Genomic DNA, 57,473 nt, shown 5'->3' on the forward strand with positions numbered 1-57,473 from the left:
GACGGTGGATCTTGCCGCCGTCTTCTTCGATCAGCTTGGTGTAACGCTCAACCATGCCGCCGACTTGCTCGCTCTGGTCAGGGTGGACCAGGAAGATGATTTCGTAATGACGCATGAATGCTCCTTACGGGTTGTAGTCTGCCGACAAAGCGGTCAGACAAGGAGTGAATGACACTGTATGTCTTGTCCTGAACCAGGCACGTATGCCCGGGACAAGGCGCGCAATTGTAGAGAAGCGCGGTGGGACAAGCAAGGAGATTGGTGAAATATTGAGCAGCGCCGATAGAAGACCGGCTCAGGAACGATCGTGGGAGCGAGCAAGCTCGCTCCCACAGGGGATAGCAAGAACGGTTATTTGCCTGCCGAGCGCTGGCGAACCGCTTCGAACAGGCAAACCCCGGTCGCCACCGAGACGTTCAGACTGCTCACGCTACCAGCCATCGGCAACTTCACCAGGAAATCGCAGTGCTCGCGGGTCAGGCGGCGCATGCCCTTGCCTTCCGCGCCCATGACCAGCACGGTCGGCCCGGTCATGTCCTGCTGATACAGTTCCTGCTGCGCCTCGCCGGCGGTGCCGACGACCCACAGGCCGCGCTGCTGCAGCTTTTCCAGGGTCCGCGCGAGGTTGGTCACCGCCACCAGCGGGATCACTTCGGCGGCGCCGCAGGCGACCTTGCGCACCGCGGCGGTCAAGGTCGCCGACTTGTCCTTCGGCACGATCACCGCCTGCACACCGGCGGCATCGGCGGTCCGCAGGCAGGCGCCGAGGTTGTGCGGGTCGGTGACGCCATCCAGCACCAACAGCAGCGGCGCGCCCTCGGTGCGATCCAGCAGCTCGTCGAGCATCGCCTCGCCCCACACCTGGCTCGGGCTGACCTCGGCGACCACGCCCTGGTGCACGCCTTCGACCCAAGCATCCAGCTCGCGACGCTCGGCCTGGCCGACCGCCACGCGATTTTCCGTGGCCAGGGCCAGCAGCGCCTGGATGCGCGGCTCGCTACGCCCTTCGGACAACCAGATCTGCTTGACCCGCTTGGGGTGATGACGCAACAGGGCTTCCACGGCATGCACGCCGTAGATCTTTTCCAACTGACTCATGACTTGCCTTTGCTCTTGCGGGAAGAGGAACCGGATTTAGGCGGTCCCTTGCGGTGCTTGGTCGGCTTGTCCGACTTGCCGGACGACTTGCCCGAAGGCTTGCCGCTGGCATGGGCGTGCTTGGCATCGGACATCAGCGCCTTCTTCATTTCCCGGCTCTTGCGCACTTCGGCGTTGTTCGCCGCGGCATGGGAGGAGAAATACGCCTCGGAGGTCTCGCCCTTCTTGTTGCGACGGGCCGCACGCTCTTCCGGGACAGGCTCCGCTGCCTTGGCCTTGGCGCCCACGCCGATCTTCGCCGCCGGCGCCGGGGCCGCTGGCTCGGTCGAGCGCTGCTTGCGTCCGATCGGTGCCTTGAGGGCATTCTCGGACATCTCGAAATCGATCTTGCGCTGCTCAAGGTCGACGCGCATCACCCGCACTTCGACGGTATCGCCGAGGCGGAAGCTGCGACCGGTACGCTCGCCGGTGAGGCGATGGTGAACCGGGTCGAAATGGTAGTAGTCACCCGGCAGCGCGCTGACGTGGACCATGCCTTCGACGTAGATGTCGGTCAGCTCGACGAACAGGCCGAAACCGGTCACCGCGGTGATCACGCCCGGGAAGGATTCGCCGACGCGGTCCTTCATGTATTCGCACTTGAGCCAGTTGACCACGTCGCGGGTCGCCTCGTCGGCGCGCCGCTCGCTCATCGAGCACTGTTCGCCCAGTTGCTCCAGGGTGTTCTCGTCGTACGGGTAGATCCGCGCCTTGGGAATGCTCATCGCCCCGGCGCGCTTGACGTGCGGGGTGTCCTGGCGGGAACGGATCACGCTGCGAATGGCGCGGTGCACCAGCAGGTCCGGATAACGGCGGATCGGCGAGGTGAAGTGGGTGTACGCCTCGTAGTTCAGGCCGAAGTGGCCGTTGTTGTCGGCGCTGTACACCGCCTGGCTCAGGGAGCGCAGCATGACGGTCTGGATCAGGTGGAAGTCCGGACGGTCGGAGATATTGGCCAGCAGGGCCTGGTAGTCCTTCGGCGACGGACCGTCCTTGCCCTTGTGCAGGGACAGGCCGAGCTCGCCGAGGAAGGCGCGCAGCTTTTCCAGACGCTCCGGCGGCGGACCGTCGTGGACCCGGTACAGAGCCGGAATCTCATGCTTCTTGAGGAACTCGGCGGTGGCCACGTTGGCCGCCAGCATGCATTCCTCGATCAGCTTGTGCGCATCGTTGCGCACGGTCGGACGGATTTCCGCGATCTTGCGCTCGGCGCCGAAGATGATGCGGGTTTCCTGGGTCTCGAAGTCGATCGCGCCACGGGTATGACGGGCGGCCAGGAGCACCTTGTACAGCGCATAGAGCTGCTTCAGGTGCGGCACCACTTCGCTGTATTCCTCGCGCAGGGCACGGCCTTCGCGGGTGCGCGAGTGCTCGAGCATGCTGCTGACCTTGTTGTAGGTCAGCCGCGCGTGGGAATGGATCACCGCTTCGTAGAACTGGTAGTCGACCATCTGCCCGGACTTGTTCATGGTCATTTCACAGACCATGGCCAGGCGATCGACGTGCGGGTTCAGCGAGCACAGGCCGTTGGACAATTCCTCCGGCAGCATCGGGATCACACGCTCGGGGAAGTACACCGAGTTGCCGCGGACCAGGGCTTCGGCATCCAGCGCCGAACCGAGACGCACGTAGCTGGACACGTCGGCGATGGCCACGTACAGGCGCCAGCCACCAGAGAACAGGCGCAGCTTGCCGAGGCTTTCGCAGTAGACGGCGTCGTCGAAGTCGCGGGCATCCTCACCGTCGATGGTGACGAACGGCAGGTGGCGCAGGTCGATGCGCTTTTCCTTGTCCTTCTCTTCCACATCCGGCTTGAGCTTGCGGGCTTCCTTGATCACCGCTTCCGGCCAGACGTGGGGAATGTCGTAGCTGCGCAGGGCCACGTCGATTTCCATGCCCGGCGCCATGTAGTTGCCGATGACCTCGACGACATCGCCCTGGGGCTGGAAGCGCGGGGTCGGCCAGTGGGTGATCTTCACCTCGACGAACTGACCGATCTTGGCGCCGGCATTGCGTCCCGGGGTAACCAGCACTTCCTGCTGGATCTTCGGGTTGTCGGCGGTGACGAAGCCGATGCCGCCTTCTTCGAAATAGCGGCCGACGATGCTTTCGTGGGCGCGGGAAATGATCTCCACCAGCACGCCTTCACGGCGGCCGCGGCGGTCGACACCGGAAACCCGGGCCAGGGCGCGGTCGCCGTCGAACACCAGGCGCATCTGCGACGGGCTGAGGAACAGGTCTTCGGTGCCATCGTCGGGGATGAGGAAACCGAAACCGTCGCGGTGACCGGAAACGCGACCGAGGATCAGGTCGAGCTTGTCCACCGGGGCATAGGTGCCGCGCCGGGTGTAGATAAGCTGGCCGTCACGCTCCATCGCCCGCAGGCGACGACGCAGGGCTTCGATCTGGTCCTCGGTCTGCAGGCCGAATTCCTCAACCAGTTGCTCGCGCGCAGCCGGCGAGCCTCGTTCGGCGAGGTGCTGGAGGATCAGCTCACGGCTTGGGATGGGGTTTTCGTATTTTTCCGCTTCACGAGCGGCCTCGGGATCGAGGGACTGCCAATCGGCCATTAGGAGGGGTTCACCTTGTCTATATAAGGGTTAGTTTGGCATAGCCGTATTGAAACCGGAAATTTCAGCCTTGGACAGCCCCGCCAGGGACAGCCTGTTTGGCGTTTCTCGGCTGAGGTCGATCAACGGCTTGAATTTTTTAAGATTTTTTTCGGATGGGGGTTTACAGCCCCAGGGGGCATCCGTATAGTGCGCACCACAGCGACGGAGACCGTCGTTATAGTTGAGAAGCCGCACGATGTCACGCTGTAATGCATCGAAGCGAAATCAACGAAATGCCCAGATGGTGAAATTGGTAGACACGCCAGCTTCAGGTGCTGGTGACCTTACGGTCGTGGAAGTTCGAGTCTTCTTCTGGGCACCAATTTCAAATTTCAGATCACTGATCTGTTTATGCGACACGCTACACTGATCATGTTTCAAATGCTTCAAACTTTGCCCAGATGGTGAAATTGGTAGACACGCCAGCTTCAGGTGCTGGTGACCTTACGGTCGTGGAAGTTCGAGTCTTCTTCTGGGCACCATATTTCAAAGAAACCCGCGAAAGCGGGTTTTTTTATGCCTGTTATTCGGCAACCGCCCGCGCACTCCTCTCCCTCAGCGCTTCCTGTCACGAGATGACTCGATAGCCTGCTCATGAATTTCCCGTCATGCGGCCACTTGAGAAACAATTTCGTTTACCATTGTTTCCAAATATGTAGCCGTAAGCGAGGAACCACCCGCATGACGATCCGCCGTACCCCGATTCTGCGCGGCCTGGCCGTTTCCCTCCTTGGCCTGGTGCTCGCCACACCGGCCGCCCTGGCCGCCGACCCGGTGACCCTGACGCTCTACAACGGCCAGCACAAGGAAATCGGCGAGGCCATCGCCAAGGCCTACGAGGCCAAGACCGGCATCCATATCAATATCCGCAAGGGCAGCAGCAATCAGCTGGCCAGCCAGATCATCGAAGAGGGCGAGCGCTCCCCCGCCGACGTGATCTACACCGAGGAATCGCCTCCGCTGAACAACCTCGGCGAGCTGGGCCTGCTGAGCAAGATCGAACAGACCACCCTGGACGTGCTGCCCAAGGAATTCGTCGCCGCCAACGGCACCTGGATGGGCGTGACCGCACGCACCCGGGTGGTGGCCTTCAACCCGAAAGTGATCGACGAGAAAGACCTGCCGCCATCGGTCATGGACTTCGCCAACCCCGAGTGGGACGGCAAGGTCGGTTTCGTGCCCACCAGCGGCGCCTTCCAGGAACAGGCGGTGGCCATCCTCAAGCTCCACGGTCGCGAAGCCGCCGAGGAGTGGCTGACCGGCCTCAAGGCCTTCGGCAAGACCTACACCAACAACATGGTGGCACTGAAAGCCGTGGAGAACGGTGAAGTCGCCGCGGTGCTGGTGAACAACTACTACTGGTACGCCCTGAAAAAGGAACGCGGCCAACTGGATTCGAAGCTGTACTACCTGGCTGACGGCGATGTCGGCGGCCTGATGACCATCTCCGGCGCCGCCGCGGTCAAGGCCAGCAAGCATCCGCAAGAGGCCCAGGCCCTGCTCGCCTGGATGGCCAGCGAGGAAGGCCAGCGCGTCATCACCCAGACCACCGCCGAGTACCCGCTGCACAAAGGCATGGTTTCCGATCAGGGTCTGAAGCCGTTCGAAGAGCTGCGTCCGCCGCGGATCACCCCGGCCGACCTGGGCAACGCCGAGGAAGCGCTGGAACTCGAACGCGAAGTCGGCCTGCTCTGATGAGCGCCGCGCTTCCCGTGGCGCCGGCCACCGGCTTCGTGCCGCGGCGCAGGCGACCCTCGCTCTGGGTGGTCCTTCCGGTCCTGCTGCTGGTCGGCCTGAGCCTGCTGCCGCTGCTGTATGTCGCGCTGAAGACCTGGCAGGCCGGCTGGCACGAAGCACTGCGCCTGATCTGGCGCCCCTTCGTCTGGGGCCTGATGCGCAACACCCTGCTGCTGATGGTCGGGGTCACGCTGAGCTGCGCGCTGGTCGGTCTGTCACTGGCCTGGCTGCTGGAACGCAGCGACCTGCCGGGACGCCGCCTGTGGGGCGTGATCCTGTGCCTGCCGTTCGCCGTGCCGTCGTTCGTCAGCGGCTTCACCTGGGTGTCCCTGAGTCCGAAGTTCGAAGGGCTGTGGGGCGCCATCCTGGTGATGAGCCTGTCCAAGTACCCGCTGGTATTCCTCCCGGTGGCGGCGACCTTGCGCAACCTCGACACCTCGCTGGAGGAGTCGGCGCGAACCATGGGCTGCAATCGCTGGGCAGTGTTCCGCCGGGTCACCCTGCCGCTGCTGTGGCCGTCGGTGCTCGGCGGCTGCCTGCTGATCGCCCTGCACATGCTGGTGGAGTTCGGCGCGCTGTCGATCCTCAACCTGCAGACCTTCACCACGGCGATCTACCAGCAGTTCGAGCTGGAATTCAGCAACGCCAACGCGGCGATGCTTTCGGCGGTGCTGCTGTTGATGTGCCTGCTGATGCTCTGGCTGGAGCTGCGGGTACGCGGCAAGGCCCGCCATGTGCGAATCGGCCAGGGCGTGGCGCGGCGTGGCGCGCCGGTGCGCCTGGGGACGTGGATGCCGCTGGGCCAGCTGTATTGCCTGGGCCTGGCGATCCTCGGCAGCGGCATTCCCCTGGGCATGCTGGCGTACTGGCTGAGCGTGGGCTCGTCGGCGGCCTTCCCGGTCGCGGACATCAGCCGGGCGCTGTTCTCGTCGCTGTCGCTGGCCTTGGGTGGCGCGGGCGTCAGCCTGCTGCTGGCCTTGCCGGTGAGTTTCCTGGTGGTGCGCTACAAGGGCCGCCTGGCGATCTGGGCCGAACGCCTGCCGTACCTGCTGCATGCCCTGCCGGGATTGGTGATCGCCCTGACGCTGGTGTACTTCGCCCTGCACTACGTGCCGGCGGCGTACCAGACCACGGGACTGTTGCTGCTGGCCTATGCCCTGCTGTTCCTGCCCCTGGCCCAGGCGCCGGTACGCACCGCGCTGACCAAGGCCGCGCCGCAGCTGGAGGAAGCCGCACGGACCCTCGGCGCGACGCCCTTCATGGCGTTCTGCCGGGTGACCCTGCCGATCATCTTCCCGGCCCTGGCCGCCGCCTTCGCCCTGGTGTTCCTTGATGCCATGAAGGAGCTGACCGCGACCCTGCTGCTCAGCCCCACCGGCATGACCACCCTGGCCACCGAGGTCTGGGCGCACACCGCCAACGTCGAGTTCGCCGCGGCGGCGCCCTATGCGGCGCTGCTGATCCTGGTGTCCGGGTTGCCGGTGTACCTGCTGACCACCCGGATGTACCTGAACCGCGCCTGATCAGGCGCGGAACTGGCCCAGGCTGGCCTTGAGCTGGGCCGCCAGACCATCGAGGACCTTGCTGCTGGCGGTGGTCTGCATCACCACCTGGGCCGCCCGTTCGGCCTGGGCATGGATGTTCTCCACCCGCCCCCGCACCGCCTGCGCCCCCTGGGCCTGCTGCTCGGCAGCACGGGTGGCGAGTCCGATGGCCGCGTGCACCTGCTCCACCGACACCTGCACGGTCTGCTGCAGACGGGCATTGTCGCGCAGCACCAGCAAGCCTTCGCTGGCCTGACGACCGGCCTGGCTGATCGCCGCCACCGCCTCCTTCGCCCCCTGCTGCAGGGCACCGATATGCGCCTGGATATCGCCCGTGGAGCTCTGCGTCTTGCTCGCCAGGGCACGCACCTCGTCGGCGACCACGGCAAAGCCACGCCCGGTTTCCCCGGCCCGCGCCGCCTCGATCGCCGCGTTCAGGGCGAGCAGGTTGGTCTGCTCGGCGATGCCGTGGATCACCGTCAGCACCACTTCGATCTGCTCGCTCTGCTCGGCCAGGCGCTCGATGACTTTCGAACCGGTCTCCACCTGCCCGGCCAGGGCCTCAATCAGCTTGGCCACCTGGGCCGAACTGCGGCTGTTCTCATCGGTGGCCTGGCGGATGTCCACCACCTGCTGCAGGGCTTCCTGCATGGCACGGCTTTCCGCCTGGGCCTCGTCAGCCATGCTCGACAGAGCGCGCAGGCTTTCGGCCACTTCGTCGCGCTGCATCGCCGCGGCGGAGTCGGCACCGGCACTGTGCTGCGCCATGCTGCTGATTTCGATGCCAGTGCGCTGGGCCACCTCCCCGGCTTCACGCACGATGGGTTGCAGCTTGTCGACGAAGCGGTTGACCGCTGCCGCCATGTCGCCGATCTCGTCGCGACTGTCGATGGTCACGCGCTTGGTCAGGTCACCTTCGCCGGCGGCAAGGTCATCGAGCGCGGCGATCAGCAGGCGCAGCTTGTTCACCACACGGCGGCCGAGCACCACCGCGACCACCAGCAGCACGCCGCAACCCACCAGGGCCAGGCCCAGACCGATGCGCCAGCGCAGCGTGGAGGCAGCGTCCTGGACGCTTTGCGAGGTATTGGCTTTCATCTGCAAGGCACTGCCCTGGGCCGTTTGCAGACGGTTCTGCAGGGCCTTGGTGCTATCGGCGGCGGCGCTGGTCAGGCTGTCGGCGACCATCTGGTCGCCGCTGGCGATCAACGCGGAGAAACGCTTGTCCAGCGCCTGCAGTTCGGCATCCACCGACGCGGTGGAAACCCCCATCAGCACCTTGCCGATCTCCACACCGTTGGGGTTGATCGAGGCTTCGAGGAAGTACACCGACGGATCGTTGCGCGCGGCATCCAGGACCTTGTCCAGCGCCCGTTCGCCCTGGCCTTTTTCAAGCAGAGCCTGGTTGACCGGATTTTGACGGTTGAGATAGCGGGTCAGGTGTTCGCCTTCGGCGTTGTCATAGACCACGAACAGAACGTTGGGGTTGCGCTGGGCACGACGGGCGAACTCCGACAGGGTCGGTACGTCGACGTCCCAGATCGCCCGCGGTGCCACCGAGGCGAGCAGCTCGGCCATGTCGTTGGCCGAGTCGCGCAGGTTTTTCTCCAGGGTGGCGCGCAATTGCGCCTGTTCTTCTTCCAGACGCGACGACAAACCGGCGGTCAGGCGTTGGCGGGTACTTTCGGAAAGGCTGCTCAGCCCCGAGCTGACCTCCTTCGCAGCCTGGTCCAGCTCCGTCGCCAGTTTCTGGCTGTCGGTGCCCAGACGATTGCCCAGATCGGCTTCCAGTGCGGTGACCGTGCTGCGGGTCAGTACCACAGCGACCACCACTTGCACCAAAAGAGCGATACCAAGCGCCACAAAGACAGGCCGCAAGAGGCGGCTTCGTAACAATGAGATAACCGCAGACACAATAAATCCCTCTGCTTTTCGGAGCCATTACAGTGATGGCATCCCTGAAGGCAATTTCACAGCAAAGCTTGTGCCGCAGTGAGAGGGCAAAAACGCCAAAGGCCCCTGAAAAGGGGCCTTTGGCGTTGGGGCCGCTTTGCGACCCCAGTTGTTGCTATGTCAGCGAATCAGGCGAACGGGTGACGCAGCACGATGGTCTCGTTGCGGTCAGGGCCGGTGGAGATGATGTCGATCGGCGCGCCGACCAGCTCTTCCACACGCTTGATGTAGGCACGGGCGTTGGCCGGCAGTTCTTCCAGGGTCTTGGCGCCCACGGTCGACTCGGTCCAGCCCGGCATTTCCTCGTAGATCGGCTCCAGACCGATGTAGCTGTCGGCATCGGTCGGTGCGTCGATGACCGCGCCGTTCTCGTTCTTGTAGCCCACGCAGATGCGGATGGTCTCCAGACCGTCCAGCACGTCCAGCTTGGTCAGGCACAGGCCCGAGATGCTGTTGACGTCGATGGCGCGACGCAGGATGACGGCGTCGAACCAACCGCAGCGACGCGCGCGACCGGTAGTGGCACCGAACTCGTGACCGCGCTTGGCCAGGTAGGCACCGACGTCATCGAACAGTTCGGTCGGGAACGGACCGGAGCCGACGCGAGTGGTGTAGGCCTTGGTGATGCCGAGGATGTAGTCGATGTACATCGGGCCAACACCGGAACCGGTGGCGATACCGCCGGCGGTGGTGTTGGAGCTGGTCACGTACGGGTAGGTACCGTGGTCGATGTCCAGCAGCGAGCCCTGGGCGCCTTCGAACATGATGTCCTTGCCGGCGCGACGCAGCGCGTGCAGTTCGGCGGTGACGTCGAGCATCATCGGCTTCAGCTGCTCGGCGTATTCCATGCACTGGTCCAGGGTCTGCTGGAAGTCGATGGCCGGCTCTTTGTAGTAATTGACCAGCTGGAAGTTGTGGTAGTCCAGCAGCTCACCCAGCTTGGCGGCGAAACGCTCGCGGTGGAACAGATCGCCGACGCGCAGGCCGCGACGAGCGACCTTGTCTTCGTAGGCCGGGCCGATGCCGCGACCGGTGGTGCCGATCTTCTGCTCGCCACGGGCCTTCTCGCGCGCCTGGTCGAGGGCGACGTGGTAGGACAGGATCAGCGGGCAGGCCGGGCTGATGCGCAGGCGATCGCGAACCGGTACGCCCTTCTCTTCCAGCTTGACGATTTCACGCAGCAGGGCGTCGGGTGCGACCACCACGCCGTTGCCGATCAGGCATTGCACGCCTTCGCGCAGCACGCCCGAAGGAATCAGATGCAGCACGGTTTTCTCACCGTCGATGACCAGTGTGTGACCGGCGTTGTGGCCACCCTGGTAGCGCACTACGGCGGCAGCATGTTCGGTCAGCAGATCGACGATCTTGCCTTTGCCCTCATCACCCCACTGGGTGCCCAGGACTACGACATTCTTACCCATAACACTTGTCCTCATTCGCGCAAACTTGGCGCCGGCCACTGGGCCGGCGGCTAATCTCAGATGGCCAGTGGCAGAACCTGCCAGAGCCCGTTTTGCAGAATCAATTGCCGGTCGCAGTCCGCCTCGATGGCGGCAGTCAGTGGCTGGCCAGGCAGTGCCTGCACAACCCGTTGACCGTCACTGCGCAACTGGCAGACCAACTGCCACAGAGCCGCATCGCCGCTGTCGGGCATCCAGATCCCGCCAGTGGGCAATACGATCTCTGCCCGCCCCAGTGTCACAAGGGTCTTCAAATCCGTGGAGAAACCGGTGGCCGGACGTGCCCGGCCGAAGTCGGCGCCGATATCGTCGTAACGACCACCCTGGGCGATCGACTGGCCGACGCCCGGAACGAACGCGGCGAACACCACACCGGTGTGGTAGTGGTAGCCACGCAGCTCGCCCAGGTCGAAATACAGCGGCAGATCCGGGTAACGCGAGGTCAGCCGGTCGGCAATGCTCATCAGGTCGTCCAGCGCCGCCAGCACCGCCGCCGGAGCACGGCCCAGACGCACGCGGGCCGCTTCCAGCACTTCACGACCGCCACACAGCTCGGTCAGGGCGCGCAGCATGCCAGCCAGATCCGCCGGCAGATTGGCGGTCAGCGCCACGACTTCGTCGATGGCCTTGCGCTGCAGGGCGTCGAACAGCTGCTGCTCGACCGCGCCGGACAGGCCGGCGGCACGCGCCAGGCCACGGTAGATGCCGACATGACCGAGGTCCATGTGCACATCCGACACATCGGCCAGTTGCAGCATGGCCAGCATCAGGCTGATCACTTCGACGTCACTGACCGGGCTGGCATCGCCATACAGCTCGGCACCGAGCTGGATCGGGCTGCGCGAGGTCGACAGTGCCCGCGGCTGGGCGTGCAGCACGCTGCCGGCATAGCACAGACGGGTCGGACCTTCGCGGCGCAGGGTGTGCGCATCGATGCGCGCGACCTGCGGCGTGATGTCGGCGCGGAACCCCATCTGCCGGCCCGACTGCGGGTCGACCACCTTGAAGGTCCGCAGATCCAGGTCCTGACCGGCACCGGTGAGCAGCGATTCCAGGTACTCGATATGAGGCGTCACGACGAACTCGTAACCCCAACTCTGGAACAGATCCAACACCTGGCGACGCGCAATCTCGATGCGCGTCGCTTCCGGTGGCAGTACTTCTTCGATGCCATCTGGCAGCAGCCAGCGGTCTACCGTTGCCATTACGCCATTTCCCCTGTGGTCCGGGCGGCTTGCCCGCGGGCCAGCCGTGAGTGAAGCAGGTCCCGGCAAATCACGCGCGCAGCGCCGATTCCAGCGTTGCCGCAGTGCCGATACCCTCGTAGATCCTGTGCTGCGTCTTGCGTTGAATCATTCGATCTCGCAGACGCAAAAAAGCCGGGAATTTCCCGGCTGCCGCATCATACACCCGTTGTCTTGCAGAAATCACCCCGCCAGACGCATTAGCCGCCCAGCGGGGTGATCGGGTGTCACGGTTTCGCTTTGTTCATGAAGCGGAAGAACTCGCTGCTCGGGTCGAGGACCAGAACGTCGTTCTTGCTGCTGAAGCTTTCACGGTAGGCATTCAGGCTACGGTAGAACGCGTAGAAGTCCTGATCCTGGCCGTAGGCCTTGGCATAGATCGACGCTGCCTGGGCATCACCGTCACCGCGGGTCTCTTCCGACTCGCGATAGGCTTCGGCCAGCAGTACACGGCGCTGACGATCGGCATCGGCACGGATGCCTTCTGCCAGCTCGTTACCCTTGGCGCGGTGCTCACGGGCTTCACGCTCACGCTCGGTGCTCATCCGCTCGAACACGCTGCGGTTCACTTCCTTCGGCAGGTCGATGGCCTTGACGCGAACGTCGACCACCTCGATGCCCAGCTCCTTCTCCGCCATGCGGTTCAGCGAGCCGGTGATGTCCGCCATCAGCGCATCGCGCTCGCCGGACACCACTTCGTGCAGGGTGCGCTTGCCGAACTGGTCACGCAGGCCGCTTTCCAGACGACGGGACAGACGCTCGTCGGCGATCTGCTTCATGCCGGAGGTCGCGGTGTAGAAACGCTCGGCGTCCTTCACCCGCCATTTGGCGTAGGCATCGACCATCACCGCTTTCTTCTCCAGGGTCAGGAACCGCTGGGTCGGGGCGTCGAGGGTCATCAGACGGGCGTCGAACTTACGCACCTGGTTCACGTAGGGAACCTTGACGTGCAGACCGGGCTGGACATCCGCCTGGACCACACGACCGAATTGCAGGAGCACCGCACGTTCGGTCTGGGCAACGATGTAGAAGCTGTTCCAGGCGACGATGGCCAGGACGACGCCAACGATCAGGGCGATCAGCGATTTATTGCTCATCAGCGGCTCTCCCTGGTGCGCAGTTGCGGCTGTTGCTGTTGCAGATCCGAGGCACGGTTCACCGCGTCATTGACCGAAGTCGCGGGGACACTGACCGGTGCGTTGGCATTGCGGCTGCCATCGACCATCTTGTCGAGCGGCAGGTAGAGCAGGTTGTTCTGCCCGTCCTTGCCAGTGACCAGGACCTTGCTGGTGTTGCTGTAGACCTCTTGCATGGTCTCCAGGTACAGACGTTCGCGAGTGACTTCCGGCGCCTTGCGATACTCGGCGACCAGCTTGGTGAAGCGGTCGGCCTCACCCTTGGCGCGCGAGACGACTTCATCGCGATAACCGTTGGCATCCTCGATGATGCGCTGCGCCTGGCCACGCGCTTCAGGAACCACGCCATTGGCGTAGGACTCGGCCTGGTTGCGGGCGCGCTGCTCGTCTTCACGGGCGCGGATCACGTCGTCGAAGGCTTCCTGCACTTCACGCGGGGCTGCCGCGCTCTGCACGTTGACCTGGGTGACGGTGATACCGGTGCGATAGGTATCGAGGAAACGTTGCAGACGCTCCTTGATCTCGATGGCCATCTGCTCGCGACCCTCGGTCAGCACCTTGTCCATCGAAGTGGAACCCACGACGTGGCGCAGGGCGCTGTCGGTCGCGTGCTGCAGGCTGACTTCAGGCTGGTCGACGTTCAGCACGAAGTCCTGCAGGTTGCTGATCTTGTACTGCACGGTCAGCGGCACTTCGACGATGTTCTCGTCCTCGGTCAGCATCTGGCCCTGCTTGGTGTACGCACGCTCACGCGTGACGTTTTCCATGTACTTGCGATCGATCGGGGGGAAATAGATGTTCAGGCCCGGTCCGACGGTTTCATAGTACTTGCCGAAGCGCAGCACCACGGCCTGCTCCTGCTCGTCCACGACGTAGACCGCGCTGTACAGCCAGATAGCCGCCAACACGGCAAGACCAACGCCCAGCAGGCCAAAGCCGCCACCCTTGGGAAGGCTGTCGCCGCCACCACGTTTCTTGCCACTGCCGAACATGCCGTTCAGGCTATCCTGCAGCTTGCGGAAGGCCTCGTCGAGATCCGGAGGGCCTTTCTTGTCGCCGCCACCACCGCCACGGCGCCCACCCCAGGGATCCTGATTGTTCGAGTTGCCACCCGGCTCATTCCAAGCCATAGCGCTCTCCATCTGATAAAGCAAAGACGCGCCAACGGCGCGCCGTCCAATGCTACAGAATGCCTGTCACGGCCGCCTGACCGCGTCGTCAGGCTTTTATTGCAAAGTGTGTTGTTCGATGAACGCAACAGGCTCGAGCCCTTCGCGCGCCACCAGGCGGTTGAAGTCGGCCCGCGGCAGGCGCACGGCCAACAGGCTGCTGCCTTCCTCGTCATGCGCTTCGTTCTGCACGGCCCCCGCCGCGAAGAACTGCGCGCGCAAGCGCGCGTAACGCTGTTCCAGGCGCAGGGTACCGACAAAAAGATCGTCCCCCAGCAACTCGGCAATCGCCTGCCCCACCAGTTCAAGACCGCGACCTTCGCGGGCCGAAACCCAGACCCGCTCCGGCTTGCCATCGGCATTTCGCTGAATATGTGGCTCAATGCCTTCAAGCAGATCGAGTTTGTTATACACCTCGAGGATCGGCAAGCCTTCCGCACCGATCTCGCCGAGCACCGCCATGACCTGTTCGATCTGCGCCATGCGTTCGGGCTCGTGGGCGTCGATCACATGCAGCAGCAGGTCGGAATTGCTCGACTCTTCGAGCGTAGCCCGAAAAGCCTCGACCAGCTTGTGTGGCAGGTGACGAATGAAACCCACGGTGTCGGCCAGCACGATCGGCCCGATATCGGCCAGTTGCAGCCGGCGCAGCGTCGGGTCGAGAGTGGCGAAGAGCTGGTCGGCGGCGTAGACCTCGGAAGCGGTCAGCGCATTGAACAGGGTCGATTTGCCGGCGTTGGTGTAGCCCACCAGTGAAACCGAAGGCACATCGGCGCGCTTGCGTCCGCGCCGCGCCTGTTCGCGCTGGCTGCGCACCTTCTCCAGACGTGCCTTGATCTGTCGCAGGCGCACACGCAGCAGACGGCGGTCGGTTTCCAGCTGGGTTTCACCCGGACCGCGCAGACCGATACCGCCTTTCTGTCGTTCAAGGTGGGTCCAGCCGCGGACCAGGCGCGTGCTCATGTGTTCGAGCTGCGCCAGTTCGACCTGCAGCTTGCCCTCGTGGGTCCGCGCGCGTTGGGCGAAGATGTCGAGGATCAGGCCGGTACGGTCAAGCACGCGACACTCGAAAACGCGTTCGAGGTTGCGCTCCTGACTCGGGGTGAGGGTGTGGTTGAAGATCACCAGGTCGGCCTCTTCGGCCTTGACCAGGTCGCGCAGTTCCTCGACCTTGCCGCTGCCAATCAGAAACTTGGCAGTGGGCTGGTGTCGCGCCACATTGGCGAACGCGACGATATCGGCACCGGCCGACAGCGCCAGCTCCTGGAACTCCTGCGGGTCTTCGCGCGCCTCAGGGCTCTGACCTTCCAGATGAACGAGAACGGCTCGCTCACCACCACCGTGGCGCTCAAAGAACAAAGCAGGCTCCTATCAGGCGTTACCTGGCTCAGCGTCGCCGTGATCGGCATCAGCTGCGCTAGGCAGACGAATTGGACGGACCGGAACAACGGTCGAGATCGCGTGCTTGTAGACCATCTGGCTGACAGTGTTCTTCAGCAGGATGACGAATTGGTCGAAGGACTCGATGGTGCCTTGCAGCTTGATGCCGTTGACCAGATAGATCGAAACCCCGACTTTTTCTTTTCTCAAAGTATTCAAGTAAGGGTCTTGTAGCGAATGCCCTTTTGACATATGCCGCACTCCTGTAAGGATCAATAGTAAAAAAACAAGAAAACTGATGGCTCAAGCCGCCCCACCCCCAAGGATAGACGGCAATTGCGGGATTCAGCCCAATATGGAGACGGTCCCGAGGTATTTCAAGGTGCGAGACAGATTGTCGCAAGCCAGGCTGTCCAACCAGTGCACATCGGCCCAACTGCGCAACCAGGTGAACTGCCGCTTCGCCAACTGGCGAGTGGCAATGATGCCGCGCTCCTGCATTTCAACTGAAGTCAGCTTGCCATCAAGATGATCCCAGACCTGACGATACCCCACTGCCCGTATAGACGGCAGCCCCGCGTGCAAGTCACTTCGCGCACGCAGCAATCGGACCTCGTCAATGAAGCCCTGTTCCAGCATTTGTGTGAATCTTGCCGCAATTCGCTCGTGCAGAACCTGCCGGTCCCGCGGCGCGATGGCCAGGCTGGCGACAGTATAGGGCAATTGCCCCTGCCCAGAAGTGTCAGTGCTATTACTTTGCTCAGCTTGGCGCAAACGATGTGACGTCATCGTTGAACCGCTCACCCGATACACTTCAAGTGCACGGATCAGACGCTGCGGATCATTCGGATGAATGCGTGCCGCCGAGACCGGGTCCACGGCCGCCAGTTCGTCATGCAGTGCCTGCAGCCCCTGTTGCTGCGCCAGGGCTTCCAGTTCGGCGCGAACCTGGGGGTCGGCCGGCGGCATGTCCGCCAGGCCTTCCAGCAGCGCCTTGTAATAGAGCATGGTGCCCCCGACCAGCAGCGGGATCTTGCCACGGGCGGTGATATCGGCCATGGCCTCGAGGGCGTCGCGACGAAAATCCGCCGCCGAATAGCTTTCGGCGGGATCGAGAATGTCGATCAGGCGATGCGGATGCGCCGCGAGGATCTCCTTCGACGGCTTGGCCGTGCCGATATCCATGCCGCGATAGATCAGTGCCGAGTCGACGCTGATCAGTTCGCACGGCAGCACCTTGGTCAATTCGATGGCCAGGTCGGTCTTGCCCGCGGCGGTCGGGCCCATCAGAAATATCGCCGGAGGTCTGGAACCCGCCATCATCAACGACCGCGCAAAAACAGTTTGTCCAGGTCGTCCAGGCCCAACTGGGTCCAGGTCGGACGACCGTGATTGCATTGCCCGCTGCGCTCGGTGTTTTCCATGTCACGCAGCAGGCCGTTCATTTCCGGGATGGCCAGGCGTCGATTGGCGCGCACCGCGCCGTGGCAGGCCATGGTGCCAAGCAGCTCGTTCAGGTGCGCCTGGATGCGGTCGCTGGTGCCGTACTCCATCAGGTCGGCAAGCACGTCCTGCACCAGGCGATTGGCCTCGGCCTGCTTGAGCAGCGCCGGAATCTGCCGGATCGCCAGGCTTTCCGGGCCCAGGCGCTGCAGCTCGAAGCCCAGGCGCTGGAACCACTGCGCATGTTCCTCGGCGCAATCCGCTTCGCGCTGGCTCAAGGCCAGGGATTCAGGTACCAGCAACGGCTGGCCGCTCAGGCCTTCGCTGGCCATGGCGATCTTCAGGCGCTCGTACATGATCCGCTCGTGGGCAGCGTGCATGTCCACCAGGACCAGGCCGTGGGCGTTTTCCGCGAGGATGTAGATACCCTTCAATTGCGCCAATGCGTAGCCCAGCGGCGGTACATCGCTCTCGCTCTCGGGCAGGGCCGCGGGCTGCGCACCCGGCAGCGGGGAGAAGAATTCGCGATAGACCTCACGGCTCTCGCCAACGGCAACCGCCGGCGTCGGCCGTGGCGTGTAGTTGTACTGGTAACCCGCGCCGGAACCACCACCCGCCACACTGGTCTGAGGCGCGGCCACAGGCTGTTCGAGCACGCTGGCGGACAGGCGCATTTCACCCTGGGGCCCGAATTCGCCAGCCTGCAGACCGGTCGGCCGGGTGATTTCCGCGGTCGCCGCGGGGGCCGCCAACTGATCGTCCGGCCGCACATCGGCCAATGCCCGGTGCAGAGTGCCGTAGAGGAAGTCGTGAACCATGCGCCCATCACGAAAGCGCACTTCGTGCTTGGTCGGATGGACGTTGACGTCGACTCCGGTCGGATCGAGCTCAAGGAACAGCACGAAGGTCGGATGCCGACCGTTGAACAAGACATCGCGATAGGCCTGGCGCACGGCATGGGCAACCAGTTTGTCGCGCACCGCGCGGCCGTTGACGAAGAAGTACTGCAAGTCCGCCTGACTGCGCGAGAAGGTGGGCAGGCCGACCCAGCCCCACAAATGCAAGCCGTTGCGTTCGATCTCGATCGGCAGCGCCTGCTCGAGGAAGCCCGGGCCGCACACGGCTCCGACCCGCCGCGCGCGGGAGATCTCGTCCGGCGCTTCATGCAGGCTGAGAATGCTCTTGCCGTTGTGGCGCAGGTGAAAGCCCACGTCGAAGCGCGCCAGCGCAAGACGCCGGATCACTTCCTGGAGGTGGTCGAATTCGGTCTTTTCGGTCTTGAGGAACTTGCGCCGGGCCGGCGTATTGAAGAACAGGTCGCGGACTTCCACCGAAGTGCCCACCGGATGCGCGGCCGGCTGCACCCGTGGCGACATGTCGCGGCCTTCGGTTTCCACCTGCCAGGCCTGCTGCGCATCACGGGTACGCGAGGTCAGGGTCAGGCGCGCCACCGAGCTGATCGAGGCCAGGGCCTCGCCACGGAAACCCAGGCTCATCACCCGTTCCAGGTCCTCGAGGTCGCGGATCTTGCTGGTGGCGTGGCGGGCCAGCGCCAGCGGCAGATCGTCGGAGGCGATGCCGCTGCCGTCGTCACGCACCTTGAGCAGCTTGACGCCGCCCTGCTCCACTTCCACATCGATGCGGCGGGCGCCGGAATCCAGGCTGTTTTCCAGCAGTTCCTTGATCACCGAAGCCGGGCGCTCGACCACCTCGCCCGCGGCGATCTGGTTGGCCAGGCGCGGGCTGAGCAGTTCGATCCGGGAACCAGCACTCATGGCTGGGCCGCCAGGGTCGTGGCGGGAATATCCAGGTTCTGGCCGACTTTCAGCTCATCGCTCTTCAGGCTGTTGCTGCTGCGCAGCGCAGCGACGCTGACCTGGTAACGCACGGCGATCATCGCCAGGGTCTCGCCCGGACGCACCGTATGCTCCCGCGGGCCCTGGGCGATCTTGCCGGTGTCACGCAACCAGGCGATGTAGGTGCCCGGCGGCGGGTTCTGCTGGAAGAACTGCTTCACGCCACTGTGGATCGAACGCGCCAGCGATTGCTGGTGACTCGGCGTGGCCAGCTTGGCTGCTTCGTTGGCATTCGAAATGAAGCCGGTTTCCACCAGGATCGACGGGATGTCCGGCGACTTCAGCACCATGAACCCGGCCTGCTCGACCCGGCGCTTGTGCAGCGAGGTGACCCGGCCGATATTGCCCAGCACTTTCTGCCCGACATTGAGGCTGGAACTGAGGGACGCGGTCATCGACAGGTCGAGGAGAACGCCGGCGAGCATGCGGTCCTTGTCGTCGAGGCTGACGTTGCCGGCACCGCCGATCAGGTCGGAGCGGTTTTCGCTGTCCGCCAGCCAGCGCGCGGTCTCGGAGGTCGCGCCGCGATCGGACAGGGCGAACACCGAGGCACCGAACGCCGCCTTCGACGGTGCGGCGTCGGCGTGGATCGAGATGAACAGGTCGGCGCCTTTCTTGCGGGCGATCTCGGTGCGTTTGCGCAGCGGGATGAAGTAGTCGCCGGTACGGGTCAGCTCGGCGCGGAAGCCCTTTTCGGTGTTGATCTGGCGCTGCAGTTCCTTGGCGATCTGCAGGACGATGTCTTTTTCATGCTGGCCGCGCGAGCCCGAGGCTCCCGGGTCCTCGCCGCCGTGACCGGCGTCGATGGCGATGACGATATCGCGCTTGCCGTTCGGTACCGGTGGCAGCTTGATCGCTGGCTGCGCCGGGGTAACCGGCACGGCCGGGGTGGTTGGCGCGGTGGCGACCGGGGTCGGCGGCGCGGTCGCGGCCACGGCGTCGGCTTCCTGGTCGTACAGGTCGACCACCAGGCGGTTGCCGTACTGGGCGTTGGGCGCGAGGGTGAAGCTTTTCGGGGTGACGGCCTTGTTCAGGTCGACCACCACGCGCAGATCGGTGGGGGTCCGCTGCGCCGAGCGCACGCTGGTGATCGGCGTGTTGGAGGTGGACGCGCTCAGCGGTGCGGCCAGGGTGGCGCCATTGATATCGATGACCAGGCGATCCGGTGCGGTCAGGGTGAACACGCTGTGCTCCACCGGACCCGAGAGGTCGAAGACCAGCCGCGTGTTGTCCGGTGCCCGCCACAGACGCATGCTCTTGACCTGCGTGACAGCGAAGGCCTCAACGGTCACTGCCGTAAGCAGCAGTCCTACGACGGCAACCAGTGCGCGAAAGCGCATACCTTTCCCCATTTCTATTTGAATTCCAAGGCCAGAGCGGCACACCAGGCTTCACCGCGAGCACCTTGCGGCAGCAGGCTCAATGACCGGCCGCCCGCCTGGGGGCTTATGGTAATGGTCAGGTCCGGCTTTGGCAAAATGCCCTCACCCTTGTCCGGCCACTCGAACAGACACAAGGCATCACCCTCGAAGTAGTCGCGAATACCCATGAACTCCAGCTCTTCCGGATCGACCAGGCGATAGAGGTCGAAGTGAAATGCTCGGACTTCACCAATTTCATACGGTTCCACAACTGTAAATGTAGGACTTTTCACCGCCCCGGTATGTCCGAGGCCACGGATGATGCCCCGCGACAGGGTGGTCTTGCCCGCGCCGAGGTCACCTTCGAGAAAAATCACACCGTGGCCTTGGGTCACCCGGGCGATACGCGCACCGAAGTCGACCATGGCCTGCTCATCGGCCAGAAACAGGGTTATGCCTGACACGCTGAATGCTCCTCCAACAACTGACGAATAGATGGGACCAGGTCGTGCGCCGCCAGGCCACGGCCCTGGTCACCCAGGCGCTCACCGGCGCAGGCATGCAGCCAGACACCGAGGCAAGCAGCATCCCAGGCGTTCATGTCCTGGGCCAGCAAGGCACCGAGCACACCGCTGAGCACATCCCCCAGCCCGGCACCGGCCATGGCCGGGTGGCCGCGCTTGCACAGGGCCAGTTGGCCATGCGGGTCGGCGACCAGGGTACCGGCGCCCTTGAGCACGCAGACCGCGTTGTACTTGCGCGCCAGCTTGCGTGCTGCCCCCGGCCGGTCGGCCTGCACGGCCTCGGTGGAAACGCCCAGCAGACGCGCCGCCTCGCCCGGATGCGGAGTGATGACGCTGCCGCGAACCAGGGCCACGGGCGACGATGCCAGCAGGTTCAGGGCATCGGCATCCCAGACCTGCGGCAGGCTCGAACTGGCCACCGCCGACAACAGACTGCGCCCCCATGCCACCTGCCCCAACCCCGGCCCGACCACCAGCAACGTGGCGCGCTCGATCGGCGCCATCAGCTGGTTGGCCGAATGCACACCGAGGCTCATCACCTCCGGCAGGCGCGCCAGCGCGGCGGGTACGTGTTCGGGACGACTGGCCAGCGAGACCAGGCCGGCGCCACAACGCAATGCCGCTTCGGCGCTGAGCAGCACCGCACCGCCGGTGCCACGGTCGCCACCGACCACGAGGACATGGCCGAACTGGCCTTTATGGGCATCCACCGGCCGCGCGGGCAGGCGCGGAAGGACGTCGCGGGTGAGCACCAGGGGTTCGTGAGAAGGGTGTTTGGTCTGAGGCATGCGTCGTTGAGCTCCGATGTCTGGCAGAATTATACGCACCTGTCTCTTTATTGCCCTATTTCGCATGTCCGCTTCCATCGATCTCCCCGCCCTCGTCCAGTCGATCAAGAACTGGGGGCGCGAACTGGGTTTTGCCCACGTCGGCATCGCCGGCGTGGACCTGGCCGAGCACGAACAGCACCTGGAACGCTGGCTGGCCGCCGGCTACCACGGCGAGATGGACTATATGGGCGCCCACGGCAGCAAGCGCTCCCATCCCGACGAGCTGGTTCCTGGCACGCTGCGGGTGGTCTCGCTGCGCATGGACTACCTGCCTGGCGACACGCAGATGGCCCAGCGTCTGGCCCAGCCGGAAAAAGCCTACATCTCCCGCTATGCCCTCGGTCGCGATTACCACAAGCTGGTGCGCAAGCGCGTCCAGCACCTGGCCGAGCGCATCCAGAAAGAGATCGGCCCGTTCGGCTTCCGTGCCTTCGTCGACAGCGCACCGGTGCTGGAGAAGGCCATCGCCGAACAGGCCGGCCTCGGCTGGATAGGCAAGAACACCCTGCTGCTCAACCGCAAGGCCGGCAGCTATTTCTTCCTCAGCGAACTGTTCGTCGACCTGCCCCTGCCGGTGGACGAACCCCAGGCCAGCGAACACTGCGGCCGCTGCAGCGCCTGCCTGGACATCTGCCCGACCAAGGCCTTCGTCGGCCCTTACCAACTGGATGCACGGCGCTGCATTTCCTACCTGACCATCGAACTGAAGAACGCGATCCCCGAGGAACTGCGGGCGATGATCGGCAACCGCGTGTTCGGTTGCGACGACTGCCAAATCGTCTGTCCGTGGAACCGCTTCGCCAAGGACACCGCGGAGAACGACTTCAAGCCGCGCCACGGCCTGGACAACGCCGGGCTGGCGGAACTGTTCATGTGGGATGAAGAACACTTTCTCGCCAGCACCGAAGGCTCGCCCCTGCGCCGCGCCGGCTATGAGCGCTGGCTGCGCAATCTGGCGGTGGGCCTGGGCAATGCGCCCTCGACCATCGTGGTGCTGGAAGCCCTCAACGCACGCCGCGAGCATCCCTCCGAACTGGTCCGCGAGCATGTCGAGTGGGCGCTGCGCCAGCACGCCGAGCGCCAGGCCAGCCCCGCTTGATCAATGCTCGTCGTTGTAATGGAACTTGGGCATTTCCCAGTGGAAACGGATCGCCAGCAGGCGTAGCAGGAAACCGCCGAACAAGGTGATCAGGATCGCCTGCTCCGCCGGCAGCTTCAGATAGACGCAGCCCATGTAGCACCAGGCGGCGGCGAAGGACACGCTGGCGTACAGCTCGCGGCGGAAGATCAGCGGAATGTCGTTGCAGAAGATGTCCCGCAGGATACCGCCGAACACGCCGGTGACCACGCCGCTGATGGACGCCACCAGCATGCCGTGGCCCAGCTCCATCGCCGTCATGCAGCCAATCAGGGTGAAGGCCACCAGGCCCAGGGCGTCGAGCACCAGGAACAACGAGCGCAGGTGACGCATCAGAGGCGCGATGAAGATGGTCAGCAGCGCCGCGACGCTGGTCAGCACCAGGTATTCCGGGTGCTTGACCCAGGTCAGCGGGTAATGCCCCAGCAGCACGTCGCGCACCGAACCGCCACCCAGGGCGGTGACGCAGGCGATCAAAACCACGCCGAACCAGTCCATGCCGCGACGGCCGGCGGACAGGGCGCCGGTCATGGCTTCGGCGGTGATCGCGATGAGGTAGAGCATCAACAGCATGGTGCGAGTCCGGGAAAAAGGGGCGCGCAGTCTACCCAGTTGCTGCTGGCACCAAAAGGGGGCATCCCACTCGACTGACTCACCCTTGTAGGAGCTGGCTTGCCTGCGAAAGGACCGCGCAGCGGTCCCTGAGAGCAGTGAGATCCGGGACCGCTGCGCGGTGGTTCGTCACACAACAAGCCACACTCCCACGGGGCAGCGTCGCAGTCAGAACTTGATGAAATGCTCGCGATAGTGACGCAGCTCGGCGATCGACTCGCGGATATCGTCCAGCGCCAGGTGAGTGCTGCCCTTCTTGAAGCCATCCTTGACCTGCGGCGCCCAGCGGCCGGCCAGCTCTTTCAGGGTCGAGACGTCCAGGTTGCGGTAGTGGAAGTAGTTTTCCAGCCCACGCATGTGGCGATACAGGAAACGACGGTCCTGGCAGATGCTGTTGCCGCAGATCGGCGACTTGCCCTTCGGCACCCATTGCTCGAGGAAGGCGATGGTCTGCGCCTCGGCCGCGGCCATGTCGACGGTGCTTTCGCGAACGCGCTGGGTCAGCCCGGAAGCACCATGGGTGCGGGTGTTCCAGTCGTCCATGCGGGCAAGGACTTCGTCGCTGTGGTGGATGGCGATCACCGGGCCTTCGGCCAGGGTGTTGAGATCGCTGTCGGTGACGATGGTGGCCATCTCGATGATGACGTCCTGGTCAGGGTCCAGACCGGTCATTTCCAGGTCGATCCAGATCAGATTCTGTGGGTTCTGCATGGTTGGGCTCCTCGGTAGCTGCGCAGTTTAGCCTAGTGGAGCGTGCTAAACTCGACGCCGTTTCAACATCCCCGCTTTAACGACGAGACATTCATGGCCAAACGCCAGCTCAATCGCCGCCAGAACTGGCGCATCGAAAAGATCCAGGAAGAACGCGCTGCCCGCGCCGCGAAACGTGAGGAGCGCGCCCTGGAGGTGCTCGAAGGTGGCGATCTGGGCCCGGAACAGACCGGCCTGGTGATTGCGCATTTCGGTGTCCAGGTGGAGGTCGAGGCCGATGATGGCCAGGAGGCCGGCCAGGTCTTCCGTTGCCACCTGCGCGCCAACCTGCCGGCGCTGGTGACCGGCGACCGCGTGGTCTGGCGTGCCGGCAACCAGGGCATCGGCGTGATCGTCGCGCAACTGCCCCGCAGCACCGAGCTGTGCCGTCCCGACAGCCGCGGCCAGCTCAAGCCGGTGGCGGCCAACGTCGACCTGATCGTGATCGTCTTCGCCCCCGCGCCGGAGCCCCACGCCAACCTGATCGACCGCTACCTGGTGGCCGCCGAGCATGCCGGCATCCGTCCGTTGCTGCTCCTGAACAAGGCCGACCTGATCGACGAACAGAACGGCCCGGCGCTCAACGCCTTGCTGGCGGTGTACCGGCAACTGGGCTATCCGCTGCTGGAAGTGTCGGCGCACCACGGCAATGGCATGGAGCAACTGCAGAAGATGCTCGACGGCCATATCAGCGTGTTCGTCGGTCAATCCGGGGTCGGCAAGTCGTCGCTGGTCAACAGCCTGCTGCCCGAGGTGCAGACCCGGGTCGGCGCGCTGTCGGAATGGTCCGGTCAGGGTCAGCACACCACCACCACCGCGCGCCTCTACCACTTCCCCGGTGGCGGCGAGCTGATCGACTCCCCCGGCATCCGCGAATTCGGCCTGGTGCATGTCAGCCGCGACGATGTCGAAGCCGGCTTCATCGAGTTCGCCGACCTGCTCGGTACCTGCCGCTTCCGCGACTGCAAGCATGACCGCGAACCCGGTTGCGCCCTGCTCAAGGCCCTGGACGACGGGCGCGTCCAGCAGCAGCGAATGAACAGCTACCGCTCGATCATCGCCAGCCTGCCGCAGGACAGCTACTGAGTGCAAAGCGGTATTGCCCTCGCCGGGAATACCGCTTGTAGGCCTTATCTGTAGGACTGGTCACACGGAAACGTAGGACCGTTCTTTGTTTCCAGCCATCTATTGCCGGACTTGAGGAATTCACTGATCGTCGCCGCTTTCACCAGAAAGGACGCCTCGTGATGCCTGTATTCATCAGCTACCGCCACCCTGACCGCCTCGATGCGTTCGTGATCAACGAACGGCTCAAGCTCGAAGGTATCAATACCTGCCTCGAACTGTTCGACCCGCAGGCACAGCAGACCACCGACGATACCTGCACCCTGCTCAACACCAATATCAATGCCTGCACCCACATGATCACCGTGCTCGGTCAGGGTGGCCTGGATGAATGGTGGATTCCCTTCAGCCTCGGCAGCGCGACCCAACTGAACCGCCGGCTGGCCTTCTATCAATGCGAAGGCAGCCTGCCCGGCTATCTGGAGCGCTGGCCCAACCTGACCCGGCGCGAGCACATCGACCTGTTCGTCAGTGCCTACCATGACGAGCAGACCTTCCGCCGCGCCATCAGCAAGGATGCCGGCGAGACCAACCGCAACAATGCCGAGTTCTTCCACACCGACCTCAAGGCCCGCCTGCGCCGGGGATTCTGACGGCATGCAATACACCGCGTGCCTGCACTGCCGCTGTAGGCGCGTGGACAGATGACAGTCCCATGAAAAACGCCCGCCGGGATCACTCCGGGCGGGCGTTTTTGCTTGCCTGACGCTTATTGCTGCTTGCCAGGCTCATCCATCTTCAAGGTACCGTCCTCGAAGATGTTCAGCTTCTGGCGCAACTCCTGAGGCTGCAACGGCTCGGGTTCGGGCTGTGGTACCGCCGCACCCGGTGCCGCAGGCGTGCCATCCGGGTTGGTCGCGGGCGCCTGGTTGTCCGGCGCCGAATGCTCGCCTTCGATGGCCCGCTGCGCCTTCTTGGTCAGCACGACGATGTCGATGCGCCGGTTGACCGGATTCAGTGGATGTTCGCGGTCGAACAGCGACGACGAGGCATACCCCACCACCCGGGCCACCTGGCCATCCGGGTAGCCACCGGCGACCAGCGCGCGACGCGCGGCGTTGGCACGGTTGGCCGACAGCTCCCAGTTGCCGTATTCACCACTGCCAGCATAAGGCTTGGCGTCGGTGTGGCCGCTGACGCTGATCTTGTTCGGCACCGTCTTGATGGTGTCGGCCATGGCCAGCAGGATGTCTTCGAAGTACGGTTTCAGGCGCGCGCTGCCCAGGTCGAACATCGGCCGGTTCTCGGCGTCGACGATCTGGATGCGCAGGCCGTCCTGAGTGATCTCGAAGAGGATCTGGTCCTTGAATTTCTGCAGATCGGGGCTCTGCTCGACCTTGTTCTGCAGTTCCTGCAGGACCAGTTCGAGACGCTCGCGCTCCACCTGCTCGGCCAGGTTCTCGGCCTGCTCGGGACTGACGATGCTGCTCTCCGGCGTCGGCTCGGCCTTCTGCTCGGGGTTGATGGTCTTCTCCGGCGCCAGCTCCGGCGAACCGCCAAGATCGATGATGTAGGGCGTGCCGCTTTCGGAGAACCCGATCGGGTCCTTGAAATAGCCGGCGATGGCGATCTTCTGTTCTGGCGTGGCCGTGGACAGCAGCCAGAGCACCAGGAAGAAGGCCATCATCGCCGTGGCGAAGTCGGCGAAGGCGATCTTCCACGCACCGCCGTGGTGACCGCCGCCGAAGCGCTTGACGCGCTTGATGATTATCGGCTGATTGTTTTCCATGGATCAGCGACCGCGGACCGCTTGTTCCAGCTCGGCGAAGCTCGGACGGTGCTTCGGATACAGCACCTTGCGCCCGAACTCGACCGCCAGCGACGGCGGCATGCCGGAAGCCGAGGCCACCAGGGAGGCCTTGATCGCCTCGTAGGTGTTCAGTTCTTCCTTGGCATCGTGGGCCAGCGAGTTGGCCAGCGGGCCGAAGAAACCGTAGGCCGCGAGAATACCGAAGAAGGTACCGACCAACGCCGCACCCACGTGCAGGCCGATGGACTTCTGGTCACCGTCACCGAGGGACGCCATGGTCACCACGATACCCAGTACCGCCGCGACGATACCGAAGCCTGGCATGCCATCGGCGATGCCGGTCACCGCATGGGACGGGTGCTCCAGCTCTTCCTTCAGGCTCAGCAGTTCCATGTCGAACAGGCCTTCCAGCTCATGGGGCGCCATGTTGCCGGTGGACATGATGCGCAGGTAGTCGCAGATGAACGCGGTCATGCGCTCGTCTTTCAGCACGGCCGGATACTTGGCGAAGATGGGACTGGCGGCGGCATCCTCGATGTCGCCCTCGATCGCCATCATGCCTTCGCGGCGGCTCTTGTTGAGGATCTCGTAGACCAGGCCGAGCACTTCTATATAGAAGGCATGGGAAAAGCGGCTGCTGAACATGCTCAGCGACTTTTTCACCACATGCATGGTCATGTAGCCGGGGTTGGCCTGGAGGAATGCACCGAACGCAGCGCCGCCGATGATCAGCACCTCGAAAGGCTGGATCAGAGCCGCGATCTTGCCGTGGGAGAGCACGTATCCGCCAAGCACGCTCGCGAATACGACGATGATGCCGATAATTTTAGCCATAGATAGAAAGCACTTACTGTCGGGTCTCGGGTCGGGGACGGAAGTTCGTAAAACTCTTCTTCTACTTATCGGCAGTTCTGCGCCAGACTATAGCCAGTCAAGGCGAAAAGCCAGCTTGGCCCAATTCCAGCATGCCTAGTGAAACCATCGTGCCAACTACGAATCCGAAGACTCTCGACGCCTGGATCAAACTACTGGATGGCACTCACCTTCCGGTTCCCTGCCATAGCCACGACCGTGTAAAAACCGCCATCGCGGACAGTCGCCGGTCGCTGCGCGACATTGCCGAAGTCATGCAGGATAGTCCGGCTTTGGTGCTCAGTGTGATGCGCGAAGCCAATCGCCATACCCACGCCAGCATTGCCGAGCCGGCGGAAAACCTCGAAGTTGCGCTGAATCGCCTGGGCCTGGCCCGCGTCGAGTCGCTGGTGGAGCGCCTGCCCACCGCGCCGGTCAACGAAATCCCCCTGGCCCTGCGCCAACTGCAGATGATCAGCCAGCATGCGAGCCAACAGGCCAGCGGCATGTTCGCCAGCCGTCTCGCCCGCCTCTGGCAGGACATTCACTGGGGCAGCCTGCTGTTTCTCGCGCCACTCTGGCCGCTGGCCCTGACCCACCCGCAATTGCTGGAGGAGTGGGAACTGCGCGTGGTGCACCGCGGCGAACCGGCGCCGAAAGTGGAGCGGGAACTGTTCGGCGTGCGCCTGCTCGGCCTGTGCCAGACCCTGGCCGAGTTCTGGCGCCTGCCGACCTGGGTCACCCAGGGTTATCACCTGCTGCAGGAAGAACGCCGGCTGCTGGTCAAGGTCATGCACATCGCCCGCGACCACAAGAGCCCGCTGCGCCAGCAACAGCACCTGGACGCCGATCCGGCATTGCGCCGCTGGCTCAATCACCCGGCCAATACCGTGCTGCTGGCCAACGGCCTGGCACTGGCGTCGCAGCATGCATGGACCGGCACGCACATTCAGCGCTGGCAACAATTGATCGCCCTCTATCTGCAGGTGCCGCTGGAGGATGTCCAGGGCCAGAGCCACCAGCAGGCCGCGCAGAGCGCACGCAAGCATGCCCTGGAGGAGGTGTTCCATCCGGCGCAGATGCTGCTCTGGCCATGGGATACCTGCTACGTTCCCCGCGGCATGCAGCAGGCGGGGACGCCGGACACCAAGGCCCTTGGCGACTGGCGCAAGTTCTGCACCGAACTGCTCAGCGAACCCAGCCCGTTCTCCAATGCCATGCACCTGACCGGCTATGCCCGCGACGCCCTGCAAGCCTGCGGGATGAAACGGATCCTGCTGCTGATGAGCGACAAGACGCAGAGTTTCCTGCGCGTCCATCAACTGGCCGGGATACCGGCGCAGGCGGCCAACCTCACCGTGCCGGTGACCCAGAGCAAGCTGCTGCAGCGTCTGCTGGCGCAATCGGCGCAATTGCGCCTGACCCCGCAGAACCACGCGCAGTTCTCCGCCCTGCTGCCCGCCAGTCTGCGCGCGCTGTTTCGCGGGGAACACCTGCTCCTGCGTTCACTGTCGAACAACGGCAAGGTGGTGATGGTGCTGATGGCCGACCAGGGAGGCGGGCCGTTCTCGGAAGTCAGTGTGCAGGCCTTCGCCAAGACCGCGCAGTGCCTGGAACGCGCCCTCGCCACCTTCAGCAACCGCAGCGCCTGACCCTGCGCTACAATCGCCCCCCTCTGATCCGATCTGGAGTATCTGGATGACCGACTTCTCTGGCTTGCCCCTGGTGATCGAACCGGCGGACCTGCTGCCACGCCTCGACTCGGCGGAACTGATCCTGGTCGACCTGACCAGCGTCAATCGCTACGGCAGCGGCCACCTTCCCGGTGCCCGTTTCGTCGATCCCAAGCGCACGCAACTGGGCCAGCCACCGGCACCGGGCCTGGCACCGGCCAAGGCCGAGCTGGAAAAGCTGTTCGGAGAACTGGGCCATCGTCCCGACGCCACCTATGTGGTCTACGACGATGAAGGCGGCGGTTGGGCCGGGCGCTTCATCTGGCTGCTGGATGTCATCGGCCACTCGCGCTACCACTACCTCAATGGCGGGGTGCAGGCCTGGCCGGCGAACAAGCTGAGCACCGACGTCCCGGCCAGCGCTGGCGGCCCCGTCAGCCTGGTGCTGCACGACGAGCCCACCGCCACCCGCGAGTACCTGCAAAGCCGTCTCGGCGCCGCCGACCTGGCGATCTGGGATGCACGCAGCCCCGGCGAATACCGCGGCGAGAAAGTCCTCGCCGCCAAGGGCGGGCACATCCCCGGCGCGGTCAACTTCGAGTGGACCGCCGGCATGGACCTGAACGACGCCCTGCGCATCCGCAAGGACATGCCGCAGATCCTCGAACAGCTCGGCATCAGCAAGGACAAGGAAGTGGTCACCCACTGCCAGACTCACCACCGCTCGGGCTTCACCTATCTGGTGGCCAAGCACCTGGGCTACCCACGGGTCAAGGCATACGCCGGCTCCTGGGGCGAATGGGGCAACCATCCGGACACGCCCGTCGAAGTTTAAGGAAACCCAATGAAATCCCGCTTGTTCATCATCAGCCAGTACCTGCTGCCCCATCACCTGCTCTCGCGTCTGGCCGGCTGCATCGCCGAATGCCGCGTGCGCTGGTTCAAGAACGCCTTCACCACCTGGTTCGCCAAGCGCTACCAGGTGGACATGTCGCAGGCCCTGGTCGAAGACGTCACCGCCTATGAACACTTCAACGACTTCTTCACCCGCGCCCTGAAACCCGGCGCACGCCCGCTGGACCCGACCCCCGGTGCGATCCTCTGCCCGGCCGATGGCGCGATCAGCCAGCTCGGTCCGATCGAGCACGGCCGCATCTTCCAGGCCAAGGGCCACAGCTTCAGTGCCCAGGAACTGCTCGGTGGCGACCCGGCCAATGCCGCGCCGTTCATGGGTGGCGAATTCGCCACCGTGTACCTGTCGCCGAAGGACTACCACCGCGTGCACATGCCGCTGGCCGGTACCCTGCGTGAAATGATCTACGTGCCCGGCCGGCTGTTCTCGGTGAACCAGACCACCGCGGAAAACGTCCCGGAACTGTTCGCCCGCAACGAGCGCGTGGTCTGCCTGTTCGACACCGAGCGCGGTCCGATGGCCGTGGTACTGGTGGGGGCGATGATCGTTGCCTCGATCGAGACAGTGTGGGCCGGCCTGGTCACCCCGCCGAAGCGCGAGCTGAAGACCTTCCGCTATGACGAAGCGTCCCGCGCGCCGATCCATCTGGAGAAAGGCGCGGAACTGGGTCGTTTCAAACTGGGTTCGACCGCCATCGTGCTGTTCGGTCCGGAGCAGGTGAAGTGGGCCGAGAGCCTTGGTGCCGGTTCCGCGGTATCCATGGGCCAGTGCCTGGCGCTGCCGCAAGCCTGACCGGATTCTTTGGGGCTGCAAAGCAGTCCCCAGAAAAGCAAAACCGCCCCCGGAACAGGGGGCGGTTCTTCAACCTGACGCCTTACTCCAGATGACTGCGGAAGCCGATCGGGCCTTCATTGTCATAGGTGTTGGTGCCGTCGAGGCTCTTGCCGCCATCGTTCGACTTGACGCTCAGGGCGACGACGCTCTGATTGTCACGACCGCCGATGACCCATTCGCCACCCGGATGCCAGGGTGCGTCGTTGCCGCCCCACTGGTTCTGGACTTCGTAGCGGTTCTGCGCAACACGCTTGGCCTTGAAGCCGATCGGGCCTTCGCCCGAGTAGGTCATGTTGCCCTTGAAGGTCACGCCGCCATCGCCGGAACGGATATCGATGGCCACCACGTGCTGATTGTCCCGCCCACCGAGCTTCCAGGTTCCACCTGGATGCCACGGTGCACTGTTACCACCCCATTGGTTCTGAACTGCGTACTTGTTCGTAATCGCCATGAACTTCATCTCCTTGAAGTTGCTGGTGGGGACCGGCCAGATTCCGGACCGGCCGCACGGCCCTCGGGATCGGGCCGTACGCGAGCAAGCCTAGACGCAGGCTAAAGATCGTCAGGGAACAAAGGACGAATGGTTAGAACCATTCGTACTATCACGCATTGCCTTCGCGATCACGCATGCCCAGCAGGTAGAGCACACCGTCCAGGCCCAGGGTGGAAATCGCCTGCTTGGCCGACTGACGCACCAGCGGCTTGGCGCGGAAGGCCACGCCCAGACCGGCGATGCCGAGCATCGGCAGGTCGTTGGCGCCATCGCCCACGGCAATGGTCTGCTCCATCTGCAGGCCTTCCTTCCGCGCCAGCTCGGCAAGCAGATCGGCCTTGCGCTGGGCATCGACGATCGGCTCGACCGCGACACCGGTGACCTTGCCGTCGACCACTTCCAGCTCGTTGGCGAACACGTAGTCGATACCCAGCTTGGCCTGCAACTGCTTGGCGAAGTAGGTGAAACCGCCGGAAAGGATGGCGGTCTTGTAGCCCAGGCGCTTGAGTTCGGCGAACAGGGTCTCGGCGCCTTCGGTCAGGCGCAGCGAAGCGCCGATGGCGTCCAGCACGTTGACGTCCAGGCCCTTGAGCAGCGCCAGGCGCTCCTTGAAGCTGGCACGGAAATCCAGCTCGCCGCGCATCGCGCGTTCGGTGATCTCCGAAACCTGCTCGCCGACGCCGGCGGCCTTGGCCAGTTCGTCGATCACTTCCGCCTCGATCAGCGTCGAGTCCATGTCGAACACCGCCAGGCGGCGGTTGCGACGGAACAGCGAATCCTGCTGGAAAGCGATATCGACGCTCAGTTCCTGGGCAACGCTGAGGAACTCGGCACGCAGCGCCTGTGGATCGGCCGGCTCGCCGCGCACGGAGAATTCGATGCAGCCCTTGCTCTGCTCCACCGGGGTATCCAGGGCCACACGACCGGACAGGCGGTCGATATGGTCGATGTTCAGGCCGTACTTGGCGGTGATGGAACTGACCCGCTGCAGTTGCTCGGCGGTCACCTTGCGCGTCAGCAGCGTGACGATGTGCCGAGGCTTGCCCTGGTTGGCCACCCAGTTGCGGTAGTCGTCCTCGGACACCGGGGTGAAACGCACCTGCTGGTTCAGCTCGTAACCGGTGAACAGCAGGTCCTTGAGCACCGAGGAGCCCTCGTCGGTACCAGGAATCTCGACGAGGATGCCAAAGGACAGGGTGTCGTGGATCACCGCCTGGCCAATATCGAGGATGTTCACACCGCCACGGGCAAGAACGCCGGTAATGGCCGCGGTCAGACCCGGACGGTCCTCACCGGTGATGTTGATCAAGACGATTTCGCGCAAGACGGGCTCCAGGACGTGCAAAAAATGCGCATTCTACCGCCTTTTGCAGACCATCGGGCGCAGTCGATACTTTGCCGCCCGAGGGGCGCTCGCTATACTGCGCAGCAATTTCTCCGTCATAAAGAGCCGCGCTCAGTGAACCGGCCCACGCCCGTCAAAACCGACAATTTCTTCCTGCTGATCTTTCATGCCCTGCGTCAGCGTCGCGTGCCACTGGCACTGCGCATCGCCTGCCACAACATCTTCCTGGTGGCCCTGGCGCTGGTGATCTACGCCTGCGTGATGGGTTTGCAGTTCAAGGAAGCCATGCATGAGCAGGCCGACGCCCTGGGGCAGAGCCTGACCACCCAGACCGCCACGTCCGCTACCGAACTGCTGGTGTCCAACGACATCCTCAGCCTCAACGTGCTGCTCGGCAATCTGGTGAAGAACCCGCTGGTGGCCCACGCCGCCATCTACAGTGTGGACAACCGCATCCTCGCCGAGGCTGGCCAGCGTCCGAAGAACAGCCTGCTGGGTGAGGCCGAGGGCCTGTACCAGACCAAGATCACCTTCCAGGACGTCACCGCCGGGCAGTTGCGCATCAGCCTGGACATGAGCCAGTTCCAGCAACCGATGACCATCAGCATGCAGAGCATGGGCATCCTCGCCGGTATCCTGCTGGCCCTGGCGTTGACCATGAGCCTGCGTCTCGGCCGCTACGTTTCCACCCCGCTGCTGCAACTGCGGGTGTGGCTGCGCGACCTGGACGAATACACGCCGGCCACCGAACGCCAGGACGAAATCGGCGACCTGGCCCGGCAACTGCACGCCCGCTTCGCCCCACCACCGAAGGCGGTCGAGCCGGAGCCGGAAATCGAAGAGTCATTCGAAGAAGAACGCGAGCCTTTCGAGATTCGCGACCTGCGCGATCCGGACTTCGACGAAACGCCCGCCGTGGTTCGCCCGAAAACGCGCAGCGTGGAAGCCGAGGAAGACGAGGACGACGACGCCTTCGCCGACCTGGGTGACGTGGCGCCATCCACCAGCACCGCCGCGGTCAAGCCGGTCGCACCGCGCGAGCCGCAGAAGAGCGCCGTCCTCGCCGTGCAACTGGGCTCCCAGGAACAACTGCGACGCCTGCCGCGTGCACGCCTGACCGAACTGCTGGACCGTTACCGCGACTGCCTGGAACAGGCCGCGTCGCTGTACGAAAGCGAGGTGCAGACCCTCAATGACGGCAGCACCCTGCTGCTGTTCCACAGCCAGGACAGCGGTGAGGACTACCTGACCAATGCCATTTGCTGTGGCGAACTGCTCCGAGCGCTGGGCCATGCCCTGCAGGTGGAAGTGGCGGACAGTGGCATCACCTTGCAACTGCAATTGGGCCTGGCCCTGGGCGAAGACCTGCACGGTCTCAGCCAGATCGACCTGCTGCTGACCGAGAAGGCCCAGGACGCCCTGGCCCTGTCGCAGCACAGCCGCAACCTGCTGCTGGTGGAGCGACCGGTCAGTGACGATGCGCTGATTCGCCAGCGCGCGCGGATTCGTCCGATCGCCAGCCCGGAAGGGGCTTGCTGCGTGGAGCGCCTGATGGAGCCGTACCCGTCGATGCTGGAACGGCAACTGGCGCGGATGCATGAGCGGCAAGTAAAAAGCTGACCGGCTGGCTGCACGCCGAGCGGGCTTTGCCCGCGAAAGGACCGCGCAGCGGTCCCAGACGGCAGCGCTATCAGGGACCGCTTCGCGGTCCTTTCGCAGGCAAGCCAGCTCCTACAGGGCTCGCGCCAGCAACAAAAAAGCCCGCATCGCTGCGGGCTTTTTCATGTCTGCTCGACTCAGAAGCGGAACACTTCCAGGTCGGTACGGATCGGCGAAGCGATCGGAATCTTCGGTTTCTCCGGCTCCTTGCGCACCTGCACCGGCGCAGCCGGCTTCTTCGGCGGCGCTTCCTCGGCGATCGCCGGCTGGTTGGCCAGCGGCTTCACCGCGGTGCTCAGTTGCTCGGCCAGGCGCTGCAGCAACTGGCCCTGAGCCTGTACCTGCGACGCCGAGGTACCGCTGTGGGGCTGTTCGAGGTGGATGATACGGTTGTCACGCACCTGACCACGACGGTCGAGCAAACGCCACTGCACATCGAGAATCGCCGGCTGGTTCGCTCCGGAATCCAGGCGCGTGATCGACAGCAGAACCTGCACGTCGGGATTGAAGCCGGTGCTCGCCGGGGCCAGGACCACGCGCTGGCTGTCCAGGCGCCAGGCCAGCTGACGCACCAGCAGTTGATCGATATCGGCGGACAGGCTGCCCGCCCAGCGACCGTCGGTCGCGGCAGTCAGGCTACCGTCGGTCTGGCGCTGCAGCAGGGTTTCCCGTTGCAGGTAGTCGGCGACCGAAACCGGCCCCAGCACCACCGCCATGCCGGCGCTCTGCTTTGGCTGCCCCGGCTCGCCGCTGTCGAGCTGATAGAGCGCGACCGGCTGGTGCATGCTGCACCCCGCCAGGCCCAGGACGCCCGTCAGCAATAGAACAAATGGAAGGCGCAGAAAAGTCATCATCCCATCCAGGCGGCCACCATACGGCACCGCAGTGATACTCAAGAATTCATTCGGGCACCCGGCCACGCCGGCGCCGCAAGGGGGCTATCATCCGCGAAAATACGCGCTGACTCCAGTATTTACGCCCGGAACGTGTGGGAAATTACCGTTTCCGGGCGTGTAAAACACCTACTCGGGACTATCGACCAACAACGCGTCGACCCGCTGGAAGCCCCGTGGCAGCTTGTTGCCACGGCGTCCGCGCTCGCCCTTGTAGTGCTCCAGGTCCTCACCCTTGAGTGACAGGGTACGCTTGCCGGCTTGCAATACAAGGGTCGCCCCGTCGGAGAGCACCGCCATGTCCGTGACATATTCCTCACGGCTGGCAACCCGATCGCCGGGGATGCCGATGATCTTGTTGCCCTTGCCTTTGCCCAGTTGCGGCAAGTCGCTGATCTTGAACACCAGCAGACGACCTTCGGTGGTCACCGCCGCCAGCCAGTTCAGCTCGCGATCGGCCACTGGCCGTGGCGCCAGCACCTTGGCCCCGTTGGGCAGGCTGAGCAGTGCCTTGCCGGCCTTGTTCTTGGCTTGCAGGTCTTCGCCCTTGACCACGAAGCCATAGCCCGCGTCGGAAGCGATGACATACAACGCCTCGTCGTCCGGCAGCAGCACGCACTCGAAGGACGCTCCCGGTGGCGGGGTCAGGCGGCCCGTCAGCGGTTCGCCCTGCCCCCGCGCCGACGGCAGGGTGTGCGCCGCCACCGAGTAGCTGCGTCCGGTGGAGTCGATGAACACGGCGAACTGGTTGGAACGCCCCGCCGCCGCCACCTTGAAGCCGTCACCGGCCTTGTACGACAGGCCGGTGGCGTCGATGTCATGGCCCTTGGCGCAACGCACCCAGCCTTTTTCCGAAAGCACCACGGTGACCGGCTCGGTCGGCATCAGCTCGTTTTCCGACAGGGCCTTGGCCTCGGTGCGCTCGACGATCGGCGAGCGCCGCTCGTCGCCGTAGGTTTCCGCGTCCTTGATCAGTTCGCTGCGCACCAGCTTGCGCAGTTTGGTGTCGCTACCCAGCAGGCCCTGCAGCTTGGCCTGCTCTTTGAGCAGTTCGTCCTGCTCGCCGCGGATCTTCATCTCTTCCAGGCGCGCCAGTTGGCGCAGACGGGTCTCGAGGATGTAGTCGGCCTGGATCTCGGTCAGGTCGAAACGGGCGATCAGCGCCTGTTTCGGCTGGTCCTCGGTGCGGATGATGTGGATCACCTCGTCCAGGTTGAGGAACGCCACCAGCAAACCGTCCAGCAGGTGCAGGCGACGCTCGACCTTGTCGAGGCGGAACTTCAGGCGCCGACGCACGGTGGCGATGCGGAATTCCAGCCATTCCAGCAGCAGCGCGCGCAGGTTCTTCAGTTGCGGACGACCATCGAGGCCGATGATGTTGACGTTGACCCGGTAGCTCGACTCCAGGTCGGTGGTGGCGAACAGGTGCTGCATCAGTTCGTCCAGATCGACCCGGTTGGAGCGGGCGATGATGACGATGCGGCACGGGTTCTCGTGGTCGGACTCGTCACGCAGGTCGGCGACCATCGGCAGCTTCTTGGCCTGCATCTGCGCGGCGATCTGCTCCAGCACCTTGGCCCCGGAGACCTGGTGCGGCAGCGCGGTGACGACGATATCGCCGTCCTCGATGCGATAGACGGCACGCATGCGGATCGAGCCGCGGCCGCTTTCGTAGATTTTCTGCAATTCGGCGCGCGGCGTGATGATTTCCGCTTCGGTCGGATAATCCGGGCCCTGGATATGCTCGCAGAGCTGTTCCACCGTGGCTTTCGGCTCATCCAGCAGGCGCACGCAGGCGCTGGCGACTTCGCGCAGGTTGTGCGGCGGTACGTCGGTGGCCATGCCCACGGCGATACCGGTGGTGCCATTGAGCAGGATATTCGGCAAACGCGCCGGCAACACGGCGGGTTCATCCAGGGTGCCATCGAAGTTCGGCACCCAGTCCGCGGTGCCCTGGCCCAGCTCGCTGAGCAGCACTTCGGAGTAGCGCGACAGGCGCGCCTCGGTGTAACGCATGGCGGCGAAGGACTTCGGATCGTCCGGCGCACCCCAGTTGCCCTGGCCGTCGACCAGGGTGTAGCGGTAGCTGAACGGCTGCGCCATCAGCACCATCGCTTCGTAGCAGGCCGAATCGCCGTGCGGGTGGAACTTGCCGAGCACGTCACCGACGGTACGCGCGGACTTCTTGTGCTTGGAATCGGCATCCAGGCCCAGTTCGCTCATGGCGTAGACGATACGCCGCTGTACCGGTTTCAGGCCGTCGCCGATGTGCGGCAAGGCCCGGTCCATGATCACGTACATGGAATAGTTGAGATAGGCCTGTTCGGTGAAGTCGGCCAGTGACCGACGCTCTACGCCATCGAGGCTCAGATCAAGGGAGTCGCTCATGCGGGCCTCATCAATTCAAGAGCTGGCGCAGCAGCAAGGTGCCGCCGCGCTGGGTGAATTCAAGTCGTTTCAGGGCACTCATGCCCAGTAATACCTGGTCGCCATCCAGTCCGGGCACGACCAGGGCGCGAACGTCGCGCAGCAGGATATCGCCCAATTGCACGCTGTCCAGACGGGTGCGGTAACCCTCGGTGCGGCCATTGGCGGTGCTCAGGGTCACCGGGGCGCCGCGTTCCAGGCCGAAATCGCGGGCCAGGGACTCGGGAATCGCCACATCGGTGGCGCCGGTGTCGAGCAGGAAATGCACGGCCTGGCCGTTGATCAGGCCATCGGCGACGAAGTGCCCCTGGCCATTGGCGGCCAGGCGTACCTCGACAAAGCCGTCGCCGTGCTGCGAGGTGATCTGGCTGTTGGGGTTGGCCTGCTTGTCCTCCCACGCGCCAAAGAAGCGCGTGGCGAGAAACAGCCCGGCCGCCCAGGCCAGAACCATGAACACCCGCCCGATGCGCTGGCCCGGGGTCTGGCTCATTTCTTCGCGCTCCAGCCGCCTTTCGGCGCGGCGAAACGCCAGACGATCGATCGGTCCTCGCCATCGGCGCGGGTGCCGCCGTTGTTGTCCAGGCCGATCCAGGCCCCGTCGGCGTCGATCACCAGCGCCTCGGCCAGACCGTATGGCTGACCGTAGCGCCGCGAATCGACCAGCGCCTCGGCGGCGAACGACCAGCAACGCTCGACCTGGCCGCTCTGCGCATCGCGCCGACAGATGCGATAGGCATTGCGCTCCAGGGTGAACAGCTTGCCCTCGAACAGCGCCAGGTCGGCAAAGTCCCGCGAGACGTCGCGGGCATTGGGGAATTGCTCGGGCTGCATCTCGGTGCCGGCTTCGCTGAGCACCACGCAGGCTTCGCCGCAGGTCCAGGTGCTTTGCTTGCGGTTGACCAGCAGCAGGCCGCGGCGCTCGCGCTCGGCTGCCAGCCACAGGCGATCGCCGGCCGGACTGATGGCGAGCCCTTCGAACAAGGCATTGAAATGCAGGAGCATGCCGCTGGCCCGGGCCTGGCGAATCATGCTCGGATCGATGCGCAGCCAGTTCGGCTCGCCGTCCAGCGGCACCTGCAGCACCGCGGCATGGGCTTCACTGACGATGTAGTGGTTGCCCGCGGCGTCGCAGCTCAGGCCCTCGAAATCAAGGTCGCCGCCTCGTATCAGGGAGGCCACCCACTGCCGCGAACGCAGGCCCAGCGGCAGTCCGGTATCCGGTACCGGCGGCACCGCCAGCGGCACGCCGACCGCCTGCCAGACATGGCTGGCGGTATCGAGCCGGTAGAGCAGGTCGTCGTCGCGGTCGGAGATGGTCCAAAGTGCACCGTTGCACTGCGCCAGCCCCGACAGGTTGCCGCCGCGCATGCCCTCGACCGGATGCTCGGAGAGCATGCTCAGTTCCGGCCACGGCTCGGCCATGGCCGGCACCGCGAGCAGCGCCAGCAGTGCCGTCAGCAGCGCACGGATCAAGCCATGACCTCGGCCAGGTTGCCGTTGCTTTCCAGCCAGCTCTTGCGGTCGCCCGCACGCTTCTTGGCCAGGAGCATGTCCATGATTTCCCGGGTCTGCTCGAAGTCGTCGAGGGTCAGCTGGACCAGGCGCCGGGTGTTCGGGTCCATGGTGGTCTCGCGCAGCTGCGGCGGGTTCATCTCACCGAGGCCCTTGAATCGGGTGACCTGCGGCTTGCCGCGTTTCTTCTCGGCCACCAGGCGGTCGAGGATGCCGTCGCGCTCGGCCTCATCGAGGGCGTAGTAGATCTCCTTGCCCAGGTCGATGCGGTACAGCGGCGGCATCGCCACGTAGACGTGGCCGGCTTCCACCAGCGGACGGAAATGCTGGACGAACAGCGCACAGAGCAAGGTGGCGATGTGCAGCCCGTCGGAGTCGGCGTCGGCGAGGATGCAGATCTTGCCGTAACGCAGCTGGCTGAGGTCGGCGGCACCCGGATCGACGCCGATGGCCACGGCGATGTTGTGCACTTCCTGGCTGGCGAGGACTTCGCCGCCATCCACTTCCCAGGTGTTGAGGATCTTCCCGCGCAGCGGCAGGATCGCCTGGAACTCCTTGTCCCGGGCCTGCTTGGCGGAACCGCCGGCGGAATCACCCTCGACCAGGAACAGCTCGGCGCGCATCGGGTCCTGCCCTGCGCAATCGGCCAGCTTGCCAGGCAGCGCCGGGCCCTGGGTGACGCGCTTGCGCTCGACCTTCTTGCTCGCCTTGAGGCGACGGCCGGCGTTGCTGATGGCCAGTTCGGCCAGTTGCATGCCCATTTCCGGGTGAGCGTTGAGCCACAGGCTGAAGGCATCCTTGACCACCCCGGAGACGAAGGCCGCGGCCTCGCGGGACGACAGGCGCTCCTTGGTCTGCCCGGAGAATTGCGGTTCCTGCATTTTCATCGAGAGAACGAAGCTGATGCGCTCCCAGACGTCTTCCGGGGCCAGCTTGACCCCGCGCGGCAGCAGGTTGCGGAACTCGCAGAACTCGCGCATCGCATCCAGCAGGCCCTGGCGCAGGCCATTGACGTGGGTACCGCCCTGGGCGGTGGGGATCAGGTTGACGTAGCTTTCCTGGATCGCATCGCCACCTTCGGGCAGCCACAGCAGCGCCCAGTCGACGGCTTCCTTGTTGCCCGCCAGGCTGCCGCAGAACGGCTCGTCCGGCAGGCGCAGGTATTCGCTGACCGAGTCGACCAGGTAGGAACGCAGACCGTCCTCGTAATGCCACTCGACCTTCTCGCCGCTGCTCTTGTCCTCGAAGCTCACCAACAGGCCGGGGCACAGCACGGCCTTGGCCTTGAGCACGTGCTTGAGGCGGCTGACGGAGAATTTCGGGGAATCGAAGTACTTGGGATCCGGCGCGAAGTACACGCTGGTCCCGGTGTTGCGCTTGCCGACCGTGCCGATGACTTCCAGCTCGCTGGCCTTGAAGCCGTCGGCGAAGGTCATCTGGTATTCGTTGCCGTCGCGCTTGACCCGCACCCGGACCTGGGTCGACAGGGCGTTGACCACCGAAATGCCGACCCCGTGCAGACCGCCGGAAAACTGGTAGTTCTTGTTGGAGAACTTGCCGCCGGCATGCAGCTTGGTGAGGATCAGCTCGACCCCGGACACGCCCTCTTCCGGGTGGATGTCCACCGGCATGCCGCGACCGTCGTCGCAGACTTCCAGGGAATGGTCGGCATGGAGGATCACCTGCACCGAACGGGCGTGACCGGCCAGGGCTTCGTCGACGCTGTTGTCGATGACTTCCTGGGCCAGGTGGTTGGGGCGGCTGGTGTCGGTGTACATGCCCGGACGCTTGCGTACCGGGTCAAGGCCCGAGAGGACTTCGATGGCGTCTGCGTTATAGGCGCTAGCGCTGGGATTGGCCATGGGTTCTCGTCGTCATTCGTGGGTGAAAATAAGCAATCAAAATACAGAAAAATCCAGGCTTTGATACGCCTGGGCGTCAATGCCTGCGCAGGCCAGCAGGGCCGGCAGGTGCAAGGCGAAGCCCAGGAAGCTGTGGTCGCCACCGGCTTCGATGCGCAAGGCACAGGCCCGGTAGAAACGCTCGGCACGGCGGTAATCCAGGGTTTCGTCGCCCGTCTGCAGCCACACCTGATAACGCGCGGGGTCGTTGGGCGCCGGCACTTCCAGCTCGGCCAGGGCATCGATATGGTCGCGGGTCAGCTCCCAGGTGTCGCCCGTGTAGTGGTTGGTCTGGGTGCCCAGATAGCCGTCGAACAGCTGGTGTGGATTGACCGCCGGGTTGATCAGCAGCGCCTTGAGCCCATGGCGCTCGGCCAGATGTGTCGCATAGTAGCCGCCGAGGGAACTGCCGACCAGCAAGGGTCGGCCGAGGTCGGCGATATCGGCCTCCAGCTGGGCGATGGCCTGGCGCGGATGATGATGCAGGGCCGGGACGCGCAACTGGCCGGCCAGGCCGATGCGCTCCATGACGGCCTGCAGCTGGCTGGCCTTCATCGAGCTTGGCGCGCTGTTCAAACCATGGATGTAAAGGATCGAGCCCGACATTATCGCCCCCGGATGTCCGTGAACCGCCCCGTGAAGAGCGGGCGCAAAAGCGCGCAGTTTAGCCTGATAACCGGGAAATGCTTCAGCTTTAGAGTTTGCCTGATGCTTCAGTAGCCGTTTCCGTAGTCCACGCTGAAGGCAAAATCGCTCAAGCGCGAGACACCGGTTTCCAGACGGCCGTCGTCGTGCAGCGCCAGCCAGCGATAGCCAGGCGGCCGCTGGTCGTCGACCTTGAAGTCTTCGCTGCGCGGTGCGAACTGGATGCAGGTCGAGGGCGAGGCGAGCAGGCGCCGGCCGTCCAGTTGCTGGTCCCATTCCTGGTGGATATGCCCCCAGAGCAAGGCGCGCGCCTGTGGATAAGGCTTGAGCGTCGCGAACAGTGCCTCGGGATTGCGCAGGCCGATGGGCGCCATCCAGGCACAGTCGATGGAAACCGGTTGGTGGTGGAAGCACACCAGGCAATGCCGTCCGTCGGCACTGCTCAGTGCCTGATCGAGCAATTGCAACTGGTCGGCTTCGAGACGCCCGGGCACGCTGCCGGGAATCGACGAATCGAGCATGATCACCCGCCAGTTGCCAATATCGGTGACCGGTTCCAGCAGGTCGCTGCCCGCCGCGACACGCTCCATCGGCAAGGGCTCGTCATGATTGCCGGCCAGCCAGCGCGCCGGCGCGCCGAGCACCGCGGTCATTTCGCGGAAATGCTGGTAGGAGGCCTGCGTACCGTCCTGGGACAGATCGCCGGTGGCCAGCAGCAGATCGACCCGCGGCTGCTCGGCGAGCACCAGGTCGATCACCCGTTGCAGGCTGTCACGGGTATTCATGCCCAGCAGCGAACCCTCGCCATCGGCGAACAGATGACTGTCTGAAAGCTGCACCAGTCGAACCGGGGCACTGGATGAGGGGGGTGCTTGCAGCAAGGGGCCATCTCCTTGTGGGAATCCTGCACGATTATGGTGGGGAAGAATCGGAGGATCAAACCGGCACCACGACGGCCGTCACATTTCAGCGAACCACTTCCAGTTCATGACCACAGGCCAGGCAATGACTCAGCCACTCGCCGAGGAACAGGTTGAGCTGGGCTTTCTCGTCCGGCTGGTGCATCGCCGCGTTGGGATAGGGATAGATGCTGCGCAGACGGCGGGCATGCTCGGCACTGACCACTTCGGCCATGCGCGCGTCGTGATAGACCTGCACTTCCAGCTGCGGTACCGGCAGCCACGGCAGGCTGTGCTCCTGGCGCACGCGCAGGGTGGTGGTGTACGGACAGGCCAGGACCACTTCCAGCGCCAGCACGCCAAGCATCTGATCGCCCTGGGTCATGCCGATGCGCCGCGAGCTGGTGGCGCTGCGCATGTCCGGCAGCAGGCGCATCAGGCGCGCGTAGTTGGCCTCGCAGGCAGCCTGCAAGCCGACCAGATCGACCCGATAACGCTCGCGTAAAAGATTCACGACCAGAGCCCCCTGACTTCATCGCGGTTCAAGGCCAGCCATTGCAGGGCGATGATCGACGCCGCATTGGCTATCTGCCCGTCGCGCACGGCCTGCAGGGCATCCTCGAATGCCCAGACCCGCACACGGATGTCTTCACCCTCTTCCTCCAGGCCGTGCAGCCCGCCAGCCCCCACGCTGCTGCAACGTCCGAGATACAGATGGACCAACTCGTCGCTGCCACCGGGAGACGGAAAATACCGGGTCATCGGCCACAGCGCGGAGAAGGTCAGTCCAGCTTCCTCCTGCGCCTCGCGGTGCGCAACTTCTTCCGGCGCCTCGTCCTTGTCGATCAGACCGGCGACCAGCTCCACCAGCCACGGATTGACGACCTTGTCCATGGCGCCGACGCGGAACTGCTCGATCAGCACCACTTCGTCGCGCTGCGGATCGTAGGGCAGGACGCAGACCGCGTCGTGACGGACGAACAGCTCGCGGCTGATCTGGCGGCCCATGCCGCCGGCGAACAGCTCGTGGCGCAGATGTACCCGGTCGAGCCGGTAGAAGCCCTGGAAACAGGTCTCGCGGCGGACGATATCCACGGCGGCGGGAACGGTGTTCAACTTGTCTGTCATGGAAATCCTCGATACCTCACGTGCAGCTTCGCGCAATCCTACCCCGCGTACCCTCGGCTTTCACCCTCTTTAAAGTCAACCCGAGGGCTGCGAGGATAGGCACCGCCCGTCTATTCAAGCTTAGTGGCGAACCGACGGCCGTGCCGACGGTCCAAGGCCGATCACCGATGTTGCAGAAGGATCATCATGACACTCGTCAAACTGACTACCGTGGCTGTCCTGGCCCTTGTCCTGGGGGCGTGCCAGAGCGTTTTCCAACCCAACCTGCGCAAGCCGCTGGAGGTCAAGCGCGAGGCCTGGGAGCACATCAAGCCCGGTTGCAGCGCCAGCGACTGCCCGCTGGTGAACATCGACATCCTGCACTTCCCGGCCCAGCCGCAACTCGACGGGATCATCGAACGCAGCCTGCTGCAACTGACCCGCGACAGCCAGGACGCGCCGCTGCCCGCATCGCTCAAGGCCTACGAGGAGAGCTTCCTGCGCTCGGCCGAAAGCCGCCACAGCACCTACCTGCAAGCCAAGGTACGCGAGCAGCATGACGGACTGGTGATCGTCGAACTGTCCAGTTATCGGGATACCGGCGGTGCCCATGGCATGCCGGGACGCGCTTTCATCAACTGGTCACGACAGCAGGAGAAGGTCCTGACCCTGCAGGACATGCTGGTGCCGGGTCAGGAAGAAACCTTCTGGAAGACCGTGGAGGAAGCCCACCGCGGCTGGCAGATCGCCAATAACCTGGATCAGGACAAGGAATTCGTGAAGAACTGGCCGTTCCAGAAGACCTCGAACATCGCCCTGACCTACGGCGCGGTGGTGCTCAAGTACGACGTGTACAGCATTGCCCCCTACGCCATGGGCCACGTCGAACTGAAGATCCCCTACCCGCGCCTGAACGGCGTGATCAGGCCGGAACTGTTTCCCGGCCGCGGCTGAAGCCCAGGACCGCGTGCAGCAATCCTGCCAGCAGCAATGCCGGCAGGGTCGCGCCGACGTCCGGGGCGTAGTTGGCCAGCAGGTGATAGGTGACCACGCCACCCGCCCAGGCCAGTACCGCGCCGACGTGCAGTGAGGTGACCCGCGCCGGCAGGCGACGAGCGCGCAGCACGAAGTGATCCACCAGCACCACGCCGAACAGCGGTGCGAACACCGAACCGATCAGCAACAGGAAGTTCTGGTACTGCGCCAGCGGCGCGAAGCAGGCGATCAGGGTGCAGACCACGCCGATCGCCAGGGCCAGGTGTTCCACCTTCAGGCGCAGCAGCAGACCGCTGGACACCGCCGCCGAATGGATGTCGGCAAAGGCGTTTTCCGATTCGTCGAGCAGGATCAGCAGCAGCGGAATGCCCAGCCCGGCGCCCGCCAGGGCCAGCAGCAGGGCATTGACCTCGCCGCTCGGCGCGAACGCCAGGGTGTAGGCCACACCCAGGCTCATCAACCAGAAGTTGCCGATGAAGAAGCCCAGCGCGGTACCGCCGAACACGCGGCTGGCGCGCTTGCCGAAACGCGAGTAGTCGGCGATCAGCGGCAGCCACGACAGCGGCATGGCAATGGCGATGTCGAAGCCCACCGCCAGCGACATCGAACCGTCGCCGGCGCGCGCCCACAACGCCGCCAGATCAGCCTTGGCGAACAGGTTCCAGGTCAGCCACAGGCAGGCGCCGAGCAGCAACCAGATGCCCCACTTGCGCAGGACGCGGCGCACGAACGTCAGTGGCCCACTGACCGCCAGCAGGGTCGCCAGGCCGCCGAAGAACAGGGTCCACAGCAGCGGGCTGTTCCACGCGCTGGTTTCGCCGAACGACTGCGCGCCGAGCAGGCTGGCGGCATCGCGCATGACGATGATCTCGAACGAGCCCCAGCCGATCAGTTGCAACAGGTTCAACACCGCCGGCAGTGCCGCGCCGTGCTTGCCCAGGCTCAGGCGCAGGGCGGCCATGGCCGACAGCCCGGTGTCGCTGCCGATCACCCCCACCGCAGCCAGCAGCAACACCCCGACCAGGGTCCCCATGGCGATCGCCAGGACCGACCCGGCCAGGCCCAGGCCCGGCGCGAGCAAGGCGCCGGTCTGCAGGACCATCAGGCCGATGCCGAGGGAGAACCACAGGGAGAACAGGTCACGGGCGCCGAAGATGCGCTGGTGACCGGGGACGGGGGAGTCGGGGGAGTAGTTGCTGGGTAGGGACACGACGGAGGTCTCGGCAGGATTTTTGTAGGTTGGGAGATGCCGGGACCGCTTTGCGGTCCTTCGCAGGCAAGCCAGCTCCTACAGAGGGACGCAATGTTCCTGTAGGAGCTGGCTTGCCTGCGAAGGGCCGCAAAGCGGCCCCTTTACATCACACTTTCTTGTACAACTGGCTGCCTTCCTGGCGGAACCGCTCGGCCTGCTCGCGCATGCCGTCCTCGACCGCCACGTCCACCACGTCGATGCGTTGGTTGGCGGCGTATTCACGGACTTCCTGGGTGATCTTCATCGAACAGAACTTCGGCCCGCACATGGAGCAGAAGTGCGCGACCTTGGCCGAGTCCTTCGGCAGGGTCTCGTCGTGGAACGCGCGCGCGGTGTCCGGGTCCAGGCCGAGGTTGAACTGGTCTTCCCAGCGGAACTCGAAACGCGCCTTGCTCAAGGCATTGTCGCGGATCTGCGCGCCCGGGTGCCCCTTGGCCAGATCGGCGGCATGGGCGGCGATCTTGTAGGTGATGATCCCGGTCTTGACGTCATCCTTGTTCGGCAGGCCGAGGTGCTCCTTCGGCGTGACGTAGCAGAGCATGGCGCAACCGAACCAGCCGATCATCGCCGCGCCGATGCCCGACGTGATGTGGTCGTAACCCGGGGCGATGTCGGTGGTCAGCGGGCCGAGGGTGTAGAACGGCGCCTCGTCGCAGCACTCCAGCTGCTTGTCCATGTTCTCCTTGATCAACTGCATCGGTACATGGCCCGGGCCTTCGATCATGCACTGCACGTCATGCTTCCAGGCGATCTTGGTCAGTTCGCCGAGGGTTTCCAGTTCGCCGAACTGCGCTTCGTCGTTGGCGTCGGCGATCGAGCCCGGACGCAGGCCGTCACCCAGCGAGAAGCTGACGTCGTAGGCCTTCATGATTTCGCAGATTTCGTCGAAATGGGTGTAGAGGAAGTTCTCCTTGTGATGCGCCAGGCACCACTTGGCCATGATCGAACCGCCGCGGCTGACGATACCGGTGACCCGCTTGGCGGTCAGCGGCACATAGCGCAGCAGCACGCCGGCGTGGATGGTGAAGTAGTCCACGCCCTGCTCGGCCTGTTCGATCAGGGTGTCGCGGAACAGCTCCCAGGTCAGGTCCTCGGCCACGCCGTTGACCTTTTCCAGCGCCTGGTAGATCGGCACGGTACCGATCGGCACCGGCGAGTTGCGGATGATCCACTCGCGGGTTTCATGGATGTGCTTGCCGGTGGACAGGTCCATGACCGTGTCCGAACCCCAGCGGATGCCCCAGGTCAGCTTGGCCACTTCTTCTTCGATGGACGAACCGAGGGCGCTGTTGCCGATGTTGCCGTTGATCTTCACCAGGAAGTTGCGGCCGATGATCATCGGCTCCAGCTCCACGTGGTTGATGTTGGCCGGAATGATGGCGCGGCCGCGGGCGATTTCCTCGCGGACGAATTCCGCGGTGATTTCCTTCGGAATGCTCGCACCGAAGCTGTGGCCGGCGTGCTGCTGATCGAGCAGACCGGCGGCGCGGGCTTCCTGGAGCTTCATGTTTTCGCGGATGGCAACGTATTCCATCTCGGCGGTGATGATGCCCTGGCGCGCGTAGTGCATCTGGCTGACGTTGGCGCCGGCCTTGGCCCGGCGTGGGTTGCGCACGTGGGCGAAGCGCAGTTTGGTCAGTTCGGCATCGTTCAGGCGCTGCTGGCCGAAGTCGGACGACAGACCGGCGAGGCGCTCGGTGTCGCCACGGTCGTCGATCCAGGCCGAACGCACGTCGCCCAGGCCCTTGCGCACGTCGATGACCACGCTGGGATCGGTGTACGGGCCGGAGGTGTCATAGACCAGCACCGGGGCGTTGGCCTCGCCACCGAAATCGGTAGGGGTATCGTCGAGGCTGATTTCCCGCATCGGCACGCGAATATCGGGGCGCGAACCCTCGACGTAGACCTTGCGCGAACGGGTGAACGGTTGCACGGACTGCTGATCGACCTGGGCGGACTCGCTCAGGTTGGACGGGTATTTTTCTTGTTTGCTCATCACAGGCTCTCCAGACGGGTTGGATGTCGGAGTGAACCTGATGGGGCACGGACGCACCGGGGGTGGTGCTGTGCTGGAACGCGGGGGTGTCTGGCGGCTGTGAAGCTGACTCGACATTCCCGGACCCGGCACAAGAGGGCTCGCGGGAAGCGAGCAATCTTGTTCCCTACGCAGGCGCTAACCTGATCAGGTTCAACGGGATCCGGAATTTTCCGATCTCAGCCTCAACACAAGGCACCCCGACAAGAACTTGCGCAGTCTAGACCGGAGCGGCAATAAACGCCAACAGTCCAAGCACAAGCATGACAAATGGCGCAAATGTCAGATTGTTGCAAAATGCCTGTGGAACTACACTCGCAAAGCTGGATTACCCTCTTCGTTCAAGGATCGCCCCTATGCTGCGCAAACTTTCACTGGCGCTCGCCGTGTCTTGTGCTTCCAACGGACTGGCCTGGGCCGCGGACCCGTCGCTGTCGAACCGGACCGATCTGGTCAGCGTCTACCAGGAGGCCGTGAACAACAACGCCGACCTCGCCGCTGCCCGCGCCGACTACGGTGCCCGCCGCGAAGTGGTGCCCCAGGCCCGCGCCGGCCTGTTGCCGAACCTGTCCGCCGGTGCCGAGATGCTGAGCACCCGGACCAGCATCGACCAGCCCTCGGTGACCTCCAACCGCAGCGGCAATACCTGGCAGGCGACCCTGTCGCAGCCGATCTTCCGTGCCGACCGCTGGTTCCAGCTGCAGGCCGCCGAGGCGGTCAACGAACAGGCGGCGCTGGAGTTGTCGGCCACCGAGCAGAACCTGATCCTGCAGAGCGCGGAGAACTACTTCGCGGTCTTGCGAGCCCAGGACAACCTGGCCTCGACCAAGGCCGAGGAAGCGGCGTTCAAGCGCCAGCTCGATCAATCCAACGAACGTTTCGACGTCGGCCTCTCCGACAAGACCGACGTGCTCCAGTCCCAGGCCAGCTACGACACCGCGCGGGCCAACCGGATCATCGCCGAGCGCCGCGTGCAGGACGCCTTCCAGGCCCTGGTGACGCTGACCAACCGCGACTACAACTCGCTGCAGGGCGTCGTCCACAGCCTGCCGGTGCAAGTGCCGGCACCCAATGACGCCAAGGCCTGGGTCGACACCGCGACCCAGCAGAACCTCAACCTGCTGGCCACCAACCATGCCGTCCAGGCCGCCGAGGAGACCCTGCGCCAGCGCAAGGCCGGGCACGCGCCGACCGTGGATGCGGTGGCACGCTACCAGCGCGGCGACAACGACAACTTCGGCCTGACCAACCCCAACCAGTTGCCCCAGGCCTACGGCGGCCCGGTCGAGCAGACCAGCATCGGCCTGCAACTGAACATTCCGCTGTACAGCGGCGGCCTGACCAGCTCGCAGGTGCGCGAGGCCTACCAGCGCCTGAGCCAGACCGAGCAGCAGCGCGAGAGCCTGCGCCGCCAGGTGGTGGAGAACACGCGCAACCTGCACCGCGCGGTGAACACCGACGTGGAACAGGTACAGGCGCGCAAACAGTCGATCATCTCCAACCAGAGCGCGCTGGAGGCCACGGAAATCGGCTATCAGGTGGGGACGCGGAATATCGTCGACGTGCTGGATGCGCAGCGCCAGCTGTACACCTCGGTGCGCGACTACAACAACACCCGCTATGACTACATCCTCGACAACCTGCGCCTCAAGCAGGCCGCCGGGACACTGAGCCCGCAGGACCTGCAGGACCTGGGACGCTGGCTGAAGCCGGACTACAACCCGGACAAGGACTTCCTGCCACCGGACCTGGCGGCGGCGGCCAAGGCCAATTTCGAGGCCCGGCCTTAAGGGCCTCATCGCGGGCAATCGTTCCGATTGCCCGCGATGAATCACCACAGTTACCGGATCAGACGAGCCAGCCCCTCCAGCAATCGCTGCAAGGCCCCCTGATTGGCCTGCATCACCGCCAACCCCGCATCGCCCATCCTGCGCGCATCCCGCGGCAACTCGATCAGGCGCCGCACTTCGGCTGCCAGCCCCTCGGCATCGTCCACCTCGCGCAAGGCCCCCGCTTCCCGCAACATCGCGCTGATTTCGAGGAAGTTGAACACATGCGGCCCCATGATCACCGGCAATGCCAACGCCGCCGGCTCCAGGGGGTTGTGCCCGCCGGTGGGCACCAGGCTGCCGCCGACGAAGGCGATATCGGCCAGGGCGTAGAGAAACAGCAGCTCGCCCATGGTGTCGCCGAGCAGCACGCGGGTCTGCCCGTCCAGCGCCGCGCCGGACGAACGCCGCACGGTGGCGAACTGCTCGCTGCACAAGGCATGCACGGCGTCGAAGCGCTCGGGGTGACGCGGCACCAGGATCAACAAGGCGTCGCCGTGGCTCTCCAGCAACTGCCGGTGCGCGGCCAGGATCAGCGCGTCCTCGCCGTCATGGGTGCTGGCGGCGATCCACAGCGGACGCTGCGTGGCGCCCCACTGCGCGCGCAATTCACGGGCGCGGGGCAGCAGGTGTTCGTCCACCTTGAGGTCGAACTTGATCGAACCGGTCACCTGCACGCACGGCGGGCGGGCGCCCAACTGGCGGAAGCGCTCGGCCTCGGCGTCGGTCTGCACCGCGATCAGGCTCATTTCCTCCAGCATCGGCCGGGTCAGGCCGGCGAAACGCGCATAACCACGGGCCGAACGCTCGGACAGCCGGGCATTGGCCAGGGCCACGGGGATCCCGCGTTTTGCGCACTGATGGATATGGTTGGGCCACAGCTCGGTTTCCATGATGATCGCCAGCCGCGGCTGCACCCGGTCGAGGAAACGCCCGGCCGCCCACGGCAGGTCGTAGGGCAGGTAGCAGTGCTGGATGCGCGGCTCGTTGGCGAACATCGCCCGGATCCGCTCGGAACCGGTGGGAGTCATGCAGGTGATGGTGATCGGCAGTTGTGGATAACGCTCCAGCAGGGCGCGGATCATCGGGGCCGCGGCGATGCTCTCGCCCACCGACACCGCGTGCACCCAGATCCCGCCCGGTTTCAGCGGCGGCAGACCGAAGGCGAAGCGCTCGCCGACACGCTGGCGATAAGCCGGCGCCTTGCGCCCGCGCAGGAACAGGCGCAGCGCGACCAGCGGCAGGCCCAGGTGAAACAGCAGGGTATAGAGGGTTCTGTTCATGGCGCGGGAGTGTACAAGGAAGCTATCGGCATTGCCTCTGTGTTGCTGAGGGCCTCATCGCGGGCAATGCCCGCTCCCACAGGGTCCGGCGGTGCATGCGGTCCTTGTGGGAGCTGACTTGCAAGCGATGAGGCTCCAAAGCTCACCCCTGGGTCCAGCAGTGCATGCGGTCCTTGTGGGAGCTGGCTTGCAAGCGATGAGGCTCCAAAGCTCATCCCTGGGTCCAGCAGTGCATGCAGTCCTTGTGGGAGCGGGCATTGCCCGCGATGAGGCCCGAGAGATCACCCCATTTCCCGCAGATGCACTGCAAACCGCTCCGCCAGCCAGCGCGCCGCCGGCCCCAGCGGTTCATCCCGTCGCCATGCCAGTTCCACCACCAGCGCCGGCGGTCGCCATTCGCAGTCCAGCTCGACCATATGCTGCTGGTAGGTCGGGTACTGCACCACATGCCGCGGCAACCAGGCCCAGCCCAGACCGCGCATCAGCAACTCGGCCATGACGTAGAAGCTGTCCGCCCGCCATACCTGCGGACTGGCCGGTTCGCCGCCGGCATAGCCACTGTCTCGCGGATTGACCAGCAACTGCCGGTGCCGCGCCAGATGCTCGCAACTGACCCGTTCCAGCGCCGCCAATGGATGCCCCACCGGGCACACCGTGACCATTTCGATACTGCCCAGGGCCCGGCGCTCCAGCGCATCGGGCACGCGCTCATGGTGAAACAGCAAACCCAGGTCGGCCCGACGTTCCACCAGTTGCCGCGCCACATCGCCCTGCGCGCTGCTGGCCAGTTGCACTTCCAGCAACGGAAAGCGCTGCGACAGTTCTTCCAGGCTCCCGACCACCGGCGGATACGGCATCGCTTCATCCTGCGCCAGGCGCAGACGCGGCTCCTGTCCGCGCATCAATGCCGAGGCCCGGCCATCCAGGCGCTCGCACTGGCGCAGCAACTCCCGCGCATCCTCAAGCAAGGCCGCGCCCGCCTCGGTCAGTTGCGGCTGCCGCCCGCTGCTGCGCTCGAACAGGGTCAGGCCGAGGTCAGTCTCCAGCAACGCGATGGCATTGCTCACCGCCGACTGGGCTCGGCCTTCGGCCCGGGCCACGGCGGAAAACGAGCGCCGCTCGGCCACTTCGACGAACAGGCGCACCTGCTCCAGACTCCACTGCGGTTGGACCATGGAACCTATCTCCAATAGTGATAGGAAATGACTTTACCGCATCTGGCCAATCCCTAGAATGCGCGAGCCATCAGAGGAGTCCGAATCATGAATGCCTACACCTATCTCGCCATCGCCATCTGCGCCGAAGTCATCGCTACCGCCTCGATGAAAGCGGTGAAAGGCCTGAGCACGCCGCTGCCGCTACTGCTGATGATCTGTGGCTACGCGGTGGCGTTCTGGATGCTGACCCTGGTGGTGCGCAGCATTCCGGTGGGCATTGCCTATGCGATCTGGTCCGGCCTGGGCATCGTCCTGATCAGCGTGGCCGCCCTGGTGATCTACGACCAGAAGCTGGATCTGCCGGCGATGCTCGGCATGGCGATGATCGTCGGCGGCGTGGTGGTGATCCAGCTGTTCTCGAAAACCGCCGGGCATTGATGACGCACAACAGGCTGTATACTTGCCCGCCTGTCCAGCTTGTTGAGGTAACTGCATGTCATCGGTCATTTCCACCGACGTCCTGATCGTCGGCGCGGGGGTCGCGGGTCTCTGGCTCAATGCCCGTCTGCGGCGCCTGGGTTACTCGACGGTGCTGGTGGAACGCGCCAGCGTCGGTGGCGGGCAGACCCTCAAGTCCCAGGGCATCATCCACGGCGGCGCCAAGTACGCGCTGCACGGTGCCCTGAGCGGCGCCTCGGAAGCCATCGCCGACATGCCGCGGCGCTGGCGCGAAGCCCTGGACGGCGGCGGCGAGCTGGATCTGTCCGGCGTGCGCCTGCTGTCCGACGCCCACTATCTCTGGTCCCCCGGGACGATCGCCGGCAACCTCACCAGCTTCTTCGCCAGCAAGGCGGTGCGTGGCCGCGTCGACCAGGTCAAGGGCGAGCAACTGCCGCCGGCCCTGCAGGACCGCGCCTTCAAGGGCAAGGTCTATCGCCTGGCCGAGCTGGTGATCGACGTACCGAGCCTGCTGCAACGCCTGGCCGAACTGGCTGGCGACAGCCTGCTCGCCGGCGAGCGGATCGAGCCGCTGCGTGACGGCGATGACCTGGTCGGCCTGCGGGTCGACGGCCGCGAAATCCGTGCCCAACGCGTAGTGCTCAGTGCCGGTGCCGGCACCGCCGAGCTGCTCGCCGACCTCGGCCTGAGCCAGCCGGCCATGCAGCGCCGGCCGCTGCACATGGTCATGGCCAAGGGCCCCAGCCTGAAGCCGCTCTACGCCCACTGCCTGGGCGGCGGGCCGAAGCCGCGCATCACCGTGACCACCCACCCGGCCGCCGACGGCCAGTGGGTCTGGTACCTCGGCGGCGACCTCGCCGAAGCCGATGGCGTGGCCCGCGAACCCGAGGCGCAGATCGCCGCGGCGAAGAAGGAAGTCGCCAGCCTGTTGCCATGGGTCGATCTCAGCCAGGTGCGCTGGGCCACCCTGCGGGTAGATCGCGCCGAACCGGCGCAATCCGGTCTGGTCCGCCCGGACAATGCCTTCCTCGCCGAGCAGCAGCGCCTGCTGGTGGGCTGGCCGACCAAGCTGGCCCTGGCACCGGACTTCGCCGATCGCGTGCTGCGGGCCTTCGACCGCGACGGCATCCGCCCGAGCAACTGCCCCGCCCTGCCCGACTTGCCGAAGCCCGCGCTGGCGCAAGCGGAATGGGAGCGCCTGCTGCCATGACCCTGCCGACCCTGCACGACCTGCATCGCCCGCTGGGCAGCACCGGCCTGGTGGTTTCGCCGCTGGGCCTGGGCACGGTGAAACTGGGCCGCGACCAGGGCGTGAAATACCCCAACGGCTTCACCATCCCCGACGACCAGGCCGCCCGCCTGTTGCTGGCCCAGGCCCGTGAACTGGGCATCAACCTGATCGACACCGCGCCGGCCTATGGCCGCAGCGAGGAACGCCTCGGCCCGCTGTTGCGCGGCCAGCGCGACCAGTGGGTGATCGTCAGCAAGGTTGGCGAGGAATTCGACGACGGCCAGTCCCGCTTCGATTTCAGCGCCGCCCATACCCGCGCCTCGGTGGAGCGCAGCCTGAAGCGCCTGGAGACCGAGTGCATCGACCTGGTCCTGGTCCACTCCAACGGCGATGACCTGCGCATCCTGGAGCAGGAAGAGGTCTATCGGACCCTTGCCCTGCTCAAGCAGGAAGGCAAGATCCGCGGCTTCGGTTTTTCCGGCAAAACGGCCGAAGGCGGCCTGAAAGCACTGGAGCAGGGCGACTGTGCGATGGTCACCTACAATCTCAACGAGCAGGCCGAGCGTCCGGTGCTGGACTACGCCGCCGCCCATGGCAAGGCGATCCTGGTGAAGAAGGCCCTGGCCAGCGGCCACGTCTGCCTGAGCCCGGGGGTCGACCCGGTGAAGGCCAGCTTCGAGCTGCTGTTTGCCCACCCCGGCGTGAGCAGTGCTATTGTCGGCACCATCAATCCGCTGCACCTGGCTCACAACGTGGCGACCGTCGCCCAGGTGCTGCGCCAGCCCTGAGCCGCCGCCGCGGCCGACCCCAACGCAAGAAGGAGCCGACATGCCGCGAACGCTGATCCGCAAGAACCCGAGCAACTTCAAGACCCTGCCCCTCCACGTCGAAGCCGGCCCGGAGGGGTTGAGCTACCAGAGCATCGGTCGCCCGCTGAACTTCGCCCAGACCCTGCAACGGCGCAAGGCCATCCAGTTGCCCGACCACCAGCGCTTCGCCGTCGAGCTGGCCAACCTCGGGGTCTCGGTGCGCCTGACCCTGTGCTGGCAGCACCGCGATTACTGGGTCCTGGTCCGTCAGCGCCGCCAGGACCGTGGCGACGTGGTGCTCAAGCTGATCTCCGGCTACGTGCCGGCCCAGGAGCTCAATCTGCCGCTGCACACCGCGGTGCAGGAAGTCGCCGAGGAATGCCTGCTGGAAACCCCGGAAGGCTGGCTCGGTGGCCGCTTCAACGACACCTGGCTGCCAGCCCCCTACGCCGCCGCCCTGCATTACCGCGAAGCCCTGCCCTTCATCCTGACCCCGCACTCCGGTGCCGCACGCCCGGTGCGCTGCGGCAACCAGCAACTGATCGAACGGCCCCGGGCTTATGTGCATCTGCCCACGGCTTCGCTGCAACTGATCTACGACCTGCGCCTGCAGGTGCCGAAGGAAGCCAAGTCGCTGAGCCTGTTCCATGTCGACGAGCGCCTCGAAGGCGACCAGTTGGTGGCCCGCCTCAACCGCGCCCGGCCCGACCTGTACCTGATGCCACTGGAAGACGGCCAGCCGTTGCCGGAGCTCTATCAGTTGAAGAAGGACCGCCTGGTGCCAGCCGGAACCCGTGGTCTGTATCTGGCGGAAAGTTTCGCGCAGCAGGAAGGCTGGGTGGTGAAGGACGAGCGGATTCGCTGGAAGGACTGGCTGCGCCAGCAAGGGTTGACGCCGAAGAAGCCGGACAGCGGCCTGCGGCGGCTGACCGGGAAAGCGAAGGAGCTGTTGCAGATGGCGCGGGGCGGCTTGTAGGAGCTGGCTTGCCTGCTCCTACAGTGACCGCGTCGCTTCGGGGATGATCAGTTCTTGCGGATCTTCTCGACGATCGCCGTGGTCGAGCTGTTTTCCACCAGCCCCAGCACCTTCACCGTCCCGCCGTAGGCCTTGACGATATCGGCACCGACCACCTGGTCGACGCTGTAGTCACCGCCCTTGACCAGCACATCCGGCTTGACCTGGGTCAGCAGGTTTTCCGGCGTGCCTTCCGGGAAGCTGATCACCCAGTCCACCGCACCGAGGCCGGCGAGCACGGCCATGCGCCGGTCGACGCTGTTGATCGGACGACCCGGGCCCTTCAGACGGCTCACCGACGCATCATCGTTGACCGCGACGATCAGACGATCGCCCTGGGCGCGGGCCTGCTCCAGGTAGGTCACATGGCCAGCGTGGAGAATATCGAAGCAACCGTTGGTGAAGACGATCTTTTCCTTGTGCGCACGGGCATCATCGATGGCCAGCAGGAGCTGATCGAGGCTGAGCACACCGCGCTCGGAACCTTCCTCGCGCTGGATCGCCCGACGCAGTTCCGGAGCGCTGATGGCCGCGGTCCCCAGTTTGCCGACCACGATGCCGGCGGCCAGGTTGGCCAGCCCGACCGCATGCGGCAGGTCCTCGCCGGCGGCGATGGCCGCGGCCAGGGTGGAAATCACCGTGTCGCCGGCACCGGTCACGTCGAACACTTCACGGGCGCGGGCCGGCAGGTGCAGGGCCGGATGATCCGGACGCAGCAGGGTCATGCCGTGCTCGCCACGCGTCACCAGCAGCGCGCCGAGGTCCAGCTCGCGCATCAGTTGCCCGCCCTTGGCCACCAGTTCGGCCTCGTCGGCGCAGCGCCCGACGATGGTTTCGAATTCACTGAGGTTCGGGGTGATCAGGCTGGCGCCGCGATAGATGGAGAAATCCTTGCCCTTGGGGTCGGCCAGGACCGGAATGCCGCGTTCGCGAGCGGCCTGGATCAGGCTCTGGTGATTCTTCAGCGCGCCCTTGCCGTAGTCGGAAAGGACCAGCACCTTGACCCCTTCCAGCAGACCGTCGACTTCCGCGCCAAGGGACAGCGGGTCGGTGGCGAACGGTTCTTCGAAATCGATGCGCAGCAGCTGCTGGTGGCGACTCATGACCCGCAGCTTGACGATGGTCGGCTGGTGGGCAATGCGCTGGAACACCGAGCGCACGCCGGCCGCCTGCAGACTGTTGGCCAGGCTTTCGGCCGCCTCGTCCTGGCCGGTGACCCCGACCAGCGCAGCCGGCGCACCCAGCGCGGCAATGTTCAGGGCCACGTTGGCCGCGCCGCCGGGACGGTCCTCGATCTGCTCGACCTTGACCACCGGAACCGGCGCTTCAGGCGAGATCCTGGAAGTACCGCCATGCCAGTAGCGGTCGAGCATGACATCGCCGACCACCAGTACCGGGGCTTGATCGAAACGCGGCATGGACAACTTCATGGAGAACCCATCAGACAGAAATGAACAGGGGCGGGATATTAGCACAGGCGACGCGCGTGCCAG

50 protein-coding genes, 2 tRNA genes and 1 riboswitch are annotated in these 57,473 nt (G+C 64.8%); of the genes, 17 read left to right on the forward strand and 35 right to left on the reverse strand.

From position 1 onward, the window contains the following. The 3 genes from CHB99_RS02285 to rnr all read right to left on the reverse strand — a co-directional run. A partial coding sequence (locus tag CHB99_RS02285) for a 30S ribosomal protein S6 (RefSeq protein WP_170946356.1) occupies nucleotides 1-115 on the reverse strand: 115 nt, incomplete at its 3' end. Between the two features lie 236 nt (nucleotides 116-351). Further along, nucleotides 352-1,098, reverse strand: a complete 747-nt coding sequence (gene rlmB / locus CHB99_RS02290) for a 23S rRNA (guanosine(2251)-2'-O)-methyltransferase RlmB (RefSeq protein WP_042120281.1) — start codon at nucleotides 1,096-1,098, stop codon at nucleotides 352-354. Then, complete coding sequence (rnr, locus tag CHB99_RS02295) at nucleotides 1,095-3,707, reverse strand: ribonuclease R (RefSeq protein ID WP_042120282.1); 2,613 nt, start codon at nucleotides 3,705-3,707, stop codon at nucleotides 1,095-1,097. The genes rlmB and rnr overlap by 4 nt, the downstream gene beginning before the upstream one ends. Nucleotides 3,708-3,984: 277 nt before the next feature. Here rnr and CHB99_RS02300 point away from each other — a divergent pair. The 4 genes from CHB99_RS02300 (at nucleotide 3,985) to CHB99_RS02315 (ending at nucleotide 7,009) form a co-directional block, all read left to right on the forward strand. Then, nucleotides 3,985-4,071: transfer RNA gene (locus CHB99_RS02300), tRNA-Leu, on the forward strand. A gap of 73 nt (nucleotides 4,072-4,144) precedes the next feature. Continuing rightward, nucleotides 4,145-4,231: transfer RNA gene (locus tag CHB99_RS02305), tRNA-Leu, on the forward strand. 199 nt (nucleotides 4,232-4,430) lie between these two features. Beyond that, a complete protein-coding gene (locus CHB99_RS02310; RefSeq protein ID WP_042120283.1) occupies nucleotides 4,431-5,444 on the forward strand; it encodes an extracellular solute-binding protein in 1,014 nt (337 codons plus the stop codon). After that, nucleotides 5,444-7,009 (forward strand): ABC transporter permease, encoded by a 1,566-nt coding sequence (locus tag CHB99_RS02315; protein WP_042120285.1) that lies wholly within the window; start codon nucleotides 5,444-5,446, stop codon nucleotides 7,007-7,009. The genes CHB99_RS02310 and CHB99_RS02315 overlap by 1 nt, the downstream gene beginning before the upstream one ends. On the opposite strand, the gene CHB99_RS02320 is transcribed toward CHB99_RS02315, so the two are convergent. The 12 genes from CHB99_RS02320 to CHB99_RS02375 form a co-directional block, all read right to left on the reverse strand. Then, nucleotides 7,010-8,944, reverse strand: a complete 1,935-nt coding sequence (locus CHB99_RS02320) for a methyl-accepting chemotaxis protein (RefSeq protein WP_042120287.1) — start codon at nucleotides 8,942-8,944, stop codon at nucleotides 7,010-7,012. 167 nt (nucleotides 8,945-9,111) lie between these two features. After that, nucleotides 9,112-10,404, reverse strand: a complete 1,293-nt coding sequence (locus tag CHB99_RS02325; RefSeq protein WP_042120289.1) for an adenylosuccinate synthase — start codon at nucleotides 10,402-10,404, stop codon at nucleotides 9,112-9,114. Nucleotides 10,405-10,460: 56 nt separating this feature from the next. Further along, nucleotides 10,461-11,648, reverse strand: a complete 1,188-nt coding sequence (locus CHB99_RS02330; protein ID WP_042120290.1) for an ATP phosphoribosyltransferase regulatory subunit — start codon at nucleotides 11,646-11,648, stop codon at nucleotides 10,461-10,463. 266 nt (nucleotides 11,649-11,914) lie between these two features. Beyond that, nucleotides 11,915-12,784, reverse strand: a complete 870-nt coding sequence (hflC, locus tag CHB99_RS02335; protein ID WP_042120291.1) for a protease modulator HflC — start codon at nucleotides 12,782-12,784, stop codon at nucleotides 11,915-11,917. Next, a complete protein-coding gene (gene hflK / locus CHB99_RS02340; RefSeq protein ID WP_042120293.1) occupies nucleotides 12,784-13,953 on the reverse strand; it encodes an FtsH protease activity modulator HflK in 1,170 nt (389 codons plus the stop codon). Before hflK ends, hflC begins: the two co-directional genes overlap by 1 nt. 96 nt (nucleotides 13,954-14,049) lie before the next feature. Further along, the gene (gene hflX, locus CHB99_RS02345; protein WP_042120294.1) at nucleotides 14,050-15,351 is read right to left on the reverse strand and encodes a ribosome rescue GTPase HflX; all 1,302 of its coding nucleotides are present in this window, start codon (nucleotides 15,349-15,351) and stop codon (nucleotides 14,050-14,052) included. A 12-nt stretch (nucleotides 15,352-15,363) separates the two neighbouring features. Further along, entirely contained in the window at nucleotides 15,364-15,624 is a 261-nt protein-coding gene (gene hfq, locus CHB99_RS02350; protein ID WP_009399549.1) for an RNA chaperone Hfq, read from the reverse strand. Between the two features lie 93 nt (nucleotides 15,625-15,717). Continuing rightward, entirely contained in the window at nucleotides 15,718-16,692 is a 975-nt protein-coding gene (miaA, locus tag CHB99_RS02355; RefSeq protein ID WP_042120651.1) for a tRNA (adenosine(37)-N6)-dimethylallyltransferase MiaA, read from the reverse strand. A 2-nt stretch (nucleotides 16,693-16,694) separates the two neighbouring features. Next, a complete protein-coding gene (gene mutL / locus CHB99_RS02360) occupies nucleotides 16,695-18,590 on the reverse strand; it encodes a DNA mismatch repair endonuclease MutL (RefSeq protein WP_042120298.1) in 1,896 nt (631 codons plus the stop codon). After that, complete coding sequence (locus tag CHB99_RS02365; protein ID WP_212555901.1) at nucleotides 18,587-20,023, reverse strand: N-acetylmuramoyl-L-alanine amidase; 1,437 nt, start codon at nucleotides 20,021-20,023, stop codon at nucleotides 18,587-18,589. Before CHB99_RS02365 ends, mutL begins: the two co-directional genes overlap by 4 nt. A gap of 2 nt (nucleotides 20,024-20,025) precedes the next feature. Continuing rightward, complete coding sequence (gene tsaE, locus CHB99_RS02370) at nucleotides 20,026-20,496, reverse strand: tRNA (adenosine(37)-N6)-threonylcarbamoyltransferase complex ATPase subunit type 1 TsaE (RefSeq protein WP_042120302.1); 471 nt, start codon at nucleotides 20,494-20,496, stop codon at nucleotides 20,026-20,028. Then, the gene (locus CHB99_RS02375; RefSeq protein WP_042120304.1) at nucleotides 20,484-21,344 is read right to left on the reverse strand and encodes an NAD(P)H-hydrate dehydratase; all 861 of its coding nucleotides are present in this window, start codon (nucleotides 21,342-21,344) and stop codon (nucleotides 20,484-20,486) included. The genes tsaE and CHB99_RS02375 overlap by 13 nt, the downstream gene beginning before the upstream one ends. A gap of 64 nt (nucleotides 21,345-21,408) precedes the next feature. Between CHB99_RS02375 and queG the strand changes: the two genes are divergently transcribed. Continuing rightward, entirely contained in the window at nucleotides 21,409-22,485 is a 1,077-nt protein-coding gene (queG, locus tag CHB99_RS02380) for a tRNA epoxyqueuosine(34) reductase QueG (RefSeq protein ID WP_042120306.1), read from the forward strand. Here queG and CHB99_RS02385 read toward each other — a convergent pair whose 3' ends face one another. After that, nucleotides 22,486-23,097: a trimeric intracellular cation channel family protein gene (locus CHB99_RS02385; RefSeq protein WP_042120308.1), complete on the reverse strand. Its 612-nt coding sequence runs from the start codon at nucleotides 23,095-23,097 to the stop codon at nucleotides 22,486-22,488. A gap of 207 nt (nucleotides 23,098-23,304) precedes the next feature. After that, entirely contained in the window at nucleotides 23,305-23,847 is a 543-nt protein-coding gene (gene orn, locus CHB99_RS02390) for an oligoribonuclease (protein WP_042120309.1), read from the reverse strand. Nucleotides 23,848-23,940: 93 nt separating this feature from the next. On the opposite strand from orn, the gene rsgA reads away from it, so the two are divergent. Next, complete coding sequence (gene rsgA / locus CHB99_RS02395; protein ID WP_042120310.1) at nucleotides 23,941-24,972, forward strand: small ribosomal subunit biogenesis GTPase RsgA; 1,032 nt, start codon at nucleotides 23,941-23,943, stop codon at nucleotides 24,970-24,972. A gap of 161 nt (nucleotides 24,973-25,133) precedes the next feature. Then, complete coding sequence (locus CHB99_RS02400; RefSeq protein WP_042120311.1) at nucleotides 25,134-25,604, forward strand: TIR domain-containing protein; 471 nt, start codon at nucleotides 25,134-25,136, stop codon at nucleotides 25,602-25,604. Between the two features lie 116 nt (nucleotides 25,605-25,720). Here the strand turns inward: CHB99_RS02400 and motB are convergent, their stop codons facing one another. Together motB and motA are read right to left on the reverse strand one after the other, a co-directional pair. Next, nucleotides 25,721-26,740, reverse strand: a complete 1,020-nt coding sequence (gene motB / locus CHB99_RS02405; RefSeq protein WP_042120312.1) for a flagellar motor protein MotB — start codon at nucleotides 26,738-26,740, stop codon at nucleotides 25,721-25,723. A 3-nt stretch (nucleotides 26,741-26,743) separates the two neighbouring features. After that, entirely contained in the window at nucleotides 26,744-27,595 is an 852-nt protein-coding gene (gene motA, locus CHB99_RS02410) for a flagellar motor stator protein MotA (protein ID WP_042120313.1), read from the reverse strand. Between the two features lie 131 nt (nucleotides 27,596-27,726). On the opposite strand from motA, the gene CHB99_RS02415 reads away from it, so the two are divergent. Genes CHB99_RS02415 through asd form a run of 3 tightly spaced genes read left to right on the forward strand, consistent with a single transcriptional unit; the run spans nucleotide 27,727 to nucleotide 30,991 of the window. After that, entirely contained in the window at nucleotides 27,727-29,265 is a 1,539-nt protein-coding gene (locus tag CHB99_RS02415; protein ID WP_042120314.1) for an HDOD domain-containing protein, read from the forward strand. Nucleotides 29,266-29,311: 46 nt separating this feature from the next. Continuing rightward, the gene (locus tag CHB99_RS02420; protein WP_042120315.1) at nucleotides 29,312-30,121 is read left to right on the forward strand and encodes a rhodanese-like domain-containing protein; all 810 of its coding nucleotides are present in this window, start codon (nucleotides 29,312-29,314) and stop codon (nucleotides 30,119-30,121) included. 9 nt (nucleotides 30,122-30,130) lie between these two features. Then, a complete protein-coding gene (gene asd, locus CHB99_RS02425) occupies nucleotides 30,131-30,991 on the forward strand; it encodes an archaetidylserine decarboxylase (protein ID WP_042120316.1) in 861 nt (286 codons plus the stop codon). An 82-nt stretch (nucleotides 30,992-31,073) separates the two neighbouring features. On the opposite strand, the gene CHB99_RS02430 is transcribed toward asd, so the two are convergent. Continuing rightward, nucleotides 31,074-31,484: a lectin OAA family protein gene (locus CHB99_RS02430; protein ID WP_042120653.1), complete on the reverse strand. Its 411-nt coding sequence runs from the start codon at nucleotides 31,482-31,484 to the stop codon at nucleotides 31,074-31,076. 151 nt (nucleotides 31,485-31,635) lie between these two features. Next, entirely contained in the window at nucleotides 31,636-32,850 is a 1,215-nt protein-coding gene (gene serB, locus CHB99_RS02435; RefSeq protein ID WP_042120318.1) for a phosphoserine phosphatase SerB, read from the reverse strand. 135 nt (nucleotides 32,851-32,985) lie between these two features. Here serB and CHB99_RS02440 point away from each other — a divergent pair, with 135 nt between their 5' ends. Further along, nucleotides 32,986-34,491, forward strand: a complete 1,506-nt coding sequence (locus CHB99_RS02440) for a HAMP domain-containing protein (RefSeq protein WP_042120320.1) — start codon at nucleotides 32,986-32,988, stop codon at nucleotides 34,489-34,491. 176 nt (nucleotides 34,492-34,667) lie between these two features. On the opposite strand, the gene CHB99_RS02445 is transcribed toward CHB99_RS02440, so the two are convergent. The 9 genes from CHB99_RS02445 to CHB99_RS02485 all read right to left on the reverse strand — a co-directional run bounded on the left by CHB99_RS02445 (nucleotide 34,668) and on the right by CHB99_RS02485 (nucleotide 43,935). Next, nucleotides 34,668-35,381, reverse strand: coding sequence for a PqiC family protein (locus CHB99_RS02445; RefSeq protein WP_042120321.1), 714 nt, complete (start codon nucleotides 35,379-35,381; stop codon nucleotides 34,668-34,670). Between the two features lie 171 nt (nucleotides 35,382-35,552). After that, on the reverse strand, nucleotides 35,553-37,811 hold the full coding sequence (parC, locus tag CHB99_RS02450; protein WP_042120322.1) for a DNA topoisomerase IV subunit A: 2,259 nt from the start codon (nucleotides 37,809-37,811) through the stop codon (nucleotides 35,553-35,555). Between the two features lie 10 nt (nucleotides 37,812-37,821). After that, a complete protein-coding gene (locus CHB99_RS02455) occupies nucleotides 37,822-38,340 on the reverse strand; it encodes a retropepsin-like aspartic protease family protein (RefSeq protein WP_042120324.1) in 519 nt (172 codons plus the stop codon). Then, nucleotides 38,337-39,272: an esterase-like activity of phytase family protein gene (locus tag CHB99_RS02460; protein WP_377698111.1), complete on the reverse strand. Its 936-nt coding sequence runs from the start codon at nucleotides 39,270-39,272 to the stop codon at nucleotides 38,337-38,339. Before CHB99_RS02460 ends, CHB99_RS02455 begins: the two co-directional genes overlap by 4 nt. 47 nt (nucleotides 39,273-39,319) lie before the next feature. Continuing rightward, complete coding sequence (gene parE / locus CHB99_RS02465; RefSeq protein WP_042120327.1) at nucleotides 39,320-41,224, reverse strand: DNA topoisomerase IV subunit B; 1,905 nt, start codon at nucleotides 41,222-41,224, stop codon at nucleotides 39,320-39,322. A 36-nt stretch (nucleotides 41,225-41,260) separates the two neighbouring features. Next, entirely contained in the window at nucleotides 41,261-41,869 is a 609-nt protein-coding gene (locus CHB99_RS02470) for a YqiA/YcfP family alpha/beta fold hydrolase (RefSeq protein ID WP_042120328.1), read from the reverse strand. Nucleotides 41,870-41,976: 107 nt separating this feature from the next. Then, nucleotides 41,977-42,789, reverse strand: coding sequence for a 3',5'-cyclic-AMP phosphodiesterase (gene cpdA / locus CHB99_RS02475; RefSeq protein ID WP_042120329.1), 813 nt, complete (start codon nucleotides 42,787-42,789; stop codon nucleotides 41,977-41,979). Nucleotides 42,790-42,874: 85 nt separating this feature from the next. After that, nucleotides 42,875-43,327, reverse strand: coding sequence for a DUF1249 domain-containing protein (locus CHB99_RS02480; RefSeq protein WP_042120331.1), 453 nt, complete (start codon nucleotides 43,325-43,327; stop codon nucleotides 42,875-42,877). After that, complete coding sequence (locus CHB99_RS02485) at nucleotides 43,318-43,935, reverse strand: NUDIX domain-containing protein (RefSeq protein WP_042120332.1); 618 nt, start codon at nucleotides 43,933-43,935, stop codon at nucleotides 43,318-43,320. Before CHB99_RS02485 ends, CHB99_RS02480 begins: the two co-directional genes overlap by 10 nt. A gap of 186 nt (nucleotides 43,936-44,121) precedes the next feature. Between CHB99_RS02485 and CHB99_RS02490 the strand changes: the two genes are divergently transcribed. After that, the gene (locus CHB99_RS02490) at nucleotides 44,122-44,868 is read left to right on the forward strand and encodes an RsiV family protein (protein WP_042120333.1); all 747 of its coding nucleotides are present in this window, start codon (nucleotides 44,122-44,124) and stop codon (nucleotides 44,866-44,868) included. Here CHB99_RS02490 and cytX read toward each other — a convergent pair. Together cytX and thiC are read right to left on the reverse strand one after the other, a co-directional pair. Beyond that, nucleotides 44,837-46,120: a putative hydroxymethylpyrimidine transporter CytX gene (gene cytX / locus CHB99_RS02495; protein WP_042120335.1), complete on the reverse strand. Its 1,284-nt coding sequence runs from the start codon at nucleotides 46,118-46,120 to the stop codon at nucleotides 44,837-44,839. The genes CHB99_RS02490 and cytX overlap by 32 nt on opposite strands. A gap of 148 nt (nucleotides 46,121-46,268) precedes the next feature. After that, nucleotides 46,269-48,158: a phosphomethylpyrimidine synthase ThiC gene (gene thiC, locus CHB99_RS02500; protein WP_042120337.1), complete on the reverse strand. Its 1,890-nt coding sequence runs from the start codon at nucleotides 48,156-48,158 to the stop codon at nucleotides 46,269-46,271. A 146-nt stretch (nucleotides 48,159-48,304) separates the two neighbouring features. Beyond that, nucleotides 48,305-48,410, reverse strand: a riboswitch (TPP riboswitch). Nucleotides 48,411-48,553: 143 nt separating this feature from the next. Between thiC and CHB99_RS02505 the strand changes: the two genes are divergently transcribed. Further along, a complete protein-coding gene (locus CHB99_RS02505) occupies nucleotides 48,554-49,987 on the forward strand; it encodes a TolC family outer membrane protein (protein WP_042120338.1) in 1,434 nt (477 codons plus the stop codon). A 50-nt stretch (nucleotides 49,988-50,037) separates the two neighbouring features. On the opposite strand, the gene waaA is transcribed toward CHB99_RS02505, so the two are convergent. Both waaA and CHB99_RS02515 read right to left on the reverse strand, forming a co-directional pair. Continuing rightward, the gene (waaA, locus tag CHB99_RS02510) at nucleotides 50,038-51,309 is read right to left on the reverse strand and encodes a lipid IV(A) 3-deoxy-D-manno-octulosonic acid transferase (protein WP_042120340.1); all 1,272 of its coding nucleotides are present in this window, start codon (nucleotides 51,307-51,309) and stop codon (nucleotides 50,038-50,040) included. A 281-nt stretch (nucleotides 51,310-51,590) separates the two neighbouring features. Then, nucleotides 51,591-52,484, reverse strand: coding sequence for a LysR family transcriptional regulator (locus CHB99_RS02515; RefSeq protein ID WP_042120341.1), 894 nt, complete (start codon nucleotides 52,482-52,484; stop codon nucleotides 51,591-51,593). An 87-nt stretch (nucleotides 52,485-52,571) separates the two neighbouring features. Between CHB99_RS02515 and CHB99_RS02520 the strand changes: the two genes are divergently transcribed. The 4 genes from CHB99_RS02520 to CHB99_RS02535 are packed head-to-tail and all read left to right on the forward strand — an operon-like array spanning nucleotide 52,572 to nucleotide 55,941. Continuing rightward, nucleotides 52,572-52,904: a DMT family transporter gene (locus tag CHB99_RS02520; RefSeq protein WP_042120342.1), complete on the forward strand. Its 333-nt coding sequence runs from the start codon at nucleotides 52,572-52,574 to the stop codon at nucleotides 52,902-52,904. Nucleotides 52,905-52,959: 55 nt separating this feature from the next. Next, nucleotides 52,960-54,135 carry an NAD(P)/FAD-dependent oxidoreductase gene (locus tag CHB99_RS02525; RefSeq protein WP_042120343.1) on the forward strand — a complete coding sequence of 392 codons (1,176 nt, stop codon included), beginning with the start codon at nucleotides 52,960-52,962 and terminating at the stop codon, nucleotides 54,133-54,135. Next, a complete protein-coding gene (locus tag CHB99_RS02530; RefSeq protein ID WP_042120344.1) occupies nucleotides 54,132-54,944 on the forward strand; it encodes an aldo/keto reductase in 813 nt (270 codons plus the stop codon). The genes CHB99_RS02525 and CHB99_RS02530 overlap by 4 nt, the downstream gene beginning before the upstream one ends. A 40-nt stretch (nucleotides 54,945-54,984) precedes the next feature. After that, complete coding sequence (locus CHB99_RS02535) at nucleotides 54,985-55,941, forward strand: hypothetical protein (RefSeq protein WP_042120346.1); 957 nt, start codon at nucleotides 54,985-54,987, stop codon at nucleotides 55,939-55,941. A gap of 47 nt (nucleotides 55,942-55,988) precedes the next feature. Here the strand turns inward: CHB99_RS02535 and hldE are convergent, their stop codons facing one another. Further along, a complete protein-coding gene (gene hldE / locus CHB99_RS02540; RefSeq protein ID WP_042120347.1) occupies nucleotides 55,989-57,410 on the reverse strand; it encodes a bifunctional D-glycero-beta-D-manno-heptose-7-phosphate kinase/D-glycero-beta-D-manno-heptose 1-phosphate adenylyltransferase HldE in 1,422 nt (473 codons plus the stop codon). Nucleotides 57,411-57,473 lie beyond the last annotated feature (63 nt).

This window comes from Pseudomonas japonica (assembly GCF_900188455.1).
Taxonomy (GTDB): Bacteria; Pseudomonadota; Gammaproteobacteria; order Pseudomonadales; family Pseudomonadaceae; genus Aquipseudomonas; species Aquipseudomonas japonica.

Coding starts and splice junctions, on each gene's coding strand:
- rlmB (WP_042120281.1), bottom strand. CDS start 1,098: ATGAGTCAGTTGGAAAAGATCTACGGCGTGCATGCCGTGGAAGCCCTG.
- rnr (WP_042120282.1), bottom strand. CDS start 3,707: ATGGCCGATTGGCAGTCCCTCGATCCCGAGGCCGCTCGTGAAGCGGAA.
- CHB99_RS02310 (WP_042120283.1), top strand. CDS start 4,431: ATGACGATCCGCCGTACCCCGATTCTGCGCGGCCTGGCCGTTTCCCTC.
- CHB99_RS02315 (WP_042120285.1), top strand. CDS start 5,444: ATGAGCGCCGCGCTTCCCGTGGCGCCGGCCACCGGCTTCGTGCCGCGG.
- CHB99_RS02325 (WP_042120289.1), bottom strand. CDS start 10,404: ATGGGTAAGAATGTCGTAGTCCTGGGCACCCAGTGGGGTGATGAGGGC.
- CHB99_RS02330 (WP_042120290.1), bottom strand. CDS start 11,648: ATGGCAACGGTAGACCGCTGGCTGCTGCCAGATGGCATCGAAGAAGTA.
- hflC (WP_042120291.1), bottom strand. CDS start 12,784: ATGAGCAATAAATCGCTGATCGCCCTGATCGTTGGCGTCGTCCTGGCC.
- hflK (WP_042120293.1), bottom strand. CDS start 13,953: ATGGCTTGGAATGAGCCGGGTGGCAACTCGAACAATCAGGATCCCTGG.
- hfq (WP_009399549.1), bottom strand. CDS start 15,624: ATGTCAAAAGGGCATTCGCTACAAGACCCTTACTTGAATACTTTGAGA.
- miaA (WP_042120651.1), bottom strand. CDS start 16,692: ATGGCGGGTTCCAGACCTCCGGCGATATTTCTGATGGGCCCGACCGCC.
- mutL (WP_042120298.1), bottom strand. CDS start 18,590: ATGAGTGCTGGTTCCCGGATCGAACTGCTCAGCCCGCGCCTGGCCAAC.
- CHB99_RS02365 (WP_212555901.1), bottom strand. CDS start 20,023: ATGGGGAAAGGTATGCGCTTTCGCGCACTGGTTGCCGTCGTAGGACTG.
- CHB99_RS02375 (WP_042120304.1), bottom strand. CDS start 21,344: ATGCCTCAGACCAAACACCCTTCTCACGAACCCCTGGTGCTCACCCGC.
- queG (WP_042120306.1), top strand. CDS start 21,409: ATGTCCGCTTCCATCGATCTCCCCGCCCTCGTCCAGTCGATCAAGAAC.
- CHB99_RS02385 (WP_042120308.1), bottom strand. CDS start 23,097: ATGCTGTTGATGCTCTACCTCATCGCGATCACCGCCGAAGCCATGACC.
- orn (WP_042120309.1), bottom strand. CDS start 23,847: ATGCAGAACCCACAGAATCTGATCTGGATCGACCTGGAAATGACCGGT.
- rsgA (WP_042120310.1), top strand. CDS start 23,941: ATGGCCAAACGCCAGCTCAATCGCCGCCAGAACTGGCGCATCGAAAAG.
- CHB99_RS02400 (WP_042120311.1), top strand. CDS start 25,134: ATGCCTGTATTCATCAGCTACCGCCACCCTGACCGCCTCGATGCGTTC.
- motB (WP_042120312.1), bottom strand. CDS start 26,740: ATGGAAAACAATCAGCCGATAATCATCAAGCGCGTCAAGCGCTTCGGC.
- motA (WP_042120313.1), bottom strand. CDS start 27,595: ATGGCTAAAATTATCGGCATCATCGTCGTATTCGCGAGCGTGCTTGGC.
- CHB99_RS02415 (WP_042120314.1), top strand. CDS start 27,727: ATGCCTAGTGAAACCATCGTGCCAACTACGAATCCGAAGACTCTCGAC.
- CHB99_RS02420 (WP_042120315.1), top strand. CDS start 29,312: ATGACCGACTTCTCTGGCTTGCCCCTGGTGATCGAACCGGCGGACCTG.
- asd (WP_042120316.1), top strand. CDS start 30,131: ATGAAATCCCGCTTGTTCATCATCAGCCAGTACCTGCTGCCCCATCAC.
- CHB99_RS02430 (WP_042120653.1), bottom strand. CDS start 31,484: ATGGCGATTACGAACAAGTACGCAGTTCAGAACCAATGGGGTGGTAAC.
- CHB99_RS02445 (WP_042120321.1), bottom strand. CDS start 35,381: ATGACTTTTCTGCGCCTTCCATTTGTTCTATTGCTGACGGGCGTCCTG.
- parC (WP_042120322.1), bottom strand. CDS start 37,811: ATGAGCGACTCCCTTGATCTGAGCCTCGATGGCGTAGAGCGTCGGTCA.
- CHB99_RS02455 (WP_042120324.1), bottom strand. CDS start 38,340: ATGAGCCAGACCCCGGGCCAGCGCATCGGGCGGGTGTTCATGGTTCTG.
- CHB99_RS02460 (WP_377698111.1), bottom strand. CDS start 39,272: ATGGCCGAGCCGTGGCCGGAACTGAGCATGCTCTCCGAGCATCCGGTC.
- parE (WP_042120327.1), bottom strand. CDS start 41,224: ATGGCCAATCCCAGCGCTAGCGCCTATAACGCAGACGCCATCGAAGTC.
- CHB99_RS02470 (WP_042120328.1), bottom strand. CDS start 41,869: ATGTCGGGCTCGATCCTTTACATCCATGGTTTGAACAGCGCGCCAAGC.
- CHB99_RS02485 (WP_042120332.1), bottom strand. CDS start 43,935: ATGACAGACAAGTTGAACACCGTTCCCGCCGCCGTGGATATCGTCCGC.
- CHB99_RS02490 (WP_042120333.1), top strand. CDS start 44,122: ATGACACTCGTCAAACTGACTACCGTGGCTGTCCTGGCCCTTGTCCTG.
- thiC (WP_042120337.1), bottom strand. CDS start 48,158: ATGAGCAAACAAGAAAAATACCCGTCCAACCTGAGCGAGTCCGCCCAG.
- CHB99_RS02505 (WP_042120338.1), top strand. CDS start 48,554: ATGCTGCGCAAACTTTCACTGGCGCTCGCCGTGTCTTGTGCTTCCAAC.
- waaA (WP_042120340.1), bottom strand. CDS start 51,309: ATGAACAGAACCCTCTATACCCTGCTGTTTCACCTGGGCCTGCCGCTG.
- CHB99_RS02515 (WP_042120341.1), bottom strand. CDS start 52,484: ATGGTCCAACCGCAGTGGAGTCTGGAGCAGGTGCGCCTGTTCGTCGAA.
- CHB99_RS02520 (WP_042120342.1), top strand. CDS start 52,572: ATGAATGCCTACACCTATCTCGCCATCGCCATCTGCGCCGAAGTCATC.
- CHB99_RS02525 (WP_042120343.1), top strand. CDS start 52,960: ATGTCATCGGTCATTTCCACCGACGTCCTGATCGTCGGCGCGGGGGTC.
- CHB99_RS02530 (WP_042120344.1), top strand. CDS start 54,132: ATGACCCTGCCGACCCTGCACGACCTGCATCGCCCGCTGGGCAGCACC.
- CHB99_RS02535 (WP_042120346.1), top strand. CDS start 54,985: ATGCCGCGAACGCTGATCCGCAAGAACCCGAGCAACTTCAAGACCCTG.
- hldE (WP_042120347.1), bottom strand. CDS start 57,410: ATGAAGTTGTCCATGCCGCGTTTCGATCAAGCCCCGGTACTGGTGGTC.